A 57,487-nucleotide genomic window follows, 5' to 3' on the forward strand; every position below is an offset into this window, starting at 1 on the left:
GATCACAAGGACGCGAAAAAACAGTTCGACAGTGCCAAAAAGGTCGTCGAAGGCGTGTTTCTGACCCGCGATCTGGTGTCGGAACCGGCCAATGTGCTGTATCCCGAAAGCTTCATGAAAGAAGTCAGCGCGCTTGAAAAGCTCGGTATCGAGATCGACGTGCTTGACGAAAAGGAAATGAAAAAGCTTGGCATGGGTGCGCTTCTGGGCGTGGCGCAGGGTTCGGCGCACAAGCCTTATATGGTTGTCATGCGCTGGAACGGCGGCAAGAAAAAGGACGCACCGGTTGCTTTTGTTGGCAAGGGCGTGACATTCGATACGGGCGGTATTTCGATCAAACCGGCTGCCGGCATGGAAGACATGAAATTCGATATGGGCGGGGCCGGTGTGGTTTCCGGCCTGATGAAGGCATTGGCTGGGCGCAAGGCCAAGGCCAACGTGATCGGCGTGATCGGCCTTGTTGAAAACATGCCATCCAGCACGGCACAGCGTCCGGGCGATGTTGTGACCTCCATGTCGGGCCAGACCATCGAAGTCATCAATACCGACGCCGAAGGCCGCCTTGTCCTGTGTGATGCGCTGACCTATGTGCAGGAAAAATACGATCCGAAACTGATCGTCGATCTGGCGACGCTTACCGGCGCGATCATTATTGCCCTTGGCCATGAAAATGCCGGGCTGTTTTCCAACAATGATGAATTGTCCGCCCAGATCACCAATGCCGGTCTTGCGGTCAATGAAACCGTCTGGCGTCTGCCGCTTTCGAAGGCCTATGACAGCCAGCTTAAATCCGACATTGCGGATATGAAAAACGTTGGTGGCCGTCCGGCTGGCTCCATCACGGCGGCCCAGTTCCTGCAACGCTTCATCACCAAGGATCGCCCGTGGGCGCATCTTGATATCGCCGCGATGGCCTGGGCGACGAAGGATAGCGAAGTCACGCCAAAGGGCGGCACCGGCTATGGTGTACGTCTGCTTGATCGCTTTGTTGCTGATAACTGTGAATCCTGATTTCACGGCGGTTTGACCAGAAAACTGCGGGGCAGGGTGACGATCACCTTGCCCCGTTTTCATGTTCGCGATAGAAATCGACCATGGCTGACATCTGGTTCTATCATCTGACCGCGTCCCCGCTGGAACGTGCATTGCCGACCCTGCTGTCCAAGACGTTGGAGCGGGAAAAACGTGCTGTCGTCATGACCGGGACCGAGGAAAGGATCGAGGCGCTCAATACCCTGCTTTGGACCTATGACGCCGCAAGCTGGATGCCCCATGGATCGAAATCTGATGGTGATCCCGAAATGCAGCCGGTCTGGCTGACATCCGATGATGAAAATCCCAACGGCGCACAATTCCTGTTCCTGACCGACCGCGCGATGAGCGGCAAAATCGCCGATTATGAACGCGTCATCATGCTGTTTGACGACCGCGATCATGAGGCGGTGGCCGAGGCACGTACCCGTTGGAAAGACTGGAAAGACGCCGGGCACAAGCTGTCTTACTGGCAGCAGACCCCGCAAGGCGCGTGGGAAAAGAAGGCCGAAAGCTGAGGGCTTCCGGCCTTTTGTTTCGTTTCCTGCTTCTGATCAGAACTGCTTGATCAGCAATATCCAGTTTTCGCCGGGATTTTCCCAACCTTCCTTGACCATCGTGCGTTTGGCGCACTGGGTATAACCATGCCGTTCATAAAGACGGATGGCGCCGGGATTGCCGTCTGATGCGATGATGCTGATCGCCTGTTTTCCGGCATTGATCGCATTGCGTTCGGCCGCCCGAATCAGTTCCGATCCGACGCCGCGATTGCGAAATGGTGGAAACACCGCCAGCACATTGATGTACCAGCTTTCAGGTGCCAGACTTTCAAGTTCAAGCAATGGCACGAACATCGCCGGAATTTCCGCCGGATCAACCGGATCAAACGTATCGGGCTGGGCATAGTCAATCAGGGCACCCATTACCTGATGTTCGCCGAAGGCAAGCGTGGTATTGCGATAGGAAAATCCGCCTTCATCGCGCCGGGCACGCCGATGCCCGACATCCCAGACGGTCTCGTCGCCTTCAATCATGTTCTGCCAGAGATAAACCGGCAGGCCTTCACCCGCGATATTGATCAGTTTGGCCATGACATCGGCGTCATTTCTACTTGCGCGCCGTAAATCCATTGGCGGTGTCGGACGGTCGGTATTCGATTGTGCCAATGGCCGCGCGGCTGGTTTAAAGCTCATATTCATTGCTCGTGTCCCGTTTCTTTGTCTTTGCGATCATCCCGCCGCCACAAGATGTGGCAGGGCATGTTCGGCCATGGCATGGACATGGCGATGATCGGTTCCGCAACAGCCGCCAATCACCGACAGGTTCGGCAGCAATTCGGCCAGATCGCAATAAAGTCGCCCCAGTTCGTCCGGGTTGCCGTCATCAAGATGTTCGCAGGCATCAAGTTCCGCGTGGCTCAGGCGTGATGCATTGGCCCGAACACCACAAATGCGGTTCTTCCAGGCGTTGTAGCCATCAAGCTTGTCGCGGAAATGGTCTGGATGGGCGCAATTGATCATGTAATAAACCGGATAGGCACCGGTTTGCGCATCGACCATTTCAATCACGTCGCCAATGCCTTCGCCGCTTGGCAGCCGGCCGTCGGTTTCAACGGTAAAGGAAATCACGCAGGGCAAATTGCCATCCTTGCAGGCCAGTGCAATTCCAATGGCTTCTTCGGGATAATTCATCGTGATTGCCGATACCATATCGACCAGTGTGCCAGTAAAGGTGCGCACCTGAACCGCGTGATAGTCGCGTGCCTGCTGTGCGGTCATGCGGTCAGTCGGGCTATACCCATCGCCACGCGGTCCGATGCAGCCACTGATCAGGCAGGGGGTTTCGGTAGTCTGATACCGGTCGCGCAGATCGGTCATCATGCGGATTGATTTGTGATTGATATCCGCCAGTTCGGCTGCACTGTAACCCATGCGCAGGCCCCAGTCGCTATTGGCGCGCCATGTCGGGCTTTCCAGAACAAAGCCGACCTTGGCCTTACGTGCAATTTCGAGGTAGCGCGCGTAATAGGCGGCAACGCGGTTGCAGCCGTCCTGCGTTTTTAAAAGGTCGAATGACGCGAAATAGGGGATATCGATCCCGTCATGGAAAATCAGGGTGGTTTCAAGCCCGCCGTCGGTAATGAATTTGGTTGGCGCGAAAGGGGGCAGGTGGGGATGGCGTGCGGTCATGACTTCAAATTTCACATTTTGGGGTTTCAAAAATTCTACCCGGACGCTATTCAATCCAGCGAAAGAGCAGGGGGCGAAGTCTCGCTTTGGTTGGGTTTTGCTTCTAGTAAGCACGCGGTGCAGTTTTTTGGAATTACTGAAAACCGTTTGAAAACAATGGAATAGGGAATTGGCGCGGCTTTCTGGCGCATTCGGGGTTATGCTGTGCGACGGAAAACTGTACCGCCGGTAGGGTAAAGTGATGAACCAGACGATTGATCAGGCTGCCGATGCGGCATCAGAACAGATCAAGGGCAAGGGGGAACGTACCCGCGACCGTATCCTCGAAATTGCTGAAAAATCGGTGCTGAACAAGGGATTTGGCGCAACCTCGATCGAAGAGCTCATCTGCGAGGCCGGCATCACCAAAAGTGGGTTTTTCTATCACTTCAAGGATAAGAACGAACTGGCGCGCGCCCTGTTGCTGCGTCATATCGAACAGGATGAAAAGATCCTTGATCAGGTGTTTTTGCGCGGGCAGGAACTGGTTGATGATCCGCTGCAGCAATTCCTTATCGGACTTAAAATCCTTGCCGAACTGGTCGAAGATCTGCCGCAGGGGCACCCGGGATGCCTGATCGCGGTTTACTGTTATCAGGAACGGCTGTTTGACAATGAAGTCCGGCTTTTGAACCGGCAGGCGGTGCTGGGCTGGCGCACACGGTTCCGCGCCATCATTGATCGGATCGTTGATGTTTATCCGCCCAACGAGCCGGTCGATCTTGATGAGCTTGCCGACATGGTTTCAACCGTGGTGGAAGGCGGCATCGTGATGTCAAAGGCGCTTGGTCGCCCGCATATGCTTGCCAATCAGATCATGCTGCTGCGCAGTTTCGTCAAACTGTTGTTTACCCGGCAACCGGTCTGATCGGATGTGGGTTCAAGGCGTGCCGGTTTTGCCGCTGCCGCCAGTACCGACGCTGCCACCAGTGCTCATGACATCCTCAAACAGGATTTCCACTAGCGCCTTGGTGACGTCATTCTGGCTCAGTTTCCCGTCCGCCATTTCATTGATCGCCGGGAAACTGTCCGCTGACAGGTCAAACAGTTTTGTCTGGATTTCCGATGCGCGCACCGGCCAGTCCGGATCGATTTGAGCCAGCCCTAGCAACATCGCACGCGCCATCTGATCGGCATTGCCGCTTTTGATCGCGTCCTGAACCTGCGGAATTTGCTTGGCCTCGGACACGGCAACGTCAAGTGTCGCCAAAAGGTCGGCCAGTGCCTTTGCCTGATCTTGAACGACACTGTCATTGTAGCTTTTTTCGATTTCTCGCAGTGGGGCCACGGCGGCCGAGGTGCCATATGATGACAGATAACTCAGACTGCCAGCCAGTTGCCAGCTCTGCCATTTTTTCCAGGTGCCAGCCTTGAGGTCACCGGTCAGGGGGGCAGCAAGTGTCCCGCCAAAGGAATGCAGTATCTGACTGACGGAATTGGCTTGCGGGAAACCGGCAACCCTTGATGCCTGTGCTGTTGCCAGATCAGCGATTTCCTTGAGTGCCTTTTGATAGTCGCTTTGGGTGGTCATCTCTGAAATCCTTTTTGGATATCCGAAGGGTCAAGCATCAACTGCCGTCCACCAATCTGTATAGCGTGGTGCGCCAAAGGCGGTCTGCCCATCATAGGGAGTGCGCAGTTCGTTGGTGCCACAATGAATTTCACCATGCGCCACATGATACTCGCTCCAGTCGTCAATGAAGACGCATGTATGCGTAACTCCGGCTGTGGCGAGCTTGGTTTTCAAATCCTGCTCAAACAGGTCATAGCCGTTTTTATCTTCGTTTGTTGCGGCAGTCATGTCATGTCCGGGGGCTTCGATCCACGGGCCAAAGGGTTTGGGCACATAGAGGCTGTTGTTGCCAACAAACATGTTGGGCATGTCTGCTGTCAGTGCGCCGGTTCGGAAACCGTTATTCTTGCCCGGAAGAACGTTGAAGCCATAGTCATCCCCCCTTACGCGCCAGCTTATCAGGTCGTTGATAAGCGTTGGGCGATATTCCCGGATTTGGTGACAGGGATAGAAAATCACAGGCACACGGATGATATCCGTATCAACAAGGTCAAAGGCATTTTTAAGCAGCCGGACATTACGTTCGATGACCTCTTCGATGCCATTCAAGTTCCAGTTCCGCAATTGCGCATAGGTGTATGCGACGTTTCCACCGGGGTTTGCCAATGGAGCATTTCCGTTACCTAATAGGTCATTGATGGTACAGGCAACGCTGGTGGCCCCAATGCGCAAGTTGGTGTAACCAAATGTGCTCGACCCCGTGTTCCACGTAGGGCGTTGCATGACCTTTGCCGCGCCATGTGCGCCCTGATTGGTTACCATCAGGTCATAGGCAGCCTTGGGGCTGGCAATCAAAAGTTTCCACTTCTTGAACGCATTTGCCCCGGCTGCATATGGCACGAACGTCAGCATTTCATCGACATGCCCAACGGACAGCCAATCGGTATCAAGCGTAATGGCTGTCTGCATGTTCTGGGCATCGAAAAAGGCCCGGCTGGTGGCATTCACACGGCTGTAAACGTTGTTGCCGTAATAGATGCGACCATAAAGATACTCGGTCGTGCCGGTATTGGTGGTTTTTTTGACCGGTGGGGTTACGCCGAGATTACCACCTGAATTGCCGTCATTGAGATGATCGTTACTGCCAGCCGCGGGATAGGTGATCCCGACATTCGCGCTAAGCAGCGTCTCATAAACCCAGTTTTGTAGTGCCCGCAGGCGGAAGGTTTTCATGAAAACCTGCTTTTCCTCGACCGTACCGTTATTTCCCGGCCATGCCGTGTAGCCTGAGACAATTGTGTCGCGCAACCATCTGTCATCACCGTTGGCAAGCGGGCTGTCGGGGTCATCTCGCCAGGTATTGATGTCCAGATAGGGTACACCAGTCGGCGTGGCATTCGCAGGGTCGGCAAGGTTGACCGTAACCCCGTCCGCAAGTGCTGCTGCACCAAGTGCTGTGCGGAAACTAGGATTTCCGGCATCAGCGACATAAAGGACTGTCGACGTTTGCAGATGATGATTACCAATCCACCGCGCCGCAACGATCCGTTCGCCATACCAGTAAGTCCGCACGGATGGTCCGGTGACTTCCGGCTGCATAACTTCAAGAACAATACGCGCATCTCCGCCAGTAAAGCGATGACCAGCAAATCTTATGGCTTCCATGCCATAGGAATTTGTCTGCCCCAGTGTCGAGGCATCGATCACTTTTTCAAAGCCGGTTTCAGGGCCGAGAATTTCTGAGCTGTTATTGGCTACGCCGTCGAAAATGCGGAAATGTTGATTGGCCGGTGCATTGCCAAAAATATTGTTCTTCAGGCTGATGCGTATTTTCCAGTTTCCCGGAATAGGCGGCGTTGCACCAACCTGGACCAGTTTGATTTGCAGATGGGCAATGTCACGGTTCCGGTCATTGTTGCCATTTACATTCTTGTCCTGATTGTCGGCAAAACCCGCGGGCAGCGTCGTACCATCACGGTTGCAGTTCACAGGAATAATGGCGCCAACGCCATTGGTGCCAAAGGTGATTGCCTGTGGTGTGATGCTGTTGAGTGATCCGGCGGCGACATCGACCGTTCCATCGCGGTTCCGATCCGTATGTAGGGTAAAATAGGCAACGGCCTGCGTAATGTCCTTGGCGATATTGTCCCCTGTCGCGCGACCTGTTTCGCGATAGGGGACAAACCCCGCACCGGAAATCTGAAGTACCCAGTCACCATCGGAAACAACAAAATTGTGATTTTGCGTTCGTGCCAGTGGGGTGAATGTGGGACTCCAGACCTGCTGACGATTATTGTTTGTCAAACTCACTCTTACGCTATCGAACGGATAGTTGCCGTCGGGCGCGCTCAGACGCAGCGAGAATTGTGCCATTTAATCCTCCTGTCCCGGGACTGTTTCTTGGGATGGGGTGTCAAGGGTGTCAGGGCTTTGTTGCTGCGCCTTGCTTGCATTTAGCAATATCGCCAGCCTGTCATCGATCGTGCCAAGAGACTTGTCCGCAATGATTTCCTGTGCCCATTGTGGGTCGCTTTTCGGATCAAAAGTTTCAGGCCCGTTAGTGAAATAGACGATGGCGTAATCGGTAATCCCGTCCGGCGTCTTTACGCCAAGCTTGATGGCCGCATCCCCGGCCGCCTTGCTGGCAATTGCCAGGCTGTCGGCGTCATATCCGGCAACCGCATCGGGGATGGTGATCGGCAGATAACCGGGCAGCGACGCGATCACATCATCAAGCGACGGTACCGGTGATGGGCTGGGGCTGGGGCCGGGGGAGGGCGTTGGCGTTGGTGTGGGTTGCGGTTTGGGACCGCAGGGCGATGTCGGCAGGGCAGAAACCGCCTGTGATTCCTGCATCATCAGTTTCGCAACCTCGTCGGCAAAGCGTTTCTCGGCCTGAAGGCGGCTGGCAGCGCTCGCATCGAATTTCTGTTTGCTCATGATGCTCAGCGTCTTGAACCGTTCGGCATCCTGTGCGCCAAATGCAGCGAGAAGATTGCCAACCTGCGGGGCGGCATCGGCAATGCGCTGCGACAATGCCTTGGCATCCTTGCCGCTGCCCGCTGCGATCAGGGTATCGCCATCGCGGGCAAGGCTCTGGTCATTGCTGATCTGCGCATTCAGGCTTTCAAGCTGCTTGGCGGTGCGAATGTCGATCTTGCTGCCGGTGATGGTGACACTGGTCGGGTATTGCGCCAGTGTTCGGGCAAGGTCGCTGATCCTGTCGGCATAGGCCATTTGTCCGGTCCCGCTTTGGTGAAGACGTCCTATGACGCGGGCAGGCGTGGTTTGTGACGGGCGGGATTAATACAAATATTCCTTGTTGATTATTTCAATCTCATGCAAGCCATGCGTAAATTGCATGCGCATCGGGATTGATGAACGGCGTTCGGTTCGCTATACATGTCATATCGAACGCGCCGATTTGCTCCTCAGCTTGCGGGCGCGATAAAAATGCGGCTAAAGCGAGAGGGCGTGCACGCTCCGACATGTACGACCGCCTCGGGAATAGCCGCGGCGGTTTTTTTATGTTCGGAAAAGGTTGGGATCCATGATCAGGCTCTCGAACGTCCAGAAGACTTACCCCGCACGGCGCGGAAGCCCGGCGCATACCGCGCTGCACGGCATCAATCTTGATATCGCAGCCGGTGAAATCGTTGGGGTTATTGGCAGGTCTGGTGCGGGAAAATCCACACTTATTCGCTGCATCAACCTGCTTGAAGTCCCGACAGCGGGCAGTGTCATTGTTGATGGCACCGATGTGACGCAACTGGCAAAACGCGATCTGCCGCTGTTTCGCCGTCAGCTTGGCATGGTGTTCCAGCATTTCAATCTGCTGTCATCGCGCACGGTTTACGACAATATCGCCCTGCCGCTTGAACTGGCCGGGGCCAGCAAGGCGGAAATTGCCGCGGCGGTTGATCCGTTGCTGCCGCTTGTCGGGCTTGAAGACAAACGTGATCGTTATCCCGCCGAACTTTCCGGTGGTCAGAAACAGCGCGTTGGCATTGCGCGCGCGCTGTCAAGCAATCCCAAGGTCGTTCTGTGTGACGAGGTCACATCCGCCCTTGATCCGGAAACCACCCGCCAGATTCTCAGCCTGCTGCGTGACATCAACAAACGCCTTGGCCTGACCATGGTGGTGATCACTCATGAAATGGCCGTGGTCAAACAGCTTTGTGACCGGGTGGCGGTGATGGATGGCGGCGTGATTGTCGAGGAAGGCAAGGTTGACGCGATTTTCGCCAATCCGACCCACGCCACGACGCAATCGCTTCTGGCCGATGAATTCCTTGATTACCCGGCGCGGCCGAATGCGGCTGCGAACGCGAATACCGGGCAGGAGGTTTAATCATGTTTGCAACACTTGCACCGATCCTGCTTCAGGCAACGCTTGAAACCTTTTCGATGGTGATTTCGGCCCTTGTGCTGGGCACGACATTCGGCTTGCCGATCGGGGTGATCCTGGCGACATCCGGGCGCGGCGAACTGTTCGAAGCCCCGCTGTTCCAGAAAATCATTGGTCCGATCGTCAATGCGACCCGGTCCGTCCCCTTCATCATTCTGGCCGTGGCGATCATTCCGTTCACCCGTCTGGTGGCGGGGACCTCCATCGGTACGGCAGCGGCGATTGTGCCCCTGACGGTGGCGGCCATTCCGTTCATCGCACGCATCATCGAAGGCGCTATCCGCGAGGTTGATGGCGGCCTTGTCGAAGCCGCCCAGGCCATGGGTGCACGCCCGTTCCAGGTGGTGACCAAGGTGCTGCTGCCCGAAGCCCTTCCCGGCATCATTCACGGCCTGACCTTAACCGCGGTAACCCTGATCGGTTATTCGGCGATGGTTGGCGCGGTCGGTGCTGGCGGGCTTGGCGATCTTGGCATTCGTTACGGTTATCAGCGTTTCCGCCCCGATGTGATGGCGGCGGTTGTCATCACCCTGATTGTGGTGGTGCAGATGGTGCAAAGCCTGGGTGACTGGCTGGCGCGCAAGGCTGATAAACGCAATATCTGATCACTGTTTTTTGTTTCTTCATCTTCTTTGAATTCCCGCAAAACACCACAGTAAACAAGGAGTTTTACCATGCGGTTTCTGCTTAAACTGACGGCTGCTGCCGTTCTGGCCGCCGCCCTGACCGGTCAGGCGCTGGCGAACGAGAAAATCAAGATCGGCGTCACCCCGGGTGCGCACGAAGAAGTCATGGAACAGGTCGTCAAGGTCGCGGCCAAAAAGGGCCTTGATATCGAAATCATCAGCTTCTCGGATTATGTCATTCCGAACCAGGCGCTTGATGATGGCGACCTGCAGGCCAACAGCTTCCAGCACAAGCCTTACCTTGATAACCAGATCAAGGATCGCGGTTATGACCTTTCGGTTGTCGGCTATAACATCCTGACCCCGATGGGCATCTATTCCGACAAGATCAAGGATCTGAGCGAGCTTAAAGATGGTGCCGAAGTCGGCATTCCGAACGATCCGACCAATGGCGGTCGTGCGCTTCTGGTGCTGCAGTCCGAAGGCCTGATCAAGGTTGATCCGGCTGCCGGTCTTTCGGTCAGCCCGCTTGATGTCATCGAAAACCCGAAAAACATCAAATTCGTCGAACTTGATGCGGCCCAGCTTCCGCGCTCGCTTGCCGATCTGGATGCCTCGGCGATCAACACCAACTACGCACTCGAAGCCGGTCTGAACCCGATCAAGGATTCAATCGCGATCGAAGGCAATGACAGCCCGTATGCCAACGTGATCGTCACCCGCACCCAGGACAAAGACGCTCCATGGGTCAAAACGCTGGTTGAGTCCTATCACGATGATTCGATCCGCGAATTCATCGAAACCAAGTATGAAGGTTCGGTCTTGCCAGTTTTCAAAATTTCTGAATAATCGCAGCGATTATTCAAAACAAGTAAAGCCCGCGCTCGGATCAGAGCGCGGGCTTTTTTGTGCGGACATATACCGATTGTCTTTCGGCTAATCCCTGCTAATGACAGCAGGAATGCACCGGTTTGTAATCCTCGTACTGATCATGCAGCTTGACCCAGTCCATGACCCCGTCCTCGTTACGGCCAAAGGGTGTCATGTCGAGGAAGGCGTGCGCCCCGATCAGGGCATCACCGGCACGGGCATAACTTGAATAGGTGTGGAAAATCTCGCCGGTTTCGGGATCGCGGACAAAGACGCTTTCGCCGTGAAGGTCTTCCATCTTGCCAGTATAGGGCGCGTAATTATAGGTCGCCTTGCCTGCCTTGACATCATCGGGGCGGAAGGACGCATCGAAATCGTAATTGAAGTCCGAACCCGCCGAGGAAACCCACGTGAAGTCCCAGCCCATGCGCTTTTTGAAATCCTGAAATTCCGCAAGCGGCGCCCGGGAAGCAGCAACCAGCGTCACGTCATGGTGTTTGAGATGCAGGTTGGCACCGTCAAAATGGTCGGCTAGGAACGAACAGCCCACACAGCCCTCTTTCCAGCCCGGTCCAAACATGAAGTGATAGACGATTAACTGATTGCGGCCGTCAAACAGATCGGCCAGCGATTTTTCACCGTCCGGCGTGTCAAAGACATACTCCTTGTCGACCCGCACCCATGGCAGGGTCCGGCGTTCCTCGCACAGGCGGTCATAGGCGCGCATATGTGCCTTTTCCCGTTCCAGATGCGCCTTGCGGGCATCAAGCCATTCCGCGCGAGAGACGATTTCGGGGCGTTTCATCATATCCTCCTTGTTGATCGGATGGCGGCGCTGATCAGAAGGCATGCAAAGACAGTCGTGCCGGGGAAGGTCGGTGGGCAATTCAAACTTGTGTCGGGACCGGTCGGGTTTCTGGCCGGTCCCGGCTTACATTCCCTTGCAGGCGTGTTTTTGCATCTCAGCGGCAGTGCCGGTTTTAAGATTGCAGTTGGCATAGACAAAATTGTCGCTACCGGCATCGGTGCGGCGTGACGCATCGGGTCTGCCGTGGTCCCAAATCGTGCGTTTAAGTGACCAGTCGACCTTTGCGGTGCCGCATTCTGTAGTCCATTCGGGGGAATTTTCCGACCCGTGGCGTTCCGCCACGACTTCGGCCCCGAACCAGTCAGCCAGACGGGCAATCCGTTTATTGTCGCTTGCCGTAACGCCCATGATCGACGCAAGATCAAGCTCGCGGAAACCAAAGGCGATCATCATCGTGCTGGCCTCTATGGCGGCGCGGTAACGCCCCCAATGGCTCGGTGACAGCTCGATCCCGAAAATTGCGCTATCTCCCGGCAGGTCCTTGCCACGCAGGCCGACACATCCCAGAAGATCGCCGGACGATTTATCAAAAATCCCGACCTGGAAATTGCGCCGCGGGCGTTCTTCCTGCCATGCCAGGAACCGATCAAACAGCGCACTGCTGCTCGCACGGGTGCGGTCATTATCCGCGGTGCCGTAAAGGGCGCGATACCGTTCATCCATCTGATAGGCGACAAAGGCCGCCCGGTCCGACGGCGCGAAATCGCGCAGGATGAAACGTTTGCTTTCAAGTCTTGGGGGGAGTTCCGGACTTCGCATTGTGACTACTCCACAGTTCCGGCGGCGCAGGCTGCCTGTTTCAGGGCCGGGTCAAGCGCAGCATCGCTTTTTGCGCCTTCCGCCCCATCATCGTTATTTGTGTCACAACGGGCATCGCGCAACGCGATCAGGGTGCCAATGGCCGACAAAACCATCAAAATTGTGCAAATAATCGAAATAACCTGTAAGCCATCCGTAAAGGCGGCGCGTGCAAGTGGCAGAATGTCAGATGATATTGACGCCGGAAGATCGGAAAGTGCATTGACGGCTCCGCCCAATGTGCTGCGGATGGCATCCGCGGCCTCATCCCCGACGCCCGCTGGCACCGCTTTGACCATCACATCGCGATAGATCGCGGTACCGACACTGCCCAATATGGCAATGCCAAGCGCGCCGCCAAGTTCTGCACTGGTTTCCGACATCGCGGCTGCCGATCCGGCCCGATCCGAAGGTGCAGATGCGACAACCATATCCGTACAGATCATCGCAACCGGCGTAATCCCAAGCGAGAAGATCGTCGCACCCGCGACAAGGACATAAAGGCTGACAACACTGCCCGGCCAGGACAGCATGCCAAAGCCGATTGCCGTCAGGATCAGGGCACCGGTCATGACCTGCCCGGGTTTGAAGCGCCCCATCAGAACGGGCGCCCCCATCGAGCCGACAATTCCGGCGACGGTGGCGGGCAGCATCGAAAGTCCGGCCTGAATGGGGGTAAGCCCGATGACCAGTTGCAAGGCTTGCGACAGGAACAGGAAATAGGCCATCCCGGCAAAGATCACTGCGGTCTGGATCACAATCGGCAAAGAGATGGTTTTCTGTTTAAGCAGATCAAGATCAAGCAGCGGATCGGCAAGCTTGCGCTGCCGGCGGATGAAAATCCATGCACCAAGCAGGCCAAACACGAGTGCGGCAAACGCATCACTGCCAAAGCCATAGGCGGCAATGACCTTGACCCCGTAAATGATCGCCAGAACCGAGCCAAGCGACAGGGCAGCACTGAACAGGTCAAGCCGGCCAAAGCTCTCTGCCTTGTGTTCGGGCAGAAGGATCGGGGCGACAATCAGTAAAAGCACCATCACCGGCACATTGAGCAGGAAAACAGCCCCCCACCAGAAATAGCTGAGAACAAGCCCGCCCAGAAGCGGCCCGGCGGCGGTGCCGACCATAAAGGTCGTCATCCATGCGGCAATGGCAAAGGAACGTTCCTTGTCATTGTGGAACATGGATCGGATCAGCGACAGGGTAGAGGGCATCAATGTTGCCCCGGCAATACCCAGCACGCCACGGGCAAAGATCAGCATTTCCGGCGTATCGGAAAAGGCCGCCAGCACGGACGCCGCGCCAAAGCAGCCACCGCCGATCATCAACAGCTTGCGCCGTCCGATCCGGTCGCCAAGGGTGCCCATGGTGATCAGCGATCCGGCAATGAAAAAGCCATAGATATCGACAATCCAGAGCAACTGGTCGCTTGTCGGATTAAGGCTTGCGGTCAGATGCGGCACGGCAAGGTGCAGAACCGTCATATCCATCGCGATCAGAAGGCAGGGCAGGGCCAGAACCAGAAGGCCAATCCATTCGCGGCGGGTGGCCTTGTTATCGATGGCCGGTGACTTGGCGGGTGACGTGGCGGGTGACGCAAGGGGGGCATCGGGACGTGTCGGGGCGCTCATGTCTCGTGTTTCCTGTATTTCTTGTGGTGGCGCAGGCCGCGATAAATTGGGGCATCGCGGTGTTTATTCTGCGGTATTCATTCGGGGCGATGTTGCGACCTTAACCGTGGTTGAGGTCAAGACGGAAATCGGGGCAAAATCATTCCGAAGTGCAACAGACTTCCAGCTTGTCGAGCGCGCTGCTCCATCCTTCCTGATGGCCATCACGCGCACGCTCGTCAAAGAACTGCGTGTGATGGAGGATCAGAATGGTGGCCGCCCCGTGATCCTCGGCCATAAAGGTCAGGGTCACGTGCGATTTGCGTTCGGGCATGGTGATCCATTGCCAACTGAATGATAGCTTTGCATCGGGTTCCACCGCGTCATAGGTGCCGCTGACATCGTGGATTTCACCCTCGGGGCCTGATTCCTTGAACCGGATGCGAAAGGTGCCGCCGGTCCGGGCGTCGATTGTGGCATCAATCATTTCGCATCCCGCAGGTCCCCACCATCTGGCGAGTTTTTCGGGTTCAATCCATGCGGCGTAAACCTTTGCCGGTGGGGCGACAATCCGGCGCCGGATCGTCAGGCTCGGTTTTTGACTTATCGTTTCAGACATACGTCTTTTCCCTAGTCCGTTATTTCGTCTTTTCCCCGTTCGGGGATGGTGTCTTCTTCTTCAAGGAACGCGGCAAGCTGATCGAGTTTATGCGACCAGAAACGCTGATAGCGGGCCAGCCATTCCATGGCGTGCTCCATCGGTTCGGCATTCAGGCGCACATTGACCGTACGTCCGGTTTTTTGCCGCGCAATCAGCCCGGCATCGGACAGAACATCCAGATGTTTCATCACCGCAGGCAATGAAACGTGAAACGGTCGCGCCAGTTCACTGACCGACAGGTTTTCTTCCGTCTCCAGCCGCGCCAGAAGCGCACGGCGGGTTGGATCGGCAAGGGCGGCAAAGATGTCGTTCAGTTCGGCTTCTTGATACTTAACCATGAGGTTAAGTATTGATCAGGCCACACCGCCCTGTCAATCAAAAGTTGATCCCGGTTGTCGCCATGCCCTGCCACGCGGTCAGAAGGGCAACACCAATAAACAGCAAACCCGCCGTCCGCCCGATGAAAATCGTTGCCACAGGATTGCCAGTAATCAGGTTGCGGCTGGTCCCGGCCGCAAGGGCCAGCGCGCCATAAACCGCAAGCTGTACGGCGGCCGTCATGATCCCCATGACAAGCGCCTGCGACCAAAGCGGCCCGTAATGCGGGCGGATGAATTGCGGATAGACCGCGAAAATGAACAGATATGCCTTGGGATTGAGCATGCAGGTGATCATGCCTTGACGAAACGCGATCCAAAGCGACGCATCCTTGGCCGCCCGGATGCGATCAACCGTGATGGCGCTGCGCAACAGCGTGATGCCGATCCAGACCATATAGGCCGCCCCGGCAAACAGCATGACATTCAAAAGCCAGGGCGCAATGGCCAGAAGGGCGCTGATGCCGATGGCACCCAGCAACGTGTGATACACCCCGCCCAGCATGATCCCGGCGGTGGCCGATAACCCGGCACGTTTGCCGCCAGTCAGGGAATTGGCAATAACGAAAAACATATCCATGCCGGGCACAATGATAATGCCCGACAGCAGAACAAAGAACAGCCAGAGATTTTCAGCATATGTCATGGGGCGCTCGTAATTTATCCGCCGAACGGCTTGATCGGCAGGGATAAACTAGCAGGGCGCTCCTGACAGGCTCATGTCAGGAAGGTGGAGAGTGCGGCAGGTTGTACCCGAATTCTTTTTATCAGTTGTCATTGGCTTCTTTGACGCGCGTGTTGCTCCAGTCCAGAGAGCGACCGTTCTTCGCTCGTAATTCCAGTCGGGGGACCGGAGAGCCTGTTTCGGTCTCGACCAGTGAAGATCGTGCCTCGCCCTTGCGATAGAGATAGTCCTCTCCCCATTGGCGCAGTGCGACAATGACAAGAAACAGATTGCTCCCTTTTTCTGTCAGGACATATTCGCGATAGGCCGAACCGTCCGACGCGGGGGCAGTTTCCAGAATGCCCCGTTCGGTCAGCACGCGGAGACGTGTTGCCAGCATGCCTTTGGCAATGCCGAGGCCGGTCTGAAATTCGGTGTAGCGTCGGGTGCCGTTGAAGGCATCGCGGATGATCAGGAGCGACCACCAGTCTCCAATGACGTCAAGTGCTCTTGCAACCGGACAAACAGCATTGTAGAGGCTAACTCGCTTCACCATCGTTCTTCCAATTTGTCGTTAAGCCTGGTTCTAAAATAGAACTAGAAATGCAAAAATACAAATGGTCTTATTATGAAACCAGATTGCGTTTCATAAACTGGATCATTTTCGACATGCATCAAGAATACAAACCTCAGGCAGAGCGCCAGACGGCTTGCGGATTGCCAAAGATCACGGCGCTGATTTTTGCAGTTGCTGCCGGACTGAGCGTCGCGAATATCTATTTCGCTCAGCCGTTACTCGATTCTATCGCACAGGACTTTGGCATTTCGCCCGCCGTGATTGGTCTGGTGATAACGCTTACACAGATTGGTTACGGCATCGGGCTGATTTTTATTGTTCCGCTTGGTGATATCGTTGATCGTCGTCGTCTGATCGTTGGTCAGGGTATTCTGTCGGCGGTGGCGCTGGTATTTGTCGCAACAGCCAGAACGGAAGCGGTTCTGTTTACCGGTATGGCGGCAATAGGATTGCTGGCGGTTGTGGTTCAGGTGCTGGTTGCCTTTGCTGCGACGATGGCGACGCCCACCGAGAGGGGCAAGGCGGTCGGCATGGTGACGAGCGGGGTGGTGACGGGTATCCTTGGTGCCCGTTTCATCGCCGGGTTGCTTGCCGATTGGGGCGGTTGGCGAGCTGTTTATATGGCTTCGGCTGTGCTCACGCTCGTCATGGTCGGCGCGCTAATGCGCGTCCTGCCACGGCAGGTTTCGCCAAGCAGTGGCGACAGTTATCTTGCCACTCTCAAGTCCGTTCCCAGCTTGTTTTTACGGGATCAGATATTACTTGTTCGTGGCATTTTCGCCCTGCTGATCTTTGCAGCGTTCAGTACCTTCTGGACAGCGCTCGTATTGCCGTTAAGTGCACCGCCGTTCTCTTATTCCCATACCCAGATCGGTCTTATTGGTCTTGTCGGAATGGCAGGGGCTTTTGCCGCTACTGGTGCGGGGCGATTTGTTGATCGTGGTTTTGGACAATGGACTACTGGATTCTCGCTTATACTTCTTCTGTTATCCTGGGGCCTTATTGCGCTTTTGCCGCTCTCGATCACGGCATTACTCATCGGGGTCGTTCTGCTTGATGTCGCGGTACAGGCGGTCCATGTCACCAATCAAAGTATAATATTTGATTTGTATCCGGCTGCACGTAGCCGTCTTGTCGGTGGCTATATGGTGTTCTATTCCACTGGCAGTGCGGGTGGTGCGATTGCTTCGACCGCTATATATGCATCTGCCGGGTGGTCTGGTGTTTCGATGCTGGGCGCAGCATTCAGCGCAAGTGCGTTGCTGGTCTGGGTCTTCACGCGCGGACGACTTTCGAAAGCGAGGCCAAATCCATAGCCCTTCTTGCCGCGGATGTTGATAAGGCATTTTTCCGGCGGAGAGGCTGTTCTATTACAGCTTTTTCCCCGGTAACCCGCTGGCCTGCGTGATCCAGTCGGCGAGTTGGGCTTCGTCGAGCTGATCATCCTCGTGGATATTGAGGTAGCGGATGCCTTCGACCTTGGAGGTAACCGGCGGCACCGGGGTCAGGGACGTGCCCTGCATGAAGGTAATCTGGACGTATTTTTTGTAGCAATACATCGCCAGAAACCAGCCGTCTTCCTTGCCATAAAGCGGCGTATTCCATTTGACGGCCTTGCGGACAGTGGGAAAGACCTGCTCGATAAGGGCATCGATGCGCCGCCCGATCGCGCTTTTCCAGTCAGGCATTGCGGCGATATAGGCCTGCACCGGTTCGTTGCCGTCACCCTTGGGGATTTGCGGGTTGGTGCTTGAAAGCAGCTTTGGCGCGCTGGCATTGCTCATGGGGGCGGACGTTTATTTCAGGTTGTTGTGGTGTGGTGGATTTATACATTCTGGCGATAGTGGCGTAAAGGGACGACGGCGGTTTTCAAATATCCGCCGCCGTCTTTTGCTCAACGCCTCAGACCTCGGCGAACATGACATTGTCCGGGGTCAGGTCGGCCTTTGCCGTGTCCTCGACAATCACGCCAAAGGTCCATGGATCGCCATTGCTGAAATCGATGTAAAGATCGCCGCCGTCGGTTTCAGTGGCGTGATCCAGCAGGCTGTCGAAATCGGTGATGCCGGACCTTGCCTGAAGATCCGCGGTGAGAAGCAGGGTATCGCCATCATTGCCGCTTTCGAAATCAACCACCCGATCCCGGCTGGAGGCTTCGGCGTCGAAGACGAAAGTATCGTTGCCGACATTGCCCTGAAGCCAGTCATTGCCGCCACCACCCGAAAGGATGTTGTCGGAGAAAACTTCATGGGCTATGGGGCCGGCATCAAGCGTGTCATGGCCGTCGCCGCCATAAAGCGAGACATCATACCATTCGCCGGTGAGCGTATCATTTCCGGCTTCGCCATGGATGTTTTCGCCAACAATGAAATCGTCGCCATCGCGGCCATAGATGGTATCGCCGCCCTTGTTACCGATCAGGCGGTTATCGTTATCATCGCCGATGATCAGGTCGCTTTGATTGCTGCCATCGACATTTTCGATACTGACGAAATGATCGCCGGTGCGCCCCGATCCGGTTTCAAGATTGATCACCGGTTGCGGACCATATTCACCATAGGGCGCATCATTGCCCCAACCGGCGATGTAGCTGATGGTGTCAGACCCTTCGCCGCCGATGAAAATGCTTGTCTGTTCCTCAGAAAAAGCAGAGCCATATGCGGCATAGAAAGTGTCATCGCCGCCGCCGCCATTCATCACATCGCCGTCGCCAGCACCAGTTTGGAAAAAGGCGTTGTTGCCGTCATCGCCGATCAGAATGTCGCCATAGCGTGAATCACGGATGTCTTCGATATTGAAATAGCGGTCGCCATCCGCATCGCCGCCCACACCAATGCCAGTGGCAAGATTGACGATGACGCCTTCCTTGGCCGAGTCATTTGAATAGGAAAATCGAATTTCATCGCGGCCGGAGCCGCCATCAATGACATCTGCCCCCGGACCGCCATCAAGTTTGTCATTGCCCGACCCGCCAAGCAGCGTGTCGTCACCGATACTTGCACGAAAATGATCATGACCGGCACCGCCATCAAGCGTATCGTCCCCCGGTCCGATCTCATAGAAGCGGTCATTGCCGCCAAGCCCGCGGATATAATCACTGCCCGCGCGCCCAAAAATATGATCGTCCTGCTCTGTTCCGACAAGCACATCTGCGCCGTCGGTCCCATAGATGAGTTCAACCATGGTCCGTCTCCCGCATTGTTTGCTTTGCCCTTGGGAAAAGCTGCGGGGAGAATTCGGCGACTTGATGGCAGCGGGGCGGGATTGACGTCAAAACAGGGGAGACGCCAGAAGGCGGCGGCTACGCCACCTTCTGTTCGTATTCTTCCTGCTTTTCCATCCAGCGGGTTTCGATCTCGGCCAGTTCGTTTTCGATCTTGCCGAGGTCTTTTTGCAAGGTGGTCAGTTTGGTGGCGTTATCGGGCTCGTAAAGCGCCGGGTCGGCCATTTCTTCCTTGATTTTGTCGCGGCGCGCGCTCAGCTTTTCCATCTGCTTTTCAAGATTTTCGATCTCGCGCTTGATGGGGGCTGCGGCCTTGCGCTTTTCGGCGGCCTGTTGACGGAGCGCCTTGCGGTTGCCTTTGTCCTCTGGCCGTGCCGGTTCGCCGTTTTCGTTGGCCTCTGCCTTGTCCGCGCGGCGTTCATCACGCGCCCGGTTCAGCAGATACTGGCGATATTCGGCGACGTCGCCGTCAAAGGCATTGACCGTACCATCGGCCACCAGAATCAGTCGATCGGCACAGGCTTCGATCAGATAGGGATCGTGGCTGATGATGATCACCGCACCTTCATAGGCGTTAAGCGCATGGTTCAGCGCATCGCGGCTGTCGATATCAAGGTGGTTGGTCGGTTCGTCAAGGATCAGCATATGCGGCGCATCAAGCGTCATCAGCGCAAACAGCAGGCGCGCCTTTTCCCCACCCGAAAGGTCCTTGACCTTGGTGTCGCCTTTCTGGCCCTCAAACGCAAAGCGTCCAAGCTGGGCGCGGACCTTGTGTTCGATCACATCGGGCATCAGGGATGCCATATGCTGATAGGGTGTTTCATCGGGGCGCAGTTCATCGGTCTGGTGCTGTGCGAAGTAACCGATGCGCAGTTTGTTTGATGAATGTTTTTCGCCCGCCATCAGTTCAAGCCGATTGGCAAGCAGCTTGGCCAGTGTCGATTTACCGTTACCGTTCGCCCCCAGAAGCGCGATGCGGTCATCCATATCGATGCGCAGGCTGATATTGCGCAAGACCGGTTTGCCTTCGGCATAGCCCACATCGCCGCCATGAATATTGATCAGGGGCGGGGGCAGTTCCTTGGGGCTCGGGAAGTCGAACGAAATGCCGCGATCTTCGACCACCGGAATGGCCGGACCCATTTTTTCCAGCATCTTGATACGGCTTTGCGCCTGCTTGGCCTTGCTGGCCTTGGCGCGGAAGCGGTCGATGAAGGATTGCAGATGCTTTTGCTGGGCGATCTGTTTTTCGTAATGCTTTGACGCCAGTTCAAGCTGTTCGCGGCGTGTCTTGGCAAATTTGTCGTAATTGCCGCCATACATCGTGACCTTGCCATCGGTCAGATGGGCAATATGTTTGACAACGCGGTTCAGAAGATCGCGGTCGTGACTGATCAGGATGATCGTGCCGGGATAATTGATCAGATAGTTTTCAAGCCAGATGGTGGCTTCAAGATCAAGGTGGTTGGTCGGCTCGTCGAGCAGCAGCAGATCAGGCCGCAGGAACAGGGTCGCCGCCAGGGCGACACGCATGCGCCAGCCACCGGAAAAATCATCACACGGGCGTTGCTGGGCTTCGGCATCAAAGCCAAGACCTGACAGGATGGATGCCGCGCGCGCCTCGGCGGTGTGGGCATCGATATCGGCAAGGCGGGTATAGATATCGCCAATCCGGTTCGGGTCGGTGACGGTTTCGGCTTCGTGCAGAAGGGCGGCGCGTTCCGTATCGGCGGCCAGAACCGTATCAAGCAGGGATCGCGAACCGGCGGGGGCTTCCTGCGATACAACGCCCATGCGGGTGCGGTTTGAAATCGATACATCGCCACCATCGGATGCGATTTCGCCCGAAATCAGTTTCAGAAGCGTGGATTTGCCGGCCCCGTTGCGTCCGATCAGGCCCAGTTTGTGCCCGTCGGGCACGGTCAGGGTCACGTGATCAAGGATCATACGGCCGCCAATGCGGTAGGTCAGATCGGTAATTTGCAGCATTTCGGGTCCGCGTTCGGGAATCGTTTGAAAATCTGTGCTTTCAATAGGGCAGGGACGGCCGTGACGCAAGGATTCTTGAAACTGTCATGAGTGGTCGATCACAGGAGGAACGGGGTAATATCGAAGCATCGCGTGGCGGCAAGGGGCGCAGTTTCACGGGATTTGGCGGCTTTCGGGGTGTGTTCAACCGTTGATGCAAGGGGTGCAGGTCTGAATTGCGCGGGCAGAACTATGTGTTGCGTTGCGATCCAAGGGCGTTTATATAGCGCCAACCTTAGGGTCTGCGGATGATAAGGAAGCCTTGTCGTCGGCTTTTTTATCTTCCGCAGTCCCTTCTTGGGGGTAACGAATTTTTACAAGTAGCTAGGTGAAACCAATGGCTATCGAACGCACTCTTTCGATCATCAAGCCGGACGCAACGCGCCGCAACCTGACTGGCAAAATCAATGCCGTCATCGAAGACGCAGGCCTTCGCATCGTCGCGCAGAAGCGTGTCGCTCTGACCCGTGCACAGGCTGAAGGCTTCTACGCTGTTCACAAAGAACGTTCGTTCTTTGGTGAACTGGTAGACTTCATGGTTTCCGGCCCGGTCGTCGTCCAGGCTCTGGAAGGCGAAAACGCCGTTGCCAAATACCGCGAAGTAATGGGTGCGACCAACCCGGCCAATGCCGAGGAAGGCACCATTCGCAAACAGTTTGCAGAATCCATCGAAGCGAACTCGGTCCATGGTTCGGACTCGCTTGAAAATGCTGCAATCGAAATTTCCTATTTCTTCGCCCAGACCGACATCGTCGGTTAAGGCTGTCGCTTCCGACATCGTCGGCTAAGCGATCAGAGATACGGTTTCCGGTTCGCCGGATAAGGAACGCCCCGCTAGATGCGGGGCGTTTTTTTATGCCTGAAATATGCCGATGATCAGATCAGGAATGCCGCCAACAGGACCAGAAGGACGACAATCGAAATAATGTTCCAGATGATGAACTTGATAAAACCGTGCCAGCCATTTTCGTGGACCTGGACCAGTTCGGCATCATAGTCGCTTCCTTGCATCGTTTCCTCCCTGACTTGTTACAGGTGTGGCGTAACCCTTTGCGGGAAACACCAAAAGCATCGTAACACATTTCAGGGGTGAATTTGGATGGTGAAAATAACGCATAAGGTTTGTTCGTGGCCAAGAAAAAAGCTGCCGGTTTCGGCAGCTTTGCATTTTTGTTCCGCGATCAGGCCGATCAGAGCAGGAAAATCGCCATCACGATCAGCAGACCGATCACTGAAAGGGTGCCCCACTTCATAAAGACGGTAAAGCCGTTATAGATATCAACGTGGGTCTTGGTCAGTTCGTAGTCGTTACCCTGCAAATTAGCCTCCTGCGTTTGGAATTACTCCAGTGTATAGACGTGAAGTTGTTGCAGCGCAAGACGCAGATTAACCGGCAATATCATCCATTTGGCTAATTATCGGCTTATTGTGGGGCGGGTGTTTTTGGCCCGCCCGGACAGCCATAGGGAAGGAACGTTCCCGAAAGGCCGCCGCTCATGACGCGCAGCGAAACCGCGTTGGCATATTGAAGCTGCGTTTCGGTTTTCGGGCAGGCATAGGCGCGGCCCCGGCATCCGCCCGAGATATAGTCTTCTTCGGCTTTGATAAAGTCGGCCCCGATATCCTCGCGCGGGATCGATTTCAGAACCTCGGCGCGGATATCGGTATACATCGCACATTTCGTTTCGCGCCAGTTTGCCGGTGCAGGCGGGGCCTCGTTCGCAAGAAGCGGGGCGGGAATGGCAATCACTGCCAGAACAAGGGCCACGATAGGCACCAGGGCAGGGTCAAGGACGGCAATCCGCATTTTCGTCTGTCTTTGTTGTTGTGGTCGGGCGCGCCATTGGCGCAGCAGATTGCGGAGGCATTATGGCTGTGGGTGCAATATCGGGTTACGGGCTGACATCTTTGACAATTCTGAAACCGACGTGATTGGTCGCAAGGCTGGTTTCGGCCTGCTGGCGGGCGGCAGGACGGTATCGCAGGCAATAGGACGGGGCGCAAAGCCACGACCCACCCTTTACCACATGCATCGGGCCAACAGAAGGATCGGCAAAGGTGGCGGCAATCGCCTTGGGCGGACCCTGCGGGTTGTCTTGCGTTCCGGCGGGGTGGAACGGTACCCACCAGTCAGACACATGTTCCCAGACATTGCCCGCCATATCAAAAAGACCATAGGCATTGGGGGCGAATGATCCGACCGGGGCGGTCCCGTGATAGCCATCATCCTTGGTATCGGTACTCGGAAATTCACCCTGCCAGGTGTTGGCTTTCCAGCCTTGCGACGGATCGTATCCTTCGCCCCAGGTATATTCGTTGCCATCCAAACCGCCGCGCGCGGCAAATTCCCATTCCGCTTCGGTCGGAAGGCGACCACCGGCCCATTTGGCATAGGCCGCCGCGTCTTCGGGGGATATCTGAACCACGGGATGGTTTTCCATGCCGTCAATCGTGCTTTCGGGGCCAAGCGGATGCCGCCAGTTTGCCCCGGCCACGTAACGCCACCATTTGCGAAAATCGCGGCTGTCGACCGGGTTTGGCGGCTGGGCAAAGACCATGGAGCCGGCCTTTAGCAGATAGGCGGGCACACCCGGATATTTTTGCGGATCAAGGTCGTTCTCGGCGGTGGTGACGTAATTTGTTTCGGCGACAAATTCGGCGAATTCGGCGTTTGTCACCTCGGTCTTTTTGATTTGGAACGCGCCGACCGTTACCTGATGGGCGGCGCGTTCTTCCTGATAATGGCGATCCGATCCCATCCTGAAGGTGCCACCGTCAAGGCGCACAAAACTGTCGTCCTTGCCGAAAAACCAGATGGCTGCCGCACCCAGTATGCACACAGCAGCCAGCGCAGAACCTGCATAGAGTCTATTCAACGGGTATGCTCCCAACGGATATGCTTTCGGACCGGCATTTCTGGCCGTTTCCGATGATTGCGGGGCGGACGGGGTTTCCCTGTCGCAGCTTACTGGCCGGGATAGACCTGTTTCCAGTCGTTTTTCATGCTGACGATTGTCCAGCCCAGTCCGGGCCCCTCGTCCAGAGCCTTGTCGAGTTTGCCAAATACCGATTTGCGATCATAGGCAACTTCGCGGTCGCCATCATCATGATGGACAATAAGGCCAAACCGTTTTCCGTCCCCGGACGTCGCCCATTGCAGCATCTGGAAATCGCCGTCCGAATTGCCAAAGGCGGCAATCGGGCGTTTGCCGATATGGCCCAGAATGCCAATAGGCTTGCCTTCCTTGTCATCGACAAAGTCGACGGCTGCCAGACGGTTTATGACCGGTTTACCGTCGACAACCTTGTATTCGGTTTTGATCGAGGAACCGACGACCCGTTCCGTCGGAATGCCGTAAACCTTTTCCGTCCAGGGGCGCATGAACTCGATACCGCCGCCCGAAACGATGAAGACCCTGAAATCGTTGCTATGAAGATAATCAACCAGTTCAAGCATCGGCTGATAGACCATATCGGTATAAAGTCTGCCGGTTTTGGGGTGCTTTGCAGTCGCGATCCAGTCGGTTGCGATTTTCGTGAATTCATCGCTGGTCATCCCGGCATGGGTGACGGCAACCAGTTCGACCACGCCCTTTTCACCGGTTGCGGCAAGCCCCTTCAGGTCCCCGGCAAGGACCGATTTATAGGGCTCCTTGTCCTTCCATTCGGGGTGATCGGGCGCCATCTGTTTGATGCGATCAAGCGCAAAGGCAAGCTGCACATACATGGGCTGCTCGCTCCAGAGCGTGCCGTCATTGTCAAACGTTGCAATCCGGTCGGTTGGGGCGACGTAGTCCGGGCCACCCTCGGTGGTTACGGCCGTCACGAAATCAACAATTGCCTGCTTTGGTGCGCCCTCATTCCACGAAGGAAGCGGATCGGATTGTGCCATCGCACCGGTAACGGACATGCAGGCGGTGACGAGGCAGACCCCGAGCACATGAAAGACTGACTTGAACCACATGGGATAAGCCCTTTCAGGAACAATTTTTCACGGAGACGTCCGCCCCGCTTTGCAACGGGGCGGACATTCGGGTTTGCGGGATCAGTTTCCGCTTGGCAGGCCGATATTGAAGCCTTCGTTCTTCAGGGCATCGCGTACATAGCTGAAGCGTTGATACTGGCTAAGCGTGATCGGGCCGGTATAGACTTCGCTTTGTGCCTTGCGCGGCGGGTACTTGATATAGGTTTTCATCAAATCCGCGACTTCCTGGTTGATCACCGGAAGATACCAGGTGCGTTCGGTGTAGTTGTTCATGAAGATGTCGTAGCGTTCCTGCGGATCTTGCAGGATGTCAAAGATCTGCGGAACCGCAGCGACATAGCTTTCCGGGCCTTTCCAGCCGAGGTTTGAATCAACGGCCAGCCCACCAGTGGCGGCACCGTTATCACCCCGCAGGTTGAAGACGGCCTTATAGTGACCGACACGGGCGGCACCCGGGGTCAGTTCGTTTTCGGTGAAATAGAACCATGCTTCACGTTCCGACTCACCGCTACCTTCCCAGACCGGGGTCATATCGTAACTGTCAAAGATGATCGGCTCGCCTTCCCGGTCTTCTTTCGGCAGTTCGATACCGGCGACGGATGCAAAGGTTGCCATCAGATCAAGGCCGCCGACAACCGCCGCACTTTTGGTGTCAGGCTCGACATGGCCGGGCCAGCGAACAATCGCCGGGACGCGGTTGCCGCCTTCACGAACGGTACCTTTGGTGCCACGGAACGGCGTATAACCCGCATCCGGGTAAACGTCCTGCCATGCGCCGTTATCGGTGGTCCAGAAGACGATGGTGTTGTCTTTCAGTCCCAGCTCGTCGAGCTTGTTGACGATGTTGCCGATGCGCGTGTCAAGTTCAACAACGGAATCCGCATATTTGGATTTCGAAATCGATTTATGTTCGAAATCGGGATGCGGCATGTTGGGTTGATGCAGCTTCATGAAGTTGACATTGATGAAGAAAGGCGTGTCGGGTTTCTTTGCCGCTTCTTCAAGGAACTCGACAGTGGCTTTTTCAACATAGCCGTCAAAATAGGGAATACCGACGACACCTTTGTCCGGGGTGTCGACATACTGGCCGTTGATTTTGAAATCTTCGGTCGGTTTTTCACCGGCCTTGCCGGAAAGTGATCCCTTGGTGACATCAATGAACATCTGGCGAAGGTCATCGGGCATGTCGGGGAACCAGGTCGGATCGGCATAGGTATAGGCATTGAGGTGGTACAGGCCGACATATTTCATCACGTCATAGCCCTGGGCATTGGGAAGGGCGTAATCCTCTTCACCCAGATGCCACTTGCCGGTGAAATAGGTATCATAGCCACCGGTTTTCAGAACCGAGGCAAGAGTCCATTCGGCTGCCGGAAGGCCGCCGCCCTGTCCCTGAAAGGCCACCGTCGTCATGCCCGAACGGTTCGGAATGCGGCCGGTCTGCATGGCTGCACGGCCCGGTGTGCAGCTTGGCTGGGCATAGAAGGATGTGAACATCATGCCTTCTTCGGCCAGTTTGTCGATATTGGGGGTCGGCATACCGCGGGCCTCGCCGCCCAGATACGGACCGGTATCGCCATAACCGGTGTCGTCCGAAACAATGAACAGGATATTCGGCTTTTGCGCATTTTGTGCGAATGCCAAGCCCGGCAAGGCAGCGCAGGCAAGTCCTGCGGCCATCAGGCCCGCTATGATTTTCGGTTGCATAGCTGTATAGCTCCCTTCAGTCCGTTAAAACGGGTGGCGGCAAAGCCTCCCTGTGCTCGTGCTCCCATTGGGAGACTTAAGGTTTCCACCTGCATTGTTCGGAAACTGTTGCCCTGATGGCGGGATTGCAGCTTCAGGAGTTCCTGGCAGTTCGATTTGCTCTTGCTGATTAAGCCGGAGCGGTTCGGCAGCATCCGACAAGGTGACGTTTCTGATACGCTTGAGAGTTATAATTAGTGAAAACCCATAATTGATTATTGGGTCGCCACAATAGCTTGGCAAGATGTAAACGATAATTTGTAGTCGATCGTTTTGTTACAGCCGATACGGGCATTTCTGCTGAAGGTGTCGACATCCGCCCAAAGAAAAAGGGGTGAACTTTCGTTCACCCCTTAAAACCATTTGCGGATCGCCCGCCACGGGCGCAGTCAGTTCGGTTCAGGCACCGGATTGATCTGCGCGAAATCGGGGGCGGAGGCATCCGCAACCGTCACAATCCCGGCATCATCGGTCGAAACCCGGCCTTCGGCGATCCAGCGGATCACCTGCGGATAGATGCGGTGTTCCTGTTTAAGGATGCGCTGTGCGAGCGTACCCGCATCATCACCGGGCAGGACCGGCACCACGGCCTGCGCAATGATCGGGCCGGAATCAACCTCGGGTACCACATAATGCACCGTGCAGCCGGAATATTTTACCCCGGCATCAAGCGCAGCCTGATGGACATGCAGGCCCTTGAAGCTCGGCAGAAGGGACGGGTGAATATTGATCAGGCGACCCTTCCAGCGGGTCACAAAGCTCTCGCTGACCAGACGCAGGTAACCTGCCAGAACCACCAGATCGGCACCGGATTCTTCAATCAGGCTGCTGACCGTGCTGTCATAGGTCTCGCGACCACCTTCAAAGCCCTTGTGCGAAATGGCTTCGGCCCGGATACCGGCACGGCGCGCACGTTCAAGCCCACCGGCATCAGGCTGGTTGGAAAACACCAGAACGATTTCGGCTGGATAATCGGACGCTTTGCAGGCATCAATGATCGCCTGAAGATTCGACCCGCCGCCCGAAACCAGAACGGCAAGCTTCAGCGGCGTTACTTTTCCCATGCAGCGGCCATGTTCTTGATGATGACCTGCGGGCCATCACCGGCACGCGGGCCGATCACACCGATCTGGCTGACGGTTTCGCCGTTTTCACGCAGCAATGCTTCGGCCTCATTGGCCTTATCGGCCGGAACCACAACGCACATGCCAATGCCGCAGTTAAAGGTACGCGCCATTTCAACCGACGGAATGCCGCCCTGTTTGGACAGCCATTTGAAAATCGGAAGGAATTCCCAAGTGCTGGCGTCAAACACCGCCGTCAGGTTTTCCGGCAAAACACGCGGGACGTTTTCGGTCAGACCACCGCCGGTAATATGCGCCAGCGCCTTGACCAGACCGGCCTTATGCGCCGCAAGGCAGCTTTTGACATAGATTTTGGTCGGTTCAAGCAGCGCCTCGCCAACATTTTTGCCCGGTGCAAACGGGGCATCGTCGGCGTAATCAAGCCCGGCAAGTTCAACAACCTTGCGCACCAGCGAATAACCGTTGGAATGAACACCGCTTGATGCCAGACCAAGGATCACGTCGCCCTCGGCAACGTTGGAACCGTCCAGCAACTCGCCACGTTCCGCCGCACCGACCGCAAAACCGGCCAGATCATATTCACCGTCCGCATACATGCCCGGCATTTCGGCGGTTTCCCCACCGATCAACGCGCATCCTGCCTGTTTGCAGCCCTCGGCAATGCCGGCAACAACATCGGTTGCCTTTTCAACGGCAAGTTTGCCGGTGGCAAAGTAATCAAGGAACAGAAGCGGTTCTGCGCCCTGAACCACAAGGTCATTGACGCTCATGGCGACAAGGTCGATGCCGACGGTATCGTGTTTGTCAGCCAGAAAGGCGACTTTAAGCTTGGTGCCAACACCGTCGGTGCAGGAAACCAGAACCGGATCATTGTAACCGGCAGCTTTCAGGTCGAACAAAGCGCCGAATCCCCCCAAACCACCGGTAACGCCGGTTCTGCTGGTTGCTTTGGCCAGCGGTTTGATTGCATCGACAAGGGCATTGCCAGCATCGATATCGACACCGGAGTCCTTATAGGTAAGGCCGTTGGAGGCGGTCATTGGGTGATCCTCGGCTTAAGCGCATGGATAAAACAAAGCGGGAAACCCCGCGTTTTTCATCAGTACGCCCTGACTTCAAATTGTCATTCGCGCGATGTTCCGGGGCCGGATGAACCTGATACCCGGGAAATACCGCCATAGTGACGCCTTTAATCAGATCGATAACCACAGAAAAAGCGTCATACTGATAAAAAACGCGGGCTTGATAATTTCCGCTGGGCCGAAAATACTCAAACGCGGGCAATATGCAATGCTCAGGTGCGCATGGGAGAGTTTTCTTTCCAGAATGCTTCACTCGTGCCACAAAGAGCATCAAACCATCGAAAAAATGGGCAAAGAGGCAAACGTGCTTACAAGACTCAAAAAATTCAGGCTGTTGGCGGGGATCGCCGGACTTTCGGCGTCCTTATCCTTTCCGGTATTTGCACAGGATATCTTTTCGGTATCGGGCGTGCATGTTGACGAAAGCGCAGAAACCGCCGCAGCCGCACGTGATCAGGCCCTTGCCATCGGGCAGCGCAAGGCCTTCGAAGAGGTTGTCGCGCGCCTGACATTGCCCGAAGACCGCGCGGGAATTGGCAGCCCCAGCCAGGCCGATATCAATAACATGGTGCGCGATTTCGGGGTGTCGAACGAGAAAACATCTTCGGTGCGCTATATCGCGGACATGACGGTGCGGTTCAAGGAAACCGAACTGCGCAACTATCTGCGTTTCCGCGATATCCCGTTTGCCGAATTGCAATCCAAGCCGGTGATCGTTGTGCCGGTCTATCATTCGGGCGGTTATACCAGCCTGTGGGATGATCCAAACCCGTGGCGCGATATCTGGAGCCGCAATTTCGCATCGGGTGGTCTGGTGCCGGTCAAGGCACCGATTGGCGATTTGCAGGATATCGGCACCGTTTCGGCCGAGCAGGCGGAAAATGGTGCGGTGGAACGCCTTAACGAACTTGCGCGGCGCTATGGTGCGAATGTTGCCGTTGTCGCCAGTGCCTCGGTTAGCGGTGAAACCGGATCGGAAACCGTTGACGTGACCGCGACGCGCTATGACACGGGCGGCGCGCCGCAGGTATTTGGCGTGACCGAAACAACCCAGTCGGGCGAAAGCCTGAACGACACGCTGATACGTGCCGCCAAGGGCGTACAGGATCAGCTTTCTGCCGGGTGGAAACGTGCCAACCTGATCAATTACGGCACCGGTGGGCAGTTGATGGTGTTCATCCCGATCACCGGGCTTGATGACTGGGCCCGGATCGAGGACCGCATTGTCGGACTGCCCGTCGTTCGTGCCAGCCGGGTTGTGGCGATGTCGCGCCGCGAAGTGCAGATTTCGGTGGACTATGTCGGTTCGATCGATCAGTTCCGGACCGCATTGGCACAGCAGAATTTAAGCCTGAGCCAGATGGGCGAACTTTGGTTTATCCAGCCAGCCGGTTCGGATCGTTTGCAAAGCCTGTCGATCGGCGGATAATTCCGCCGGTCTTTTTATCATGCAGGATGTACCGCAGATATCTGAGGGGGCGGGCATCATCAAGGCAGCATGACAGCGAAACAAGGGGGTTAAACGGACATGACCATCCGGCAGCAGGCACGTTTCTGGCTGATTTTCATTGTCGGTTTTTTCCTACTGATCTGGTTGTTTTCCAGCATCCTGTTGCCGTTTGTTGCTGGGATGGCAATTGCCTATTTCCTTGATCCGCTGGCCGACCGGTTGGAAGAACGCGGATTTAACCGGACGCTGGCAACCACGGTCATCACGGTTCTGTTTTTCCTGATTTTCATTTTCGTCCTGTTGCTGATCGTGCCGATGATCGGCAACCAGCTTGCCGGTTTCCTTGAAAGGCTGCCGGGCTATATCGATACGCTGCGCAATACCATTCTGCCTCATATCCAGCATATCGTTGACCGGGTTGCCCCGGAAACGCTGCAAAACATATCGGACTCGGCCAAGGGGCAGACGGCCAATGCCATCAAGTGGGTTGGCAATATCCTGACCAATGTGTTGTCGGGCGGATTGGCGTTGCTGAATTTCCTGAGTTTGCTGTTCATTACCCCGGTTGTGGCATTTTACCTTTTGCGCGACTGGGACAAGATCGTTGCCAAGGTCGATGGCTATCTGCCGCGCCGTTCGGCAAAGGATATCCGACAGTGCGCGCGCGAAATCGATGAAACCCTGGCGGGCTTTGTACGTGGGCAATCGACGGTCTGCATGCTGCTGGGGCTTTTCTACGCGATTGGACTAAGCCTTGTGGGGCTGGAATTCGGCTTTGTCATCGGCTTGATGACCGGGCTTGTATCCTTTGTGCCCTATGTCGGGATGATTGCCGGTTTTGCCGTCGGAATGGGGGTCGCGCTTGCACAATTCGGGGTCAGTGTCGATCTGGCGCTGGTGGCCCTTGTGTTCGGGGCGGGGCAGTTGATGGAAGGCAATTTCCTGACGCCGAAGCTGGTCGGCGACAAGGTTGGTCTGCATGCGGTCTGGGTGATGTTTGCCTTGCTGGCCGGGGGGGCGGTTTTCGGATTGCTCGGTGTGATGCTGGCCGTGCCGGTGGCCGCTGTGATCGGTGTGCTTGTGCGATATGGTTTAAGGCAGTATCTCGGGAGCCGGTTATATGATCACGGCCCGGACAATCCGGCCTATGATCCGTTAAAAGACGCCGAGAATTGAGTTCACAGTGACCCGCGCGATCAAAAAGACGACCATGGATGATACGCTGGCGGCACCCGAAAAGGGGCCGGATGGTGGATCGCCGGAATTTTCGCCACAGCAATTGCCGCTGGCGCTGGAACTGCGCCCGGCATTGGGGCGGGCCGATTTCATGGTCGCTGATTGCAATCGCGAAGCCGTTTCCTGGATCGATCACTGGCCCGATTGGCCGGTGCCCGCCCTTTGCCTTTATGGTCCGCGCGGATCGGGCAAAAGCCACCTTGCGGAAGTATGGCGGGCACGCTCGGCCGCGTTAAGCGTATCGGGGCATGACCTTGTCGGGGCGAACCCGGACGTGCTTCTGGGCGATGCCACCGGGCTTGTGATCGAGGATGCCGATCTTGGCCTCGACGAGACGGTGTGCTTCCATCTTTACAATATGCTCAAGGAACGCGGCGGGCATTTGCTGATGACCGCACAGCAACCCCCGGCGCGCTGGAAAGTCGATCTGCCGGATCTGAAATCACGGCTGGGGGCGGCACTGGTCTGCGAGATTTCCCCGCCTGATGACGACCTGATGGTCGGGCTTCTGATCAAGCTGTTTGCCGACCGGCAGATGGCACCAGGCCCGCAGATCATTGCCTATATCCTGCCGCGGATCGAACGCAGCTTTGTCGCGCTGACCGAACTGGTCGCGGCCATTGACCGGCAGGCATTGGCGCAAAAGCGCGCGGTGACATTGCCGCTGGTCCGCTCTGTGATGGATGCTCAATAAATCCCGATCCCGGGCAGACGCATTTTCGATAGGCGATGCAAGCTGTTAGGCGTTATATTGGCCCGATTGAAAATTACCGGATAGTGCATGTGACGACGCGCAAGACCAAGGTTAAACCGTCCCTTAAATCCAAGACCGATGCCCTGATCAGTGCGGGGCATGTGCTGGGCTGGCGCGAATGGATCGGATTTCCGGATTTCGACGTACCCTTCATGAAGGCCAAGGTCGATACCGGGGCGCGGACATCGTCGCTGCATGCGTTAAATCCGCGTGTCATTGATCGCGATAATCAAAAATTCGTAAAATTCATCTTGCCGCATTACCGCGGTGACGGGCATGGTCGTATTGAGTGCATGGCACCGCTGGTTGAAACGCGCGAGATTCGCAGTTCAAACGGCGAGGCCGAAGAACGCTATGTCATTTCGACCCATATTGCCGTCGGGCATCATAAAATCCGGGTCGAGATTTCACTGGCAAACCGTTCGTTGATGGGCTTTCCCATGCTGTTGGGGCGGACCGCGATGAAGGCAGGAAGATTTTTGGTTCAACCGTCGAAATCTTATCTGGCGGGGAAACCGGAACAGGTTTATACGGCGCTGAAATCCGACACTGTTTCGGAACAATGATCCGACGCTGTCGTTGAACTTTCGACACATTCAGTAACGCTCGACCACGGGAGTCCATTGCATGAAGATCGCAATGCTTGCGCGCAATCCTAATCTGTACTCCCACAAACGGCTGGTCGAGGCGGCCGAAAGTCGCGGGCACGAAATCGATGTGATCAACACGCTGCGCGTCACGATGAACATCACCTCCCTTAAACCCGAAGTCTATTACGGCGGCCAGAAACTGAGCGGCTATGACGCGGTCATTCCGCGTATCGGTGTTTCGGTTACGTTTTTCGGACTGGCGGTGTTGCGCCAGTTTGAAATGATGGGCGTTTATCCGTTAAACGAATCCGTGGCGATTGGCCGGTCGCGCGACAAGCTGCGCTCCCTGCAGATCCTGTCGCGGCGTGGTGTCGGCCTGCCGGTGACGGCCTTTGCCCATGATCCGAAAAAAACTGACGAGGTGCTTTCCATCGTTGGCGGTGCGCCGGTGGTGATCAAGCTTCTCGAAGGTACCCAGGGCATTGGCGTGGTTCTTGGCGAAACCGAAAAATCCGCCAAATCCGTGATCGAGGCCTTCCGTGGTGCCAATGTCGATATCATGGTGCAGGAATTCATCAAGGAAGCGGGCAATACCGATATTCGCTGCTTTGTGATTGGTGGCAAGGTCGTTGCCAGCATGGAACGCAAGGGGGCCGAGGGCGATTTCCGGTCCAACATTCATCGCGGCGGTTCGGCGCGGTCCGTGCGTATTACTCCGCAGGAACGCGCAACAGCAGTTGAAGCCGCCAAGGCGATGGGGCTAAATGTCTGTGGTGTCGATATTCTTCGCTCCAACCACGGTCCGGTGGTGATGGAAGTCAATTCATCACCCGGTCTGGAAGGCATCGAAGGCGCAACCGGCAAGGACATTGCCGGGATGATTATCGATTTCATGGAAAAGGATTACCGCCCCGGCAAGGTGCGGACCAAAGGCAAGGGATAAACTGTGAACGAGATCGGGAAAAAAGTATCCAAAGCCAAATCGGCAAAGGTCGCCAGAACCCCGGACTTCGAGATTGGCGGCAAAAAAGTCCCCGCCGGGACCCGCCAGATCGTTGATATTCCGATCTCGCTTTTATCCAATCACACGCCGGTTAATCTGACGGTCAATGTGGTGCATGGCAAACGGCCCGGTCCGGTTCTGTTCGTCAGTGGTGCCGTGCATGGCGATGAAATCGTCGGGGTGGAGGTCATCCGCCGCGTTCTGAAATCGCCCGCCCTTCGCGGCATGCATGGTACGTTGCTGGCGGTGCCGGTCGTCAATGCGTTCGGCTTTTTGAACCATACGCGCTATCTGCCTGACCGCCGTGATCTTAACCGGTGTTTCCCCGGTCATTCGGCGGGGTCGCTTGCCGCACAGCTTGCCCATCTTTTCCTGACCGAAATTGTCGAAAAATCCGACTTCGGCATTGATCTTCATTCGGCAGCCGTGAACCGCGTCAACCTGCCCCAGATCAGGGTCAATGACGATGATCAAGACATTATGGCCTATGCCGAGGCTTTTGGTGCGCCGATCATCCTGACCAGCCCGCTTCGCGAAGGATCGCTGCGCCAGGCCGGCAAAGAGGCCAAAGTCCCGATCCTGCTCTATGAGGCGGGCGAGGGGCTCCGGTTTGATGAAATGTCGATCCGGGCCGGGGTTTCGGGGGTTTTGCGTGTGATGCGCAAGCTTGGCATGACATCGGGCCGCTCTATCCGCGACCCGAAAGTTGCCCCCTTCAAATCATCCAGCAGCCATTGGCTGCGCGCGCCTGTCGGTGGGATTTTGCGGACGTTCAAGATCGCGGGCGAATTTGTCCACGAGGGCGACGTGGTCGCCGCCGTTTCCGACCCGTTCGGTCTTCGCGATGCCGAGGTGGTGGCGAAACATGCCGGGCTGATCATCGGGCGGACCAATCTGCCCATCGTCAATCAGGGCGATGCGCTTTTCCATGTGGCGGCGATCAAACGGTCATCGGAATTGCAGGAACGCATGGATGCCATCGAAACCCATCTGCAATCCGATCCGTTGCTTGACGAGGATGAAATCATCTGAGGCGGTGGGTTTTCCGTGATTTTTACGCATGATAGCTGCCATATCGAAGCTACTGGCGGATCACGCCCGGCAATGTTATAGCAAGGTTTATGGAACCAATTACAAATACAGAAGAACTGCGCGCGTTGTGCGAAAAGCTCCGGCAGTTCGAATATGTCACGGTCGATACCGAGTTCATGCGCGATTCGACCTATTGGCCGCAGCTTTGCCTTGTGCAGTTGGCAAGCCCCGAAGCATCCGATAATGGTGCGGCGGTTGATCCGCTGGCCGAGGGCATTGACCTTGCCCCGCTGTTCGACCTGATGCAGGACGAAAGCGTGGTCAAGGTGTTTCACGCTGCCCGTCAGGATATCGAGATTTTCGTCCATCTCAGCGGCAAGGTCCCGCACCCGGTATTCGATACCCAGGTGGCGGCGATGGTGCTTGGCTATGGCGATCAGGTCGGCTACGAGACGCTGGTCAACAAGGTGGTGCGCAAGAATATCGATAAATCGATGCGCTTTACCGACTGGTCGCACCGTCCGCTTTCGACCAAGCAGCTTAGTTATGCGCTCTCGGATGTGACTCATCTTCGCGTGATTTACGAAGCCTTCCACGAACGCCTCGAAGCCAATGGTCGGGCCTATTGGCTGGCCGAGGAAATGGAACGCCTGACCGATCCGTCGATCTATTCGATTGATCCGAAAGAAGCATGGCTTCGGCTTAAAACCCGCTCCAACAGCCCGAAATTCCTGGCGGTGGCGCGCGCGCTTGGCGAATGGCGCGAGACTGAGGCACAACGCAAGAACCTGCCGCGGAACCGCGTTCTTCGCGATGATACGCTGCTTGATATCGCCGCCCGGCAGCCATTGACCGACAAGGATCTCGACAAGACCCGCGGTGTTGGCCGCAATTTCGGCAGCAGCAAACCCGGTCAGGCGATCATCGAAGCCATCCAGGCTGCCCTTGATAGCCCGCAGGAAGACTGGCCGCAGCCAAAACTCCGCCCGGACCTTCCCGCCGGGATCGGCCCGACGGTGGAGCTGCTTAAGGTGCTACTAAAGCTCTGTTCCGAGGAAAAGGGCGTGGCCCAGCGTCTTGTGGCGTCCAGCGACGATTTGCAGAATATTGCGGCTGATGACGATGCCGACGTCCCGGCGATGCATGGCTGGCGGCGCGAATTGTTCGGGCAATATGCCCTGCAACTCAAACACGGACAGATCGGGCTCAAGCTCAAGAACGGCGAAGTGGTTTTTGTCGAGCTTGAAGCTCGGGACTAAATCCCGCGATCCAATCGAAGACATGAAAAAACGGGCCAGCTTTGGCCCGTTTTTCGTTTTTGTCCGTTTCTTGACTGCGGCGGATTATTTCAGCGCCGCTTTCAGGAAGTCGGCCGTACTTTGCGGTGCGCGGCCGACAACCTTGGCGAAGTCATCGCTGGTTTGTTCATAATCGCCATTACGCGTGCCGACATACATGCCGCTGAGCGCCTCGATCAGATGGTCGGGCAGGCCAAAGCTTGCCAGAATGCCGGTATGGACTTCGGGCGGCAGATCGACATAACGGATATCCTTGCCGGTTGCGTCGGCAATGATGGCGGCGATATCGGCAAAGCCGATCGGCGTGCCCGAAAGGTCATAGGTCTGATTGACATGATCGGACGGATTGGCAAGCACGGTGGCGGCAGCTTCGGCAAGGTCATTACGCGGAATATAGCTGACCTTGCCATTGCCGGCAGGGGCGCCAAAATCACCGGTTTCAAGCGCATGCGGAACGCCCGCCATCAGAAGATCGGTATAGAAGCTGTTGCGCAGCAAGGTGAAGGACAGGCCGCTTGCCTTGATATAGTTTTCCGTGTCGGCATGGATGGCGGCATAGGTGAACGGGCTTTCGGGGCGCGCATCGATGAAGCTGGTATAGACCAGATGTCTGACACCGGCGGCCTTGGCGGCATCAACCGCGGTCCGGTGCTGTTTGATGCGGGTTTCAACATCGGTTTCACCCGAAATGATCAGCGCGATATCAATGCCCTTGAACGCATTGGTCATCAGGGCAAGATCATCAAAATCACCATGGCGGACATCAATGCCTTCGGCGGCCATTTCCTGTGCCTTGGCAACATTGCGGACACTTGCGGCAATCTGATCGGCGGAAACGCGGTTCAGCAGATGTCTGACGACAAGGCTTCCGAGCTGGCCGGTGGCGCCGGTAACGAGGATTTTCATGGTTTCATTTCTCCGGTAATCGGTGGTGGGCATTGGCCCGTCAATGAAATGAAACTGCACCTGATTTCCCATATGATCAATTCGATCAAGGTGATAGTATTCATGCATGAACATCGATGAATTGGATCTTGATTATCGTCTGCTGCGGCTTTTCCTGACGATCTATGACGAAGGATCGGTAACCGCCGCTGCCAATCGCCTTGGCGTCGGGCAACCCACCGTCAGCCACGGGCTCGACCGGTTGCGCCAGATTGTCGGTGATCCGCTTTTTGTCCGGTCGGGGCGGGGGATTACGCCGACCGCCCATGCCGATGAAATGGCCGGGCGGGTGCGCATCCTGTTGCAGGATTTACGCAACCTTGCCCGCGTTGATGCCTTTGATCCGAATGATCCGGCGCAATCAGCCCGCTTTGTGATCGGCACCAACGATTACGAGGTGGCGGTGATCATGCCCGAACTGTTTCGCATCATCCGCGGCTATGCCGCCGATATCCGGCTTCGGATTTTGCCGATCCATGGCGATACCAACGTGATCGACCGGCTGCGCAGCGGCCAGCTTGATCTGGCGATTGGCCTGCATATGACTGAAAATGTTGGCGATGTCGCACAGCAAACCCTGTTTCGTGAACATATGGCCTGCTTTTACGATGCCGATTGCCATGACGTGCCACCCGATACGCTGGATCGGTACTGCAACGTGCCCCATGCGCGTGTGATCATCGGCAATAACGATCATTCGGCGGTGGACGATGCATTGCACGCCATCGGGCGCAAACGCCGCACGGTTTTGCAGGCATCAACCTTCGCCAGCATCGCAAGCCTCATCCGCGCAACGGACGTGATCGCATCGCTACCATCGCGGCTTGAACGCAATGTTATGGCGGGATTTGGCAGTTGCGCCTTCCCGCTTGATTTCCCCGAATACAGCTTTGCCCAGTCCTGGCATGTGCGCAACGCCGCCAGCGCCCCGCATAAATGGCTGCGGGGCGAGATTTTCAAGATTTCACGATGGCTTTAGAGGCATGCTCCGGACTCGCCTATTGCGCGGCCCACCAGTTGATGCAGTCGGACAACGCTGTATCTATGTCGTAATCGGCTGTGAAGCCGATCATTTGTGATAGGCGATTGGTATTGGCAACAAGATAGGGTGGATCATCGGCGCGATCCGGAAAGCCGCCGGGATTAAGTGCGCCACGCCCGATTTTTTCGTGCAGGCGCCGGGCGATTTCAAGCAAGCTGTGACCGTTGCCGCTCGCGATATTGATAGCGCCCATCATGTCACCTTGTATCAGGGTTGCAAAGGCGCGACCGGCATCTTTGACATGTATGAAATCGCGAACTTGCTTGCCGGAACTCATATTAGCTGTTTCACCGGCCAAAAGCTTTGTCGCGATTGAGGGAATAAAACGCGCAGGGCTTTCTCGTGGGCCAAGTAATAAAAATAGTCTCCCCCATGCGATTGAGGCTCCAGACTTGATCAGATCATCACAGTGTTTGAAAAGCCGGAGTTTTTGCTGGCCGTACAAAGTCGCCGGATGGCAGGCGGCATCTTCAGAAAGTTTCGTGCCTGCCGGGATGTTTTGCCAGTCATATTCCGCACAACTTCCAGACACGACGACACGCGATCCACCCGATTGTAAAAAAAGCTTGATCAGGTTGCTGCTCGCTTCGTACCAATCATGATTGTCTGGGGCATTCCAAAAATGCCCATGTTTTGTTTGCCACGCCAGATGCAGCAGGCCGTCGGGTTTTTCGGTGTTGACCAGTGTCTTTTGAAAGTCGACATCAAGAAGATCACCGGATCTATGTGAGACACTGATAATACCGGTGGGACTACGACCACAGGTCACAACGTTGATCCCGGCATCAATGAGTGATTTAACAGCGTGAACACCGATCAGTCCGGTTGCTCCGGTCACCAGAACTTTCATCAATCTGCCTTGAAATCGGGATAGGATGCATCACGGTCATTGATGAGCGCTGGCGCAAATGGCCATTTGATGCCAAAAGCCGGATCGTTCCATCGTACTCCATCGGCCAGATCAGTGACAAAAGGTGCACCCATCAAGTATAGCAGCTCCGCATCGTCGGTCAGGGTCAGAAAGCCATGCGCGCAGCCAGCGGGAATCAAAAAGGCATGCCGATTTTGCGCGGATAATTCGGTAGCTGTCCACTGACAAAAAGCGGGTGAATCTGGCCGCAGGTCAACCACAACGTCGTAAACGGCACCTTTGATGCACCGGACGATTTTTGGGTCGCCAACCGGGTTTTGTTGATAATGCATGCCACGCAATGTGCCAAGCTTATGATTGAACGACATATTTGCCTGAACGACTTCAAACGGATAACCTGCGTCGGCCAATTCATCACGGCAAAATGCACGGGCGAAGAAGCCCCGATCATCTTCATGCGGGTTCAGTTCTATCCGTTTTACGTCTGGTAAATCTGTCGCGATCAGGTTCATGGCAGGATTTGCACCTTGGGCACGGCAACAACAAATTGGCCGTCCCAATCGCGAACATAGGAAACTGCGGCCATGATTTCATCCTTAAGGTTCCATGGCAGGATGATGACATAATCAGGCTGTTCGGTTCTCAGCGCTTCAGGTGACCTGACCGGAATGCGGCTGCCGGGCAGCAGGGTGTTTTGCTTATGCGGATTGGCATCGACAACAAAGGCAATCTGATCGCTCATAATACCACAATAATTCAGAATCGTATTACCCTTGGCTGCGGCTCCATAGGCTGCAACTTTCTTGCCGTTGGCATTAGCCTGATTGATAAAGGCGATCAGGTCGTCGCGAATTTTTATAACTTTTTGTTCGAACCCGTCGTAGCAGTCAAGTGTGGCAATTCCCGCTGCATCTTCCTTGGCCCGAACGGCCTTAAGGCCGACGGTTTCAGGGCGTGTGCCGGATGTTTTCTGAGCCCAGACGCGTAGGCTGCCGCCATGGGTTGGCAGTTCTTCGACATCAAATACCTTAAGGCCGTTTTGTTCAAAGCAACGCTCAACTGCATAAAGCGACAGATAGGAAAAATGTTCGTGATAGATGGTGTCGAACTGGGTTTTTTCCAAAAGATTCAAAAGATGCGGGAATTCAAAGGTCGAAACCCCGCTGTCCTTAAGAACCACCGCAAAACCCGAGACGAAGTCATTGATATCGGGCACATGGGCCAAAACGTTATTTGCAGTTGTCAGGTCGGCATGGCCATATTGCACGATAATTTTTTCAGCAGTTTCCTTGCCAAAGAAGGCAACAAGGCTACGTACGCCTCTTTTCTCGGCTTCGACGGCAACATTTGCGGCCGGTTCAACACCAAGCACCGGAACGCCAGCGCCAACAAAATGTTGCAGGAGATAGCCATCGTTCGACGCGACTTCGACAACCAGTGACTGCCCACCGAGCGACAGGCGGTCTTTGGCCTGCTGGCAGTATTCGCGCGCATGTTCTACCCAGCTTGTCGAATAGCTCGAGAAATAAGCGTAATCACTGAAAATATCAGATGGGGGGACGACGTCATCCACCTGAACCAAAAAGCAATCGCTGCATACACGCGCATGTAGCGGATAGCGGTTGTCCGCCGTATTTTTGCGATCTAGGGTGACATATGAATTTGCCAATGGACTATCGCCCAGATCAACAAGCGTATGATTCAGTTCTGCGCCACAGGCGCGGCATTTCGGAGCTGTCATTTCCTATCCATCAAGTCTTCGTAGGACGCGACTTGCGCCGCTGTGATTTTGGTCATGGTTTGCCCGGCAAGCTGTGCCTTGTGCCACTGCACAATCCATTCAATGCACGATGCAAGGTCCAGTCGGGGTTGCCAGCCCAGCGCCGATTTCGCCAGGCTGGAATCAAGGGCCAGGGTACGGGCTTCTTTTTTTCCATCACCTTTGTCCTCGGTCACGCGGCCACTGTTGGATCCCCAATGGGCCAGCATCAGATCAACTACTTCGGCAACGGTGTTTGAGCTGTCCGGGCCGAAATTAAGCGTGGTTTCTTCAACACGGCGCTCGACAGCGGCCTGAAGAAACATCAGATATCCTGCAACTGGTTCAAGCACATGTTGCCACGGCCGAGTTGCATCCGGGCTTCTCAGAATTACTGGCTGGTTGGTGGCAATGGCGGTGATGATGTCGGTCATCAGGCGGTCTTCGGACCAGTCTCCACCGCCAATCACATTGCCCGCCCGCGCTGTAACAACGGGTATGTTCTTCTCCCGGAAGAAGCTTTGGCCAAAGCTACGGGTGACGATTTCCTGTGCACCCTTGGATGCACTGTAGGGATCACGTCCGCCAAGGGCATCACCTTCGCGGAAAATCACGTCGCCATGAGCCTGATCATAGCTGTCATTGTCATAGGCCTTGTCGCTGGTGACGATCAGAGCACCCAGAAGGTTTTCCGAGGCGCGTAGAGCGTCCAGCAAATGCGCCGTGCCCATGACATTTGTCGCCATGGTTTCAACCGGTTCGCGGTAGCCGCGTCGCACAAGAGGTTGGGCTGCCATATGCAGAACAAGTTGAGGGTCGATAGCTTTTACGGCATTAGCCACGGCATCGCGATCGCGAAGATCAGCAATATATTCCGAGGCATAGGGAATATTTAACAAGCCGTACAAGCCGGGTTCGGTTTCAGGTGCCAGCGAGAAACCATGTACTTCAGCGCCCATATGTTTCAACCAAGCGCCAGCCCAACCGCCCTTGAAACCTGTGTGGCCGGTAAGCAAAACACGTTTCCCATACCAGAACCGATGAAGGTTTTTACTTTGGCTGGTCATAAGGTTACCAGACCTTCCAAGGGGCCTTGCCGTTCGCCCAAAGGGTTTCGAGAAGTTGCTTCTCACGTAATGTATCCATAGGTTGCCAGAAACCATCGTGACGCCATGCAGAAAGTTGATCTGCCTCGGTCAGGCGGTGCAACGGATCTGTTTCCCATATTGTTTGATCGTTTTCAATCTCACTAATTACTGATTTCTCGCAAACAAAAAAGCCCGCATTGATACGCGCGTGGTCGCCAAGAGGCTTTTCCTGAAACGCGCTGACACGATTTCCGTCAAGCACAGTTGCGCCAAAACGACCGGGTGGGGCTACGACGGTCATTGTTGCTTTGCGGCCTTGAGCTTTGTGAAATGCGATAGAAGCCGTGATATCAACATCGCCAAGTCCGTCCCCATAGGTCAGGCAAAAGGGCTGCTCTTCATCTAAGTAATTGGCGATGCGCTTAATGCGTCCGCCAGTCATGCTGTCCTGACCGGTGTCAACAAGTGTAACTTTCCAAGGCTCGGCATTGGCATTGTGATATTCAAGCTGATTGGTGGCCATATCGATTGTAACGTCGGCATGGTGCAAGAAGTAATTCGCAAAATATTCCTTTATTATATAGCCCTTGTAGCCCAAGCAAATTACAAAATCGTTCACCCCATGGGCTGAATATATCTTCATTAAATGCCAAATTATTGGCATTCCTCCAATCTCTACCATAGGCTTTGGCTTCGATGTTGTTTCTTCGCTCAAGCGGCTGCCGTAGCCTCCTGCAAGTATGACTGCCTTCATTGACTTGGTTATCCATTTTTAGATGAATTTATGAGTATCTATCGATACTCGGACGTGAATGTATTGACTTGCGAATAGGAAACATCACAGCAAGATTTTTACTTTTCCACCCGAACTATACTGGACTTTGGATTTTTAATTAGGGTCTAATCAATGCTTTTCCCGCTAAATTTTAATTCATGAGCCAATGCAAATTTGTTGGGGGGGCATACCTCATTGTATCCGCGTGCGAAGTATATGTGTGACATGCGAAATGTTCCAATATTTTTCCCCACAGTGAGTCCTGCGCGACTGAGCCAAGTCTTTATTTGGATGCATAATCGAAAGGTAGACAGTGAGGGTTCGGCGCCAAGCAGCACGACAGCGCAACCCACTCGCGTTGTTTTGTGCAAAATACAATTATATCCCTAGCGGATGTCAGCCAGATATCTTTCACTTGGGGTTGCCCGAAATACAGTTCCGGGGAGTCCTAACATGTGCGCAACGCCGCCAGCGCCCCGCATAAATGGCTGCGGGGCGAGATTTTCAGGGTGACGCGAAAGCTGGTTTAAGGTCCTTTCGCACCGCTAATCCGGATGCCGCCAACCCATCGTTCCCCGGTATAAAACGTCATGAAATTCCGGGTGCCGGAAAGGACTTCGTTGCCGGTCTCGCAAAGCGACAGGGTGCGGTCCGGCCAGGGCGTCTGGCTCGGGTCTTCGGGATAGGTGAAAAGCGGCATTTTCGCCCGGCCCATATCAACAAGAACTTCCCAGAACATCAAATCGCCCAGAAACGGCAGCGGGTCGTAGGTCCGCATCAGGTGGCCAAAGATTTTGCCCGCCGTGATCGGGCCATGATCCCGGATGATTTGCAGCGTCAGTTTCTGCGTCAGGCCAAGACCGCTTTCGGGATCGGGCAATTCACGCAAATGGCGATCAAGGGCCGCGATCATGCAGGGGATTGGCGATTGTCCGTTATCAATGATGGCGCGCAGCGCATCGGGGTTTGAGGCACGGATCGCGCGCCAGACCGCTTGACCGAATGTCAGCATGTCATCCGAAACCGGCGCACGGGCATTGTCCCAGCACCAGATCAGCAGTTCGGGCGAAAGCTGACCAAGGCCGATGAAACGCTCAACCCCCGGCACCCGATCCACGCAAATCAGATCAAGCCGCGTTCGCGGGCGGAGCGTTGCGATGAAATCAAGCAGGAAGGCCAGTATAAGCTGATCGTAGCTGTCATGTTCAAACCACAGCACGACATGATCATAATCGCCCAATGTCGCCAGCCCGGCATACTCGCGTTGCAGACGGGAAAGCGCATCGGGAAAATCAATGCGATAGGACGATGCGATAAAACGTGAGCGCGTTTCGATAAAGTCGGGCAGGGGCACATCGGGCACCGGTCCCTGACAGAACGGATCGGAAAATTCCATGAACGGGCCAGCAAAACCGGCCAGTTCAAGGCCATGCCTGATGTCCGAGCCACAGCGCAGATGCAGGGTTTGCGGGGTATCAAGCGTTGGCAGATGCCCCGATGCAATCTGGCGCTGATGTTCGGTAATCCGGTCGATATGGGATTTCAGTTTCGGCCAGCTGGCAAAGCCGTTTTCGCGCGCGATGACAAGCTGGCTATCGGCCAGTTGCAGATCATCAATGCTTTTGCCGGGCAGGTGGGCCGCAATCCGGGTTTGGGCATCTGCCTGCTGATTACGGGCGGATTTCAGAAGTTCCTTGGCGCGCTTGCGCTGCTGCTCAAGGTTAAGGCGGCCGTCAAATATTCCGGATTTCGATGTGCGCGAAGCAGACATACGATTCCCCTGTGCTTAAGCCTGTGTCCGCCAGACAGGCAAGGAAACCGTGTGGTTCATATGTCATCTAAGACCGGGCGCAGCCCTTTCCGCGGACGGGGTGCTTCGGGAAGCAGCCCCAGCATAGCATGCCCGGTCAGGGTTGGGGAAGCTGATCGACGATGACGACCTGGCTTTCGCAATCCATCAGTTTGGCAAGTTTTGATAAACGCTGTTCGACGACTTCACCATTCAGGGCCGCGAAATCCCTGTGCATCTGAAGCATGAGGACCTTGTCCTCAAGCACAAGCGCCGTACCGGGCAGGATGCCCTCGACCCCGCCTGAAAGCGTATGGCCAAGGCGGATGGCGTGACCGTAAAGGCGACCGATATTGCGCGTATCGTCGTCAAGCAACCGGTCACTGGATTCGTCACCCTTGAAATTACCGGTATAGCGCGAGCCGATGGTATAGGCGAGGAACACCCGATCATGATGGTTCAGATCAAGATAGGGGTGATGCAGGATGCGGTTATAGCTCTGGATCGCCCGGTAATCGGGATGTTCGTTCCAGCCGACATCGCCGATGATGCAGGCAGCAAGGCGCAACCGGCCTAGATTTCCCGGTTGTTCGCGGAAGATCGGTGCCGACCAGCGATAAAGTTCCTCGCCATGCTGATGGAAACGTTCGCCGTCTTCGGCAAAGCTGAGACAGGCATCAAGCAACGGATCGCGTTCGCGCAATTCGTCGGGCAGGGCTTCATACATCCAGCCTTCGCGCAGGCCATGGCTGGAAAAGACGACTTCCTTGGCCTGCATGCGTTCAAGCAGCATGTTCATGACAAGGCCCGCATGCGGCAGGCTATCGATACGACGTTTGGAAACACCGCCAACCTTGTCAAGCGACACACGGCTTTGCTGGGATATGATATGCGTCAGTTCGGCGATTTCGGCACGTGGCATGGTCAGATTATGCACGACCGAAATCGGATAATTTTCCTGCGCGATATAAAGCTTGGCAATCGAACGCCACGAACCGCCAACCGCAATCAGCGGTTTGCCCGCACCTTCATGCAGCCAGTCGACCGTATCAAGATGGGTTTTGACCTCTGCCTCAAGCCGGGCACGGTCTGCGCCGAATACCGCATGCAGGCGCATGGCGCCCAAGGGTACGCTGACGCTTTTTTTGATCTCGCCTTCCTCAAGCAACACCAGTTCAAGCGACCCGCCACCGATATCCCCCATGATGCCGGTGGCACGACGATCACCGGAAATAATGCCAAAGGCCGAAAGACGGGCTTCTTCAAGCCCGTCAATCACCTTGACGGTCAATCCGGTTTCCGCATGCACGCGATCACAAAATGCCTGCCCGTCGCTGGCCGCACGGACGGCAGCGGTGGCAAGGATATCGACACGTGTGACCTTCATCGCACGCAACAGCCGGGCGAACCGCCGCAGGGCAGCGGTTGCCATTTCAACGCCTTCGGGGTTCAGCCGTCCGGTATTTTCCGGATCACGGCCAAGGCCGCACATCACCTTTTCGTTGAAAATCGGGGCCGGTGCGCGTGTCATGCCATCAAACACAACAAGACGCACCGAGTTCGAGCCAACATCAATGATGGCAATACGGTTGGAAACCCTTTGGTCAGTCAGCATGCGGTTGGTTGAACCTGTCTAGGTATGCACTCGTTAATCATCAAGCTGCAGCACGGGAACATTCGGATCTTCCTCGCTAAGCGCGCTGCCACGGCCTGAAAGTGACGGGTTGGTCATGAAATACTGATGAGAGGAGAATGAATTTTCGTCTGCTTCGCACCGCTCATATGACCCGTCGGGCTGCAGGTACCAAGCCTGCGCCGTATCTTTCAGATTTGCAATCATGATCTGTTCGACAATCTGGCGTTGGCAAGTGGGGTTTTCTACCGGAACCAGCGTTTCGACACGACGGTTAAGGTTGCGCGGCATCCAGTCGGCGGATGAAATAAACGCCTTGGCCTTGCGCGATGGCAGTTTCGCGCCGTTTGCAAAGACGACAATGCGCGAATGTTCAAGGAACCGACCGACGATGGATTTAACGCGAATATTTTCTGACAAGCCCGGTACACCCGGCCGCAAACAGCAAATGCCGCGCACCACCAGTTCGATATGCACCCCGGCCTGGCTGGCACGATAAAGCGCATCAATCACCACCGGATCGACAAGGCTGTTCATCTTGGCCCAGATGCCCGACGGTTTGCTCGCCTGACAATTTTCGATCTCGTGATCGATATGGGCAAGCAGGGTCGGGCGCAATGTATGCGGTGCAATGGCGATTTTCTCAAGCGAGCGCGGGGTGGCATAACCAGTCATGAAATTAAAGATACTGGCCGCGTCACGCCCCAATGCCGGATCGCACGAGAAGAACGAAATATCGGTATAGAATTTCGCGGTGATCGGGTGATAGTTGCCGGTCCCGAAATGCACATAGGTCCGAAGCCCGTGGCTTTCGCGCCGAACCACCAGCGACACCTTGGCATGCGTTTTCCAGTCAAGGAAACCATAAACCACCTGACAACCGGCACGCTCAAGATCCGCCGCCCAGCGCAGGTTGGCTTCCTCGTCAAAACGTGCCTTAAGCTCCACCATGGCCGTAACCGATTTGCCGGCTTCGGCGGCGGCAATCAGGGCCTTCACAATCGGGCTGTTTTCCGATGTGCGATAAAGGGTCTGTTTGATCGTGACAACATCGGGATCACGTGCAGCCTGCAACAGGAACTGCACAACGACGTCGAAATCTTCGAACGGGTGATGAACGACGATGTCCTTTTTGCCAATCGCGGCAAAGCAATCACCGCCAAAGTCGCGCACCCGTTCGGGATAACGCGCGCCGTATGGCGGGAACAGCAGATCATGATGCAGATCGGAATCGATCAGTTGTTTGACGTCAACAACACCCAGAAGGCCATCAACCTTGACGACTTCCTCAGGTGCGACCGAAAGTTCATCGACCACGAAATCCAGAAGGTCTTCGGGCATCTTGGCATTGACTTTAAGCCGGATGATGCTGCCGCGGCGACGGCGTTTCAGCGCGGTCTTGAAAACGCGCACCAGATCTTCGGCTTCTTCTTCAATTTCAACGTCCGAGTCACGGATGACACGAAACAGGCCATGTTCGATCATGTCGAAACCGGGGAACAGCTTATCCAGATAAAGCACAATCGCCTGTTCCAGCGGAAGGTAGCGTTCGGTGCGGCCCGGCAGGCGCAGGAAACGGCCGATCTTCGGCGGCACCGGGATCAGGCCGCGCATGTTGTGACCATCCGCCGGGTCAAAAAGCTGCATGACAATCGCAAAGCCAAGGTTCGGAATGAACGGGAAGGGATGCGATGGATCAATGGCAAGCGGTGTCAGCGTCGGGAAGATTTCGCGCATGAAATAGCCATCAAGCCATTTGCGGTCCGTCTGCGTCAGATCTTCCGGCCCGATCACGGAAATGCCGTGCTTTTCCATCTCGGTGCTAAGCTGCTGCCAGATGCGCTGCTGATCCTGCATCAACTGGTTGGCGTCGTATGTAATCGCACGAAGCTGCTCGGACGGGCTCATGCCATCCTGGCTGACCTTGGTCATGCCCGCGCGCAACTGCCCGACCAGCCCGGCAACGCGAACCATGTAAAATTCATCAAGGTTGCTGGCGGAAATCGACAGGAACCGCACACGTTCAAGCAACGGATGACGCTGATTTTGGGCCTCTTCAAGGACGCGACCGTTAAAGGCCAGCCACGAAAGTTCGCGGTTTATAAAGCGCTTGTCCGAATCAAGTGTGATTGCGCTTGATTGAATAACGGCGGCGTGGGTCACGCTATGCCTCCTGCGAAAGTGGGTTTGTGTCCTTGAAATAAGGCGACAGGTCCCGGTTGCGATTGGAGTATAGGATAACTGCTTGTCGGGGTGCAATTTTCTTAAATTTTTAAGTCAGTTTTTATGATGGCTTCACAGCGCCCTATGTGACATGCAAAAGTCTGCCTTTCGCGAGATTACCGGATACCGATTTTATGAAGACACTGCTCCTGCTCAGGCATGCAAAATCAAGCTGGACCGATCCATCCCGATCCGATCATGACCGGGAACTGAACCGGCGCGGTGAACAGGCGGCCCCGGTGATGGGGCGCTACCTGCAGGATCAGGGGCTGGTGCCCGATCTGATCTGGTGTTCGACCGCGGCACGTGCGGTGCAGACACTGACGTTGCTGGGGCGCGATTTTGCAAGCACGTCAGACGTGATCTATAACGAAGACCTCTATATGGCGAGCGAGAAGGTGTTGCTTGACAGCCTTGTCCAGACTCATGACGAAGCGCGTTGCGTGATGATGGTCGGCCATAATCCGGGGATGGAGGATTTCGCCGCACAACTGTTTGGCGATGGTGACGGCGAGGCGTTGTTGCAGATGAAGCGCAAATTTCCCACCTGCGGACTTTGCCAGTATGAATTTGACGTTGATCACTGGGCGGATGTCCGCCCCGAAACCGGGCGTCTGATCCGCTTTGTAAAGGTCAAGGATTTGCAGGGCATCGGTGCGCCGCCAACCTGAAATTCCGGCCCGCAATGCTGACCATTGCGACGGGCACTTGACGGCAGGCGTTTGGCAGCGTTTTATACCGCAGAATTTCAAGCGCCGCGTCGCGCAAACAGACAGATCACCCGATTTGATCGCCCCGAATTGACCGGGGTGGTCGGTTTGCGGTGCTTTTTTGTTTGACAGCGCGGTGCAGCCATGCACCTTTGCGCCAAATTTGCGGCCCGAAATACCAAGCATACAAAGCAACCTGGAAAGACCATGCATCCTTATCGTTCACACAATTGTAATGCGTTGCGCGCCTCTGACGCCGATGCGGAAGTGCGCCTGTCCGGCTGGATCCACCGCAAGCGCGACCACGGCAACCTTCTGTTTGTCGATTTGCGCGACCATTACGGCATCACCCAGATCGTGATCGACATTTCAAGCCCGCTTTTCGCGGTTCTTGAAAAGTCACGCGCCGAAAGTGTGATCACGGTGGATGGCAAGGTCGTCAAACGGACCGCCGAAACCGTCAACCCGAACCTGCCGACCGGCGAGATCGAGGTTTACGCGTCCAATATCGAAGTCCAGTCGTCGGCCGACGTTCTGCCGATGCCGGTATTTGGCGATGCCGAATATGGCGAGGAAATCCGCCTGCGTCACCGTTACCTTGACCTGCGTCGCGAAAGTGTTCATTCGAACATCGTTCTGCGTTCGCGTGTGATTTCGGCGATGCGTCAGAAAATGACCGCACAGGGCTTCCTTGAAATCCAGACCCCGATCCTGACGGCAAGCTCGCCGGAAGGCGCGCGTGACTTCCTGGTACCGTCGCGCATGCATCCGGGCAAGTTCTATGCCCTGCCGCAGGCCCCCCAGCAGTTCAAACAGCTTCTGATGGTTTCGGGCTTTGACCGTTACTTCCAGATCGCACCGTGCTTCCGCGATGAAGACGCCCGTGCCGACCGTTCGCCGGGCGAGTTTTATCAGCTCGACTTCGAGATGGCCTTTGCCACCCAGGACGACGTGTTTGACGCGATCGAGCCGGTTCTTCATGACATCTTTGTCGAGTTCGGCGGTGGTCGTGACGTAACGCCGCTTCCGTTCCCGCGCATTCCGTTTGATGAATCGATGGCGAAATACGGCTCGGACAAGCCCGACCTTCGCAACCCGATCATCCTGTCTGACGTGACCGAAGCCTTCCGTGGTTCGAATTTCGGCATCTTTGCCTCGAACATCGAAAAGGGTTCGGTGGTTCGCGCCATTCCGGCACCGGGGGCCGCAGGCCGCCCGCGCAGCTTCTTTGACAAGCTGAATGCCTGGGCACGCGAAGAAGGTGCGGCTGGTCTTGGTTACATCGTTTATGATGAAAACGGCGAAGCCAAAGGCCCGATTGCTAAGAACCTTGATGCCGAACGTATCGCGAAAATCAAGGAAGTCACCGGCGTTGCCAATGGCGATGCGGTCTTCTTTGCCTGTGACAAGGAACTGGCTGCTGCGAAATTTGCCGGCAAGTCGCGCGACAAGGTTTGCAATGAACTGGGTCTTCGTGAAGACGGCATGTTCAAATTCTGCTGGATCGTTGATTTCCCGATGTACGAGGAAGACGACGACGGCAAGATCGAATTCAGCCACAACCCGTTCTCGATGCCGCAAGGCGGTCTTGAGGCGCTTGAAAGCATGAACCCGCTTGATATCAAGGCATGGCAGTATGACATCGTCTGTAACGGTATCGAACTGTCGTCGGGGGCCATTCGTAACCACCGCCCGGACATCATGTATAAGGCGTTCGAGATTGCCGGTTATGGCAAGGACGTCGTTGATGACCGCTTTGGCGGCATGATCAACGCGTTCAAATTCGGCGCTCCGCCGCACGGTGGTTCGGCCCCGGGTGTTGACCGTATCGTCATGCTTCTGGCTGACGAGCCGAACATTCGCGAAGTCATTGCCTTCCCGCTGAACCAGCAGGCGCAGGATCTGATGATGAATGCCCCGGCCGAGGTCGATGACCGTCAGCTCAAGGAACTCCACCTGCGTGTGCAGCTTCCGCCGAAAATCAAAAAAGACTGATTACTGTCTTTGACGCTAAAAAACGGCCCGGAAATTTCCGGGCCGTTTTTGTTTGTCTATTGACCCTCGATACTTACGTAATCTTAACCCGTCACAATCAACATTCACCGTGGAACAATTTATATCCTGCGGGGGATGGCGTTTTGAAAAAGATACTTGTGGTGGCGGCACCGCTGGCACTGGCGGCGTGCGGTGGTCCGGTGGAACTTACGGTGGCCAAGCTGGCCGGCGATCTGATCAGCTATGTCACCACGGGCAAAAGCACCACGGATCATGCGGTCTCGGCTGTTGCCGAACGCGATTGCGCCCTGCATCGCCCGTTATTTGAAGAAGACGTCTGTCAGGATAACGTCCTGCTGGATGATGCCGTTGCCCTGGCCGAGCCGGGCGCACCATCGATCAAGCAGAAAATCCGCGACGCCGAACCCGCAATTTATGCCGTTAACGCGCCCGGCGAAGACTGGTCACAACCCAAAGCCGGTGCCCGCACATCGGCCGTGATTGTCAAAACCGATCTGCCGCCGCGCCCGGTGATACATGACGCAGTGTCGCATGACGAAGCGACCGCTGCCCCGGTCGAAATCGCAAGCGCACAGGACCAGTTCACTCCCGACTATAACCGTACCCCGCTTCGCAACGAAGGCCCCCTTGACCCGCAGGGCGAGGCCGATGCCGCCGTTGCCGGATATGTCGCCCCGCCAAAGCCGGTCGCACCGATTGCCGAAACCCAAACCGCCGCCCTGACCGATACCGGCATCATGACCGATGAGGTCAGCGTGATCGCGCCGGAATCCACTGCGCATGACAAGCTTGTTGCAGTGCCGCTTGCGGGGGACTATGTAGTATTGGCAAGCTTTGCCGATCAGTTGCGCGCGCAAAATGCCCTGTCGCTTTACAGTGAATATCAGCCGCGTCTGATCAGTGCGACGGTCAAGGGCCGCGAATATCTTCGTGTCGCGGTTGGTCCGCTTTCGCATGAGCATGCAAAAGATTTACGCCATCTTGCTGCCAAAAAGGGTGTCAAAGATCCCTGGATTGTCGAGATCGACGCCGCCGGAGAATAGATTTGCCAGTTATTACGGTTTGTCCTGAAAATCGACAGCGTTCCGTCTTCGGGGCGCTGATCTTTTGTGTTGCTCTGGCGGGATGTTCCGCGCAGGCGGGGCAATCTTTTGCCGCCGGTCCCGCCGGTTTTGATCCGGCGCATGTGCGCAAGGCATCGGACACCCAGACGGAACTGGTTCCGCATATGGCGGAATATCGTTTTTCGATGGTCTCGTCGGATGTCGGCAGCTCTGTTGTCGGCGTGCGCGGTGCGCTGGGTTACCGGTTTGAAAAGGTCTGTGATGGCTGGATCACCGAGATGCAGCATCTGATGATCCTTCAGGGGGCAGAAGGGGGCGCGATCAATTCGGCCTATTCGATGACCCAGTGGGAAAGCTTTGACGGATCGAAATATCGCTTCCGCATGCGCGATTATCTGGATGGTGTGCAGGTGGACGAGGTTGTCGGCGATGCGGTGCGCGACAAGGACAAGGTTCTTGTCACCTACGAAGTTCCGGTCGAAATCACCGAAGAACTGCCGGCCGATACCATGTTCCCGACCCAGCATTCCGTGACCCTGCTGAAACGTGCGCTTCAGGGCGACAAATTTGCCAATGATCTGGTGTTTGACGGCAGTGGCGATACGCCGACCAACCGGATTGCCGCGGTGATTTCGGGCGCGAAACAGGCGCAAAACAATGCCGAGGATGCCGATAACATCGCAAGCCAGCCCTATCACAGTCTGAACCTGGCGTATTATCCGCTGGGCGAGGCTGAAAATGGCCCCTCGACCGAGATCGCGGTTGATTTCGGGGAAAACGGTGTCGCCCATGAACTGCGAATGAATTACGGCAGCTTCCGGGTGCGCGGTGATCTTGAGAAAGTGACACGCCTGCCAGCCCCCGAATGTGGCTAGGTCTGTTTCGGCTGTTTAAGAATAACGCAAAAAAGCCTGCCGGGTTTCCGACAGGCTTTTTTGTGGGGGAAGTTCCATAAATCTTAGGCGGCGACGGCGCTGCTGTCGTCGCGGCAATACAGATCATAAAGTGTCTTGATGACGGTGACGGCTTCATCGCCTTGCAGCGAATAAAAGATCGTCTGTGCTTCGCGCCGGGTTTTTACCAGCTTGTCACGCCGCAGCCGTGCAAGATGCTGTGACAGGGCAGACTGGCTCAGCCCGACAATGCGTTCAAGTTCACCGACTGATTTCTCGCCTTCGTTCAGTTGGCAAAGAATCATAAGTCTGCTCTGATTGCTCATGGCCTTCAGAAGCGCGCTGGCTTGCTCGGCCTTTTTTTCGAGATGGTTAAGTTCCATTTGGCTCCCTTTAGCCTGGCCATATTCGGCTTTTGTCCCAACTGGGGCATCGGGTGTATCACATTCGTGGTGATAATCTCCGATGGGATATCCCCGATTTTTTCCAACCAACGAGGTCTTTGTGCCTCAAACCCATTAATGAAATTCAAGAATGGGAAGATTCCTATTCTCAAGTATAACATTAAACTGTCAAGACACTCTTTGTCTTGTGAACAGAGATTATGGCGATATTTCGTTCTGAGTCACCGAGTATACAATAGACAGTTCATGCGGTGATTTTGGACCAGTCATTCAAGTTCAAAACTTGCAGTCTTTGACTGATTTATGATGATCTAGAACAAGGCAGCGGATAACTTTGGCTGTCACGATGAAATAATAATAATCAGGATCGTGGTCAATAAGGCCAGTCAGCCTGTAAAGATTCGATATATCTGACATGCATCTATTCAGGAAGGTTTCCGGAAAACATGGCGACATTATTTGTCACTCATCACAGTTGCATCGACCATGATCCGGGACCGGGCCATCCGGAACAGCCTGATCGCCTTCGCGTGATCCAGCGGGTGCTTGAAGCCGAGGAATTCATGTTCCTGCACCGCGAAGAAGCCCCAAAGGCCGATCTTGAGCTGATCAAAAAGGTCCACGATCCGGCCTATGTCGACCGTGTCATGGCCGCCATCCCGCAAAGCGGATATGAAGCCCTTGATGGCGACACCTATGTCTCGCCCGCCTCTGGCGATGCCGCCCTGCGTGCCGCAGGTGGCGTTTGCGTCGCGATCGATGCCGTGATGGCCGGGCATGAACGCAATGCCTTTGTCGGGGTACGCCCGCCGGGCCATCATGCGGAATATGACCGGGCGATGGGGTTCTGCCTGTTTAACAATGTCGCGGTTGGTGCGCGATATGCCCGCGATGCCTATGGCATCAAACGTGTCGCGGTGATGGATTTCGATGTTCATCACGGCAACGGAACGCAGGATCTTTTCTATAACGATCCTGACCTGTTTTATTGCTCGACCCATCAATGGCCGCTTTATCCCGGCACCGGCGCCCCGGATGAACGCGGATGCGCCAACAATATCCTCAATGTCGGCCTGACCGCAGGGGCGGGGACGGCTGAAATGAAAGAGGCCTTCGAACAATCGGTTTTGCCCGGCATTGCCGCCTTCAAACCGGAACTGCTGATCATTTCGGCCGGCTTCGATGCGCACCGCAATGATCCGCTGGCGGGCCTTTCTTTTGTTGAAAGCGACTTCGTCTGGATGACCGAACAGCTCCTCGCCCTCGCGGGCGAGGTCTGCGACAACCGGGTTGTCTCGGTCCTTGAAGGCGGCTATGACCTGCCGTCCCTGGCAGGTTGCGTTGCGGCGCATGTGCGAACCCTGATGACGCGATAAATTTCCGGGAACCTCCGGCGGCCGGGAAGCAGGGCGGTTTCGCAATTGCGAAGTTCCACAGTGTTTTCCGGTGTGTTTTCCGCTGTGATTTCCGTTCTGGCCGGTTGCCCTGCCGGGATCGTCGGCGTAAACTCCGCGCCAATCAAATCAATGGAGCAGATATGTCCGAGCCAACCCCGTCCACCACGATCCCCGATGATATCGCCAAACTCAGCTTTGAAGAGGCCCTTGGCCAGCTTGAAAGCCTCGTGCGACAGCTCGAACAGGGGCAGGTGGGGCTTGATGATGCCATTGCATCCTATGAACGCGGTGCGGCGCTGAAACGTCATTGCGCCGATAAACTGCGTGCGGCCGAAGAACGCATCGAGAAAATCACGCTGGGTGCGGATGGCCGTCCGAACGCAACCCCGACCGAAATCGAATAATTCTCGCGGAGAATATGGTGAGTTACGACCTGCTTGCTGAGCTGAGTACTGCTTCTGCTGATCTTGGCGAAACGCTTGATGGCATTCTGCCGCGCCCCAATGGCCAGATCGAGCAACGCCTGTTTCAGGCGATGCGTTATTCGACCCTGGGCGAAGGCAAACGCTTGCGCCCGTTTCTGGTGTTAAGCTCCGCCGGATTGTTCCGGGTATCGCGCCAGTGCGCCTTGCGAGTCGCCGCCGCGGTTGAAATGGTGCATAGCTATTCACTGATCCATGATGATCTTCCGGCCATGGATGATGATGACCTTCGGCGTGGCAAGCCAAGCTGCCACAAGCAGTTTGACGAGGCGACCGCCATTCTGGCCGGTGACGCGCTGTTAACGCAGGCCTTCGAAGTGCTGGCCGATGAAAGCACCCATCCCGATCCGCGTGTCTGCACCGATCTTGTCCGTGCCCTTGCCCGTGCGGCCGGGCCGTACGGCATGGTCGGTGGTCAGATGATCGATCTGGCGGGCGAGGGGCAAAGCCTTGATCAGGCGCAGGTCACCCATCTGCATCTTCTCAAAACCGGGCGAATGTTTGCCTTTGCCTGCGAAGCCGGGGCAATTCTGGGCAAGGCCCCCAAAAGCATGCGCATGTCATTGCGATCCTACGCCCATGACATGGGGCTGGCCTTCCAGATCAAGGATGACCTTCTGGATGTGGAATCCAGCAGTGCGGAATTGGGCAAAACGGCCGGCAAGGATATCGATCAGGATAAATCGACCTATGTGAAGCTTCTGGGCCTTGAACAGGCCCGCGAGCAGGCCAGAATGCTCTGTGATCAGGCGATCAATCACCTGAACTGCTTTGACGGCGAAGCCGAACCGCTGCGCGAAGTCGCACGTTTTGTGATCGAACGCGGGCGTTAAGGTCCGTCACCTGTCATGAGCCAACAAGCCAGATACACAGCCGGTTTTCGTGACCGGCTGTTTGACAAGGACCCGTTCCCGCTTGCGATCTGGTATCCGTCGCACGCCGATGAACGCCCCGTGCGCCATATGGGCGTGACCTCGACCGGCGCGCGTGACGCCGATTTCGCCGATGACGGACCCTATCCGCTGGTGATGTTCTCGCATGGGTCCGAAGGGCACCGCTTCAATCAGTTCTGGCTGGCGGAATATCTCGCACGGCGCGGTTATATCGTCGCCGCCCCGCAGCATCATGGCGATAATTACCTTGATCCGTCCGATGCGCGGCAATTGACGATCATCGAACGCCGTCCACGCGAAATGCGTCTTGCCCTTGATCTGTTGCTGGATCATGACGGCATTGCTGCTCACATTGATACGGATCGTATTTATGCGCTCGGCCATTCGGCGGGCGGGGCGACGGTGCTTAAAATGGCGGGCTGGCAGTTTGATGCCGCCGCCTGGCAAAGCTATTGCGCGCTTAATGCCGATCAGGACCGCGTGATTTGCCAGCATGCGCCCGGTGATGACCTGATTGATGAGTTGCATGATCGTTATGGCGGCCCGGTTGTTTCTGCGCGCGATGACCGGATCGCGGGCGTGATTGCCGTAACCCCGGCCTTTGGCGTTGCCGCGACCGATGCGGGCTTTGCCGATGTGACGGTCCCGATGCTGTTTATCGAGGCTGAAACCGATGAAATCCTGCCTGAATCGGCCAATGCCGCCCATTTTCGCAGGCTGCTGCGCGGCCGGGCAAAATTTGTGAAGGCAAAAGGG

Annotated in this window: 56 protein-coding genes and 1 pseudogene (2 of these 57 running past the window's edge); 24 read left to right on the top strand and 33 right to left on the bottom strand. The window is 55.7% G+C overall.

Annotation, left to right across the window (positions count from 1 at the left end; translation table 11 throughout):
- Together AUP42_RS14835 and AUP42_RS14840 are read left to right on the top strand one after the other, a co-directional pair.
- Positions 1-1,011: the 3' portion of a leucyl aminopeptidase gene (locus tag AUP42_RS14835; protein ID WP_062952379.1), read on the top strand. Its footprint begins 459 nt before the window's first position; the window shows 1,011 of its 1,470 coding nt (coding positions 460-1,470); its start codon lies off the left edge, out of view; its stop codon occupies positions 1,009-1,011.
- Positions 1,012-1,094: 83 nt separating this feature from the next.
- Positions 1,095-1,550 (top strand): DNA polymerase III subunit chi, encoded by a 456-nt coding sequence (locus AUP42_RS14840; RefSeq protein WP_062952380.1) that lies wholly within the window; start codon positions 1,095-1,097, stop codon positions 1,548-1,550.
- A gap of 36 nt (positions 1,551-1,586) precedes the next feature.
- Here AUP42_RS14840 and AUP42_RS14845 read toward each other — a convergent pair whose 3' ends face one another.
- Complete coding sequence (locus tag AUP42_RS14845) at positions 1,587-2,225, bottom strand: GNAT family N-acetyltransferase (protein ID WP_197468293.1); 639 nt, start codon at positions 2,223-2,225, stop codon at positions 1,587-1,589.
- 36 nt (positions 2,226-2,261) lie between these two features.
- Positions 2,262-3,221, bottom strand: coding sequence for a homocysteine S-methyltransferase family protein (locus AUP42_RS14850; protein ID WP_062952523.1), 960 nt, complete (start codon positions 3,219-3,221; stop codon positions 2,262-2,264).
- Positions 3,222-3,462: 241 nt separating this feature from the next.
- Between AUP42_RS14850 and AUP42_RS14855 the strand changes: the two genes are divergently transcribed.
- The gene (locus tag AUP42_RS14855) at positions 3,463-4,128 is read left to right on the top strand and encodes a TetR/AcrR family transcriptional regulator (protein WP_062952382.1); all 666 of its coding nucleotides are present in this window, start codon (positions 3,463-3,465) and stop codon (positions 4,126-4,128) included.
- 12 nt (positions 4,129-4,140) lie between these two features.
- Here the strand turns inward: AUP42_RS14855 and AUP42_RS14860 are convergent, their stop codons facing one another.
- The 3 genes from AUP42_RS14860 to AUP42_RS14870 are packed head-to-tail and all read right to left on the bottom strand — an operon-like array spanning position 4,141 to position 8,010.
- Positions 4,141-4,791: a hypothetical protein gene (locus AUP42_RS14860; RefSeq protein WP_062952383.1), complete on the bottom strand. Its 651-nt coding sequence runs from the start codon at positions 4,789-4,791 to the stop codon at positions 4,141-4,143.
- 30 nt (positions 4,792-4,821) lie between these two features.
- Positions 4,822-7,146, bottom strand: coding sequence for a protein-arginine deiminase family protein (locus tag AUP42_RS14865; RefSeq protein ID WP_062952384.1), 2,325 nt, complete (start codon positions 7,144-7,146; stop codon positions 4,822-4,824).
- The gene (locus AUP42_RS14870; RefSeq protein WP_062952385.1) at positions 7,147-8,010 is read right to left on the bottom strand and encodes a hypothetical protein; all 864 of its coding nucleotides are present in this window, start codon (positions 8,008-8,010) and stop codon (positions 7,147-7,149) included. It abuts the gene before it with no gap.
- Positions 8,011-8,323: 313 nt separating this feature from the next.
- On the opposite strand from AUP42_RS14870, the pseudogene AUP42_RS14875 reads away from it, so the two are divergent.
- The 3 genes and pseudogenes from AUP42_RS14875 to AUP42_RS14885 all read left to right on the top strand — a co-directional run.
- A pseudogene (locus AUP42_RS14875) lies at positions 8,324-9,052 on the top strand (methionine ABC transporter ATP-binding protein); the annotation flags it as partial.
- Positions 9,053-9,126: 74 nt separating this feature from the next.
- Entirely contained in the window at positions 9,127-9,786 is a 660-nt protein-coding gene (locus AUP42_RS14880) for a methionine ABC transporter permease (RefSeq protein ID WP_062952387.1), read from the top strand.
- A 69-nt stretch (positions 9,787-9,855) separates the two neighbouring features.
- Positions 9,856-10,656 (top strand): MetQ/NlpA family ABC transporter substrate-binding protein, encoded by an 801-nt coding sequence (locus AUP42_RS14885; RefSeq protein ID WP_156484632.1) that lies wholly within the window; start codon positions 9,856-9,858, stop codon positions 10,654-10,656.
- Positions 10,657-10,753: 97 nt separating this feature from the next.
- Here AUP42_RS14885 and AUP42_RS14890 read toward each other — a convergent pair whose 3' ends face one another.
- The 7 genes from AUP42_RS14890 to AUP42_RS14920 all read right to left on the bottom strand — a co-directional run bounded on the left by AUP42_RS14890 (position 10,754) and on the right by AUP42_RS14920 (position 16,214).
- Positions 10,754-11,527, bottom strand: coding sequence for a DUF899 domain-containing protein (locus tag AUP42_RS14890; protein ID WP_231858304.1), 774 nt, complete (start codon positions 11,525-11,527; stop codon positions 10,754-10,756).
- 81 nt (positions 11,528-11,608) lie between these two features.
- Positions 11,609-12,304, bottom strand: a complete 696-nt coding sequence (locus AUP42_RS14895) for a GNAT family N-acetyltransferase (protein WP_062952388.1) — start codon at positions 12,302-12,304, stop codon at positions 11,609-11,611.
- 5 nt (positions 12,305-12,309) lie between these two features.
- A complete protein-coding gene (locus tag AUP42_RS14900; RefSeq protein WP_062952389.1) occupies positions 12,310-13,977 on the bottom strand; it encodes an MFS transporter in 1,668 nt (555 codons plus the stop codon).
- Positions 13,978-14,116: 139 nt separating this feature from the next.
- Positions 14,117-14,575 carry an SRPBCC family protein gene (locus AUP42_RS14905; RefSeq protein ID WP_062952390.1) on the bottom strand — a complete coding sequence of 153 codons (459 nt, stop codon included), beginning with the start codon at positions 14,573-14,575 and terminating at the stop codon, positions 14,117-14,119.
- A gap of 11 nt (positions 14,576-14,586) precedes the next feature.
- Positions 14,587-14,955, bottom strand: a complete 369-nt coding sequence (locus tag AUP42_RS14910) for an ArsR/SmtB family transcription factor (protein ID WP_062952391.1) — start codon at positions 14,953-14,955, stop codon at positions 14,587-14,589.
- 37 nt (positions 14,956-14,992) lie between these two features.
- On the bottom strand, positions 14,993-15,640 hold the full coding sequence (locus AUP42_RS14915) for a LysE family translocator (protein WP_062952392.1): 648 nt from the start codon (positions 15,638-15,640) through the stop codon (positions 14,993-14,995).
- Positions 15,641-15,761: 121 nt separating this feature from the next.
- Positions 15,762-16,214, bottom strand: a complete 453-nt coding sequence (locus AUP42_RS14920) for a winged helix-turn-helix transcriptional regulator (RefSeq protein ID WP_062952393.1) — start codon at positions 16,212-16,214, stop codon at positions 15,762-15,764.
- A 113-nt stretch (positions 16,215-16,327) separates the two neighbouring features.
- On the opposite strand from AUP42_RS14920, the gene AUP42_RS14925 reads away from it, so the two are divergent.
- On the top strand, positions 16,328-17,551 hold the full coding sequence (locus AUP42_RS14925; protein WP_062952526.1) for an MFS transporter: 1,224 nt from the start codon (positions 16,328-16,330) through the stop codon (positions 17,549-17,551).
- 54 nt (positions 17,552-17,605) lie between these two features.
- Here the strand turns inward: AUP42_RS14925 and AUP42_RS14930 are convergent, their stop codons facing one another.
- The 3 genes from AUP42_RS14930 to AUP42_RS14940 all read right to left on the bottom strand — a co-directional run bounded on the left by AUP42_RS14930 (position 17,606) and on the right by AUP42_RS14940 (position 21,447).
- Positions 17,606-18,019: a DUF1801 domain-containing protein gene (locus AUP42_RS14930; protein ID WP_062952394.1), complete on the bottom strand. Its 414-nt coding sequence runs from the start codon at positions 18,017-18,019 to the stop codon at positions 17,606-17,608.
- A 118-nt stretch (positions 18,020-18,137) separates the two neighbouring features.
- A complete protein-coding gene (locus AUP42_RS14935) occupies positions 18,138-19,418 on the bottom strand; it encodes a calcium-binding protein (protein WP_062952395.1) in 1,281 nt (426 codons plus the stop codon).
- A gap of 118 nt (positions 19,419-19,536) precedes the next feature.
- Positions 19,537-21,447: an ABC-F family ATP-binding cassette domain-containing protein gene (locus tag AUP42_RS14940; RefSeq protein WP_062952396.1), complete on the bottom strand. Its 1,911-nt coding sequence runs from the start codon at positions 21,445-21,447 to the stop codon at positions 19,537-19,539.
- Between the two features lie 376 nt (positions 21,448-21,823).
- Here AUP42_RS14940 and ndk point away from each other — a divergent pair, with 376 nt between their 5' ends.
- Positions 21,824-22,246 carry a nucleoside-diphosphate kinase gene (gene ndk, locus AUP42_RS14945; protein WP_007091418.1) on the top strand — a complete coding sequence of 141 codons (423 nt, stop codon included), beginning with the start codon at positions 21,824-21,826 and terminating at the stop codon, positions 22,244-22,246.
- A gap of 116 nt (positions 22,247-22,362) precedes the next feature.
- Here the strand turns inward: ndk and AUP42_RS21225 are convergent, their stop codons facing one another.
- The 8 genes from AUP42_RS21225 to purM all read right to left on the bottom strand — a co-directional run bounded on the left by AUP42_RS21225 (position 22,363) and on the right by purM (position 29,342).
- Positions 22,363-22,497 (bottom strand): aa3-type cytochrome c oxidase subunit IV, encoded by a 135-nt coding sequence (locus AUP42_RS21225; protein WP_082824789.1) that lies wholly within the window; start codon positions 22,495-22,497, stop codon positions 22,363-22,365.
- A 179-nt stretch (positions 22,498-22,676) separates the two neighbouring features.
- The gene (locus tag AUP42_RS21230; RefSeq protein ID WP_082824790.1) at positions 22,677-22,805 is read right to left on the bottom strand and encodes an aa3-type cytochrome c oxidase subunit IV; all 129 of its coding nucleotides are present in this window, start codon (positions 22,803-22,805) and stop codon (positions 22,677-22,679) included.
- A 104-nt stretch (positions 22,806-22,909) separates the two neighbouring features.
- Entirely contained in the window at positions 22,910-23,293 is a 384-nt protein-coding gene (locus tag AUP42_RS14950) for a hypothetical protein (protein WP_062952397.1), read from the bottom strand.
- A gap of 85 nt (positions 23,294-23,378) precedes the next feature.
- On the bottom strand, positions 23,379-24,362 hold the full coding sequence (locus AUP42_RS14955) for a formylglycine-generating enzyme family protein (RefSeq protein ID WP_197468294.1): 984 nt from the start codon (positions 24,360-24,362) through the stop codon (positions 23,379-23,381).
- 89 nt (positions 24,363-24,451) lie between these two features.
- On the bottom strand, positions 24,452-25,450 hold the full coding sequence (locus tag AUP42_RS14960) for an HAD family hydrolase (RefSeq protein WP_062952398.1): 999 nt from the start codon (positions 25,448-25,450) through the stop codon (positions 24,452-24,454).
- Positions 25,451-25,531: 81 nt separating this feature from the next.
- Positions 25,532-27,178 carry an arylsulfatase gene (locus tag AUP42_RS14965; RefSeq protein WP_062952399.1) on the bottom strand — a complete coding sequence of 549 codons (1,647 nt, stop codon included), beginning with the start codon at positions 27,176-27,178 and terminating at the stop codon, positions 25,532-25,534.
- Between the two features lie 428 nt (positions 27,179-27,606).
- Complete coding sequence (gene purN / locus AUP42_RS14970) at positions 27,607-28,281, bottom strand: phosphoribosylglycinamide formyltransferase (protein WP_062952400.1); 675 nt, start codon at positions 28,279-28,281, stop codon at positions 27,607-27,609.
- Positions 28,269-29,342, bottom strand: a complete 1,074-nt coding sequence (gene purM / locus AUP42_RS14975) for a phosphoribosylformylglycinamidine cyclo-ligase (RefSeq protein ID WP_062952401.1) — start codon at positions 29,340-29,342, stop codon at positions 28,269-28,271. The genes purN and purM overlap by 13 nt, the downstream gene beginning before the upstream one ends.
- 346 nt (positions 29,343-29,688) lie before the next feature.
- On the opposite strand from purM, the gene AUP42_RS14980 reads away from it, so the two are divergent.
- The 7 genes from AUP42_RS14980 to rnd all read left to right on the top strand — a co-directional run bounded on the left by AUP42_RS14980 (position 29,689) and on the right by rnd (position 36,708).
- Entirely contained in the window at positions 29,689-30,813 is a 1,125-nt protein-coding gene (locus tag AUP42_RS14980; RefSeq protein ID WP_231858305.1) for a DUF2066 domain-containing protein, read from the top strand.
- 99 nt (positions 30,814-30,912) lie between these two features.
- The gene (locus AUP42_RS14985) at positions 30,913-32,010 is read left to right on the top strand and encodes an AI-2E family transporter (RefSeq protein ID WP_062952402.1); all 1,098 of its coding nucleotides are present in this window, start codon (positions 30,913-30,915) and stop codon (positions 32,008-32,010) included.
- A gap of 7 nt (positions 32,011-32,017) precedes the next feature.
- The gene (locus AUP42_RS14990; RefSeq protein ID WP_082824791.1) at positions 32,018-32,764 is read left to right on the top strand and encodes an HdaA/DnaA family protein; all 747 of its coding nucleotides are present in this window, start codon (positions 32,018-32,020) and stop codon (positions 32,762-32,764) included.
- Between the two features lie 89 nt (positions 32,765-32,853).
- The gene (locus AUP42_RS14995) at positions 32,854-33,390 is read left to right on the top strand and encodes an ATP-dependent zinc protease (RefSeq protein WP_062952403.1); all 537 of its coding nucleotides are present in this window, start codon (positions 32,854-32,856) and stop codon (positions 33,388-33,390) included.
- 61 nt (positions 33,391-33,451) lie between these two features.
- Positions 33,452-34,357: a 30S ribosomal protein S6--L-glutamate ligase gene (gene rimK / locus AUP42_RS15000; protein ID WP_062952404.1), complete on the top strand. Its 906-nt coding sequence runs from the start codon at positions 33,452-33,454 to the stop codon at positions 34,355-34,357.
- Between the two features lie 3 nt (positions 34,358-34,360).
- Positions 34,361-35,449 (top strand): succinylglutamate desuccinylase/aspartoacylase family protein, encoded by a 1,089-nt coding sequence (locus AUP42_RS15005; protein WP_082824792.1) that lies wholly within the window; start codon positions 34,361-34,363, stop codon positions 35,447-35,449.
- Between the two features lie 89 nt (positions 35,450-35,538).
- The gene (gene rnd, locus AUP42_RS15010; RefSeq protein WP_062952405.1) at positions 35,539-36,708 is read left to right on the top strand and encodes a ribonuclease D; all 1,170 of its coding nucleotides are present in this window, start codon (positions 35,539-35,541) and stop codon (positions 36,706-36,708) included.
- 84 nt (positions 36,709-36,792) lie between these two features.
- Here the strand turns inward: rnd and AUP42_RS15015 are convergent, their stop codons facing one another.
- Entirely contained in the window at positions 36,793-37,653 is an 861-nt protein-coding gene (locus AUP42_RS15015; protein WP_062952531.1) for an SDR family oxidoreductase, read from the bottom strand.
- A 106-nt stretch (positions 37,654-37,759) separates the two neighbouring features.
- Between AUP42_RS15015 and AUP42_RS15020 the strand changes: the two genes are divergently transcribed.
- Positions 37,760-38,671 carry a LysR family transcriptional regulator gene (locus tag AUP42_RS15020; protein ID WP_062952406.1) on the top strand — a complete coding sequence of 304 codons (912 nt, stop codon included), beginning with the start codon at positions 37,760-37,762 and terminating at the stop codon, positions 38,669-38,671.
- A gap of 19 nt (positions 38,672-38,690) precedes the next feature.
- Here the strand turns inward: AUP42_RS15020 and AUP42_RS15025 are convergent, their stop codons facing one another.
- The 8 genes from AUP42_RS15025 to AUP42_RS15060 form a co-directional block, all read right to left on the bottom strand.
- On the bottom strand, positions 38,691-39,584 hold the full coding sequence (locus AUP42_RS15025; RefSeq protein ID WP_062952407.1) for an NAD-dependent epimerase/dehydratase family protein: 894 nt from the start codon (positions 39,582-39,584) through the stop codon (positions 38,691-38,693).
- Positions 39,584-40,117 (bottom strand): dTDP-4-dehydrorhamnose 3,5-epimerase, encoded by a 534-nt coding sequence (rfbC, locus tag AUP42_RS15030; RefSeq protein ID WP_062952408.1) that lies wholly within the window; start codon positions 40,115-40,117, stop codon positions 39,584-39,586. Before rfbC ends, AUP42_RS15025 begins: the two co-directional genes overlap by 1 nt.
- Positions 40,114-41,346, bottom strand: a complete 1,233-nt coding sequence (locus AUP42_RS15035; RefSeq protein WP_062952409.1) for a class I SAM-dependent methyltransferase — start codon at positions 41,344-41,346, stop codon at positions 40,114-40,116. Before AUP42_RS15035 ends, rfbC begins: the two co-directional genes overlap by 4 nt.
- Complete coding sequence (rfbG, locus tag AUP42_RS15040; RefSeq protein WP_062952410.1) at positions 41,343-42,431, bottom strand: CDP-glucose 4,6-dehydratase; 1,089 nt, start codon at positions 42,429-42,431, stop codon at positions 41,343-41,345. The genes AUP42_RS15035 and rfbG overlap by 4 nt, the downstream gene beginning before the upstream one ends.
- A gap of 4 nt (positions 42,432-42,435) precedes the next feature.
- A complete protein-coding gene (gene rfbF / locus AUP42_RS15045; protein WP_062952411.1) occupies positions 42,436-43,206 on the bottom strand; it encodes a glucose-1-phosphate cytidylyltransferase in 771 nt (256 codons plus the stop codon).
- A gap of 547 nt (positions 43,207-43,753) precedes the next feature.
- Positions 43,754-44,998: a DUF1835 domain-containing protein gene (locus AUP42_RS15050; RefSeq protein ID WP_062952412.1), complete on the bottom strand. Its 1,245-nt coding sequence runs from the start codon at positions 44,996-44,998 to the stop codon at positions 43,754-43,756.
- 136 nt (positions 44,999-45,134) lie between these two features.
- The gene (ppx, locus tag AUP42_RS15055) at positions 45,135-46,631 is read right to left on the bottom strand and encodes an exopolyphosphatase (RefSeq protein ID WP_062952413.1); all 1,497 of its coding nucleotides are present in this window, start codon (positions 46,629-46,631) and stop codon (positions 45,135-45,137) included.
- A 33-nt stretch (positions 46,632-46,664) separates the two neighbouring features.
- The gene (locus AUP42_RS15060) at positions 46,665-48,812 is read right to left on the bottom strand and encodes an RNA degradosome polyphosphate kinase (protein WP_062952414.1); all 2,148 of its coding nucleotides are present in this window, start codon (positions 48,810-48,812) and stop codon (positions 46,665-46,667) included.
- A gap of 194 nt (positions 48,813-49,006) precedes the next feature.
- Between AUP42_RS15060 and AUP42_RS15065 the strand changes: the two genes are divergently transcribed.
- The 4 genes from AUP42_RS15065 to AUP42_RS15080 all read left to right on the top strand — a co-directional run bounded on the left by AUP42_RS15065 (position 49,007) and on the right by AUP42_RS15080 (position 53,537).
- Positions 49,007-49,543 carry a SixA phosphatase family protein gene (locus AUP42_RS15065; RefSeq protein WP_062952415.1) on the top strand — a complete coding sequence of 179 codons (537 nt, stop codon included), beginning with the start codon at positions 49,007-49,009 and terminating at the stop codon, positions 49,541-49,543.
- Positions 49,544-49,789: 246 nt separating this feature from the next.
- Positions 49,790-51,577, top strand: coding sequence for an aspartate--tRNA ligase (gene aspS / locus AUP42_RS15070; protein ID WP_062952416.1), 1,788 nt, complete (start codon positions 49,790-49,792; stop codon positions 51,575-51,577).
- A 143-nt stretch (positions 51,578-51,720) separates the two neighbouring features.
- Complete coding sequence (locus AUP42_RS15075) at positions 51,721-52,641, top strand: SPOR domain-containing protein (protein ID WP_062952417.1); 921 nt, start codon at positions 51,721-51,723, stop codon at positions 52,639-52,641.
- Positions 52,642-52,643: 2 nt separating this feature from the next.
- Complete coding sequence (locus AUP42_RS15080; RefSeq protein ID WP_062952418.1) at positions 52,644-53,537, top strand: EipB family protein; 894 nt, start codon at positions 52,644-52,646, stop codon at positions 53,535-53,537.
- An 83-nt stretch (positions 53,538-53,620) separates the two neighbouring features.
- Here the strand turns inward: AUP42_RS15080 and AUP42_RS15085 are convergent, their stop codons facing one another.
- Positions 53,621-53,938 carry an ArsR/SmtB family transcription factor gene (locus AUP42_RS15085; RefSeq protein WP_062952419.1) on the bottom strand — a complete coding sequence of 106 codons (318 nt, stop codon included), beginning with the start codon at positions 53,936-53,938 and terminating at the stop codon, positions 53,621-53,623.
- A gap of 467 nt (positions 53,939-54,405) precedes the next feature.
- Between AUP42_RS15085 and AUP42_RS15090 the strand changes: the two genes are divergently transcribed.
- The 4 genes from AUP42_RS15090 to AUP42_RS15105 form a co-directional block, all read left to right on the top strand.
- Entirely contained in the window at positions 54,406-55,335 is a 930-nt protein-coding gene (locus AUP42_RS15090) for a histone deacetylase family protein (protein ID WP_062952420.1), read from the top strand.
- Positions 55,336-55,496: 161 nt separating this feature from the next.
- Positions 55,497-55,760 carry an exodeoxyribonuclease VII small subunit gene (locus tag AUP42_RS15095; RefSeq protein WP_062952421.1) on the top strand — a complete coding sequence of 88 codons (264 nt, stop codon included), beginning with the start codon at positions 55,497-55,499 and terminating at the stop codon, positions 55,758-55,760.
- A gap of 14 nt (positions 55,761-55,774) precedes the next feature.
- On the top strand, positions 55,775-56,671 hold the full coding sequence (locus AUP42_RS15100) for a polyprenyl synthetase family protein (RefSeq protein ID WP_062952422.1): 897 nt from the start codon (positions 55,775-55,777) through the stop codon (positions 56,669-56,671).
- Between the two features lie 15 nt (positions 56,672-56,686).
- Positions 56,687-57,487, top strand: the 5' portion of a protein-coding gene (locus AUP42_RS15105) for an alpha/beta hydrolase family protein (protein WP_062952423.1). Its footprint extends 168 nt past the window's final position; only the first 801 of its 969 coding nucleotides appear in the window; the start codon lies at positions 56,687-56,689; its stop codon lies off the right edge, out of view.

Source organism: Thalassospira lucentensis, assembly GCF_001613805.1.
GTDB classification, from domain to species: Bacteria; Pseudomonadota; Alphaproteobacteria; order Rhodospirillales; family Thalassospiraceae; genus Thalassospira; species Thalassospira lucentensis_A.

Coding starts and splice junctions, on each gene's coding strand:
- AUP42_RS14860 (WP_062952383.1), bottom strand. CDS start 4,791: ATGACCACCCAAAGCGACTATCAAAAGGCACTCAAGGAAATCGCTGAT.
- AUP42_RS14905 (WP_062952390.1), bottom strand. CDS start 14,575: ATGTCTGAAACGATAAGTCAAAAACCGAGCCTGACGATCCGGCGCCGG.
- AUP42_RS15085 (WP_062952419.1), bottom strand. CDS start 53,938: ATGGAACTTAACCATCTCGAAAAAAAGGCCGAGCAAGCCAGCGCGCTT.
- AUP42_RS14925 (WP_062952526.1), top strand. CDS start 16,328: ATGCATCAAGAATACAAACCTCAGGCAGAGCGCCAGACGGCTTGCGGA.
- AUP42_RS14935 (WP_062952395.1), bottom strand. CDS start 19,418: ATGGTTGAACTCATCTATGGGACCGACGGCGCAGATGTGCTTGTCGGA.
- AUP42_RS14915 (WP_062952392.1), bottom strand. CDS start 15,640: ATGACATATGCTGAAAATCTCTGGCTGTTCTTTGTTCTGCTGTCGGGC.
- AUP42_RS15095 (WP_062952421.1), top strand. CDS start 55,497: ATGTCCGAGCCAACCCCGTCCACCACGATCCCCGATGATATCGCCAAA.
- rfbF (WP_062952411.1), bottom strand. CDS start 43,206: ATGAAGGCAGTCATACTTGCAGGAGGCTACGGCAGCCGCTTGAGCGAA.
- AUP42_RS14850 (WP_062952523.1), bottom strand. CDS start 3,221: ATGACCGCACGCCATCCCCACCTGCCCCCTTTCGCGCCAACCAAATTC.
- ndk (WP_007091418.1), top strand. CDS start 21,824: ATGGCTATCGAACGCACTCTTTCGATCATCAAGCCGGACGCAACGCGC.
- AUP42_RS14930 (WP_062952394.1), bottom strand. CDS start 18,019: ATGAGCAATGCCAGCGCGCCAAAGCTGCTTTCAAGCACCAACCCGCAA.
- AUP42_RS14855 (WP_062952382.1), top strand. CDS start 3,463: ATGAACCAGACGATTGATCAGGCTGCCGATGCGGCATCAGAACAGATC.
- AUP42_RS15050 (WP_062952412.1), bottom strand. CDS start 44,998: ATGTCTGCTTCGCGCACATCGAAATCCGGAATATTTGACGGCCGCCTT.
- AUP42_RS14900 (WP_062952389.1), bottom strand. CDS start 13,977: ATGAGCGCCCCGACACGTCCCGATGCCCCCCTTGCGTCACCCGCCACG.
- AUP42_RS14965 (WP_062952399.1), bottom strand. CDS start 27,178: ATGCAACCGAAAATCATAGCGGGCCTGATGGCCGCAGGACTTGCCTGC.
- AUP42_RS14845 (WP_197468293.1), bottom strand. CDS start 2,225: ATGAGCTTTAAACCAGCCGCGCGGCCATTGGCACAATCGAATACCGAC.
- AUP42_RS14840 (WP_062952380.1), top strand. CDS start 1,095: ATGGCTGACATCTGGTTCTATCATCTGACCGCGTCCCCGCTGGAACGT.
- AUP42_RS14920 (WP_062952393.1), bottom strand. CDS start 16,214: ATGGTGAAGCGAGTTAGCCTCTACAATGCTGTTTGTCCGGTTGCAAGA.
- AUP42_RS14870 (WP_062952385.1), bottom strand. CDS start 8,010: ATGGCCTATGCCGACAGGATCAGCGACCTTGCCCGAACACTGGCGCAA.
- AUP42_RS21225 (WP_082824789.1), bottom strand. CDS start 22,497: ATGCAAGGAAGCGACTATGATGCCGAACTGGTCCAGGTCCACGAAAAT.
- rnd (WP_062952405.1), top strand. CDS start 35,539: ATGGAACCAATTACAAATACAGAAGAACTGCGCGCGTTGTGCGAAAAG.
- AUP42_RS15025 (WP_062952407.1), bottom strand. CDS start 39,584: ATGAAAGTTCTGGTGACCGGAGCAACCGGACTGATCGGTGTTCACGCT.
- rimK (WP_062952404.1), top strand. CDS start 33,452: ATGAAGATCGCAATGCTTGCGCGCAATCCTAATCTGTACTCCCACAAA.
- purN (WP_062952400.1), bottom strand. CDS start 28,281: ATGGGAAAAGTAACGCCGCTGAAGCTTGCCGTTCTGGTTTCGGGCGGC.
- AUP42_RS14950 (WP_062952397.1), bottom strand. CDS start 23,293: ATGCGGATTGCCGTCCTTGACCCTGCCCTGGTGCCTATCGTGGCCCTT.
- AUP42_RS15015 (WP_062952531.1), bottom strand. CDS start 37,653: ATGAAAATCCTCGTTACCGGCGCCACCGGCCAGCTCGGAAGCCTTGTC.
- AUP42_RS15100 (WP_062952422.1), top strand. CDS start 55,775: ATGGTGAGTTACGACCTGCTTGCTGAGCTGAGTACTGCTTCTGCTGAT.
- AUP42_RS15020 (WP_062952406.1), top strand. CDS start 37,760: ATGAACATCGATGAATTGGATCTTGATTATCGTCTGCTGCGGCTTTTC.
- AUP42_RS14910 (WP_062952391.1), bottom strand. CDS start 14,955: ATGGTTAAGTATCAAGAAGCCGAACTGAACGACATCTTTGCCGCCCTT.
- aspS (WP_062952416.1), top strand. CDS start 49,790: ATGCATCCTTATCGTTCACACAATTGTAATGCGTTGCGCGCCTCTGAC.
- ppx (WP_062952413.1), bottom strand. CDS start 46,631: ATGCTGACTGACCAAAGGGTTTCCAACCGTATTGCCATCATTGATGTT.
- AUP42_RS14890 (WP_231858304.1), bottom strand. CDS start 11,527: ATGCCTTCTGATCAGCGCCGCCATCCGATCAACAAGGAGGATATGATG.
- AUP42_RS15035 (WP_062952409.1), bottom strand. CDS start 41,346: ATGACAGCTCCGAAATGCCGCGCCTGTGGCGCAGAACTGAATCATACG.
- AUP42_RS14865 (WP_062952384.1), bottom strand. CDS start 7,146: ATGGCACAATTCTCGCTGCGTCTGAGCGCGCCCGACGGCAACTATCCG.
- AUP42_RS14885 (WP_156484632.1), top strand. CDS start 9,856: ATGCGGTTTCTGCTTAAACTGACGGCTGCTGCCGTTCTGGCCGCCGCC.
- rfbC (WP_062952408.1), bottom strand. CDS start 40,117: ATGAACCTGATCGCGACAGATTTACCAGACGTAAAACGGATAGAACTG.
- AUP42_RS15065 (WP_062952415.1), top strand. CDS start 49,007: ATGAAGACACTGCTCCTGCTCAGGCATGCAAAATCAAGCTGGACCGAT.
- AUP42_RS14880 (WP_062952387.1), top strand. CDS start 9,127: ATGTTTGCAACACTTGCACCGATCCTGCTTCAGGCAACGCTTGAAACC.
- AUP42_RS14940 (WP_062952396.1), bottom strand. CDS start 21,447: ATGCTGCAAATTACCGATCTGACCTACCGCATTGGCGGCCGTATGATC.
- AUP42_RS14960 (WP_062952398.1), bottom strand. CDS start 25,450: ATGTGGTTCAAGTCAGTCTTTCATGTGCTCGGGGTCTGCCTCGTCACC.
- purM (WP_062952401.1), bottom strand. CDS start 29,342: ATGACCGCCTCCAACGGCCTTACCTATAAGGACTCCGGTGTCGATATC.
- rfbG (WP_062952410.1), bottom strand. CDS start 42,431: ATGACCAGCCAAAGTAAAAACCTTCATCGGTTCTGGTATGGGAAACGT.
- AUP42_RS14985 (WP_062952402.1), top strand. CDS start 30,913: ATGACCATCCGGCAGCAGGCACGTTTCTGGCTGATTTTCATTGTCGGT.
- AUP42_RS15090 (WP_062952420.1), top strand. CDS start 54,406: ATGGCGACATTATTTGTCACTCATCACAGTTGCATCGACCATGATCCG.
- AUP42_RS14895 (WP_062952388.1), bottom strand. CDS start 12,304: ATGCGAAGTCCGGAACTCCCCCCAAGACTTGAAAGCAAACGTTTCATC.